Below are 57,671 nucleotides of genomic sequence, written 5' to 3'. Positions count from 1 at the left end.
TCACCTTGGCCACGCCATGCACCGACAGCAGCCGCTTGTTGACCGTGTTGTCGACGAACCAGGACAGATCCTCCGCATCCATGTCAGGCGCTTCCACGGCGTACGTCAGCACAGGGAGGCTGGCGAACGTCACGCGCGAGATAACCGGTTCCTGCACGTCGGACGGCAACTGCGCGCGGATGCGGCTGACCGCATCGCGCACGTCGTTCACGGCTTCCTGCACATCCTTCTCGAGCTGGAACTCGACCATCGTGGTCGAGCTGCCGTCGTTGATGGTGGACGTGATGTGCTTGATCGCGCCGATGCTCGCAATGCTGTCTTCGATCTTGCGCGTGACCTCGGTTTCCATCTGCGTGGGCGTGGCGCCCGGCAGGCTGGCCGTCACGGAAACCGCAGGAAAGTCGATGTCCGGAAAGTTCTGGATCGACAGCATCTTGAACGACACCAGCCCGGCCACCGTGATCAGGATGAACAGCAGAATCGACGGGATCGGCTTGCGGATCGCCCAGGCGGAAAAGTTCATGGCTTGGCTCCGGCTGCCGGCGCTGCGGGTGCGGACGCTGCACCGGCGGCCGCCACACGGACCACATCGCCATCGCTCAGGAAGGCAGCGCCCGCGGCGACCACGCCGTCATTCGCGCCGATGCCCTGCACGATTTCAACTTGCCGGTCCTGGCGGCGGCCGACCGTGACCTTGGTCTGGCGCACGCGGCCTTGCTGGCCGATCACCATCACGTAGTCGTAACCATCGCGAGAGAAGACGGCGGTCTCCGGCAAGGTCGCGGCCGGCGCATCGCCCAGCAGCACATCGCCCGAGAGATACATGCCGGCTTTCACGCCGGACGTTGCAGCTTCCGGCGGCAGATCGACATAGACGAGGCCATTGCGCGTGTTGGCGTCCACCGTGGGAGCGACCTGGCGCACGCGGCCGTTCACCACCCCGCCATCCATGCGGCGCACGCGCGCGGCCTGGCCGGGCTGGATGCGAGGCAGGACGTCGCCGTGCATTTCGGCGCGCCATTCCAGGCGATTCTTGCGGAGGAGCTTGAAGAGTTCCGTGCCGGATGACACCACGGCGCCCACGGTGGCCGTGCGTGCGCTGATCACGCCGTCGTCCGGCGCGACCACACGCGTGTAGCGCAAACGCAATTGCTGGCTCTCGAACTGCGCCCGGGCGGCGGCCAGTTTGGCAGCCGACGTCTTGGCCTGCGTGTCGTACTGGATCAAATCCTGTTGGCTGATCGCACCGCTCTTGTCGAGTTCATGCGCACGATGGGCCTCGCCGGCCGCCTGTGCGGCAGATGCCTCCGCCTCGGCCAGGCTGGCGCGCTGCGCGGCCACGTCGGCGCGCACCGTTTCATCCGACAGGCGCGCAAGCAGCTGGCCTTGCTTGACCACATCGCCCACGTTGACGAGCACTTCCGCCAGCTTCAACCCGCTCACCTCGGCGCCGATGCTGGCTTCCTGCCACGGCTGCACCGCACCGCTGGCCGTGGCGACGCGCGGCCACACCTCCTGCGCGAGATGCGCAACGTTGACAGCCAGCGCCGGCTTGGCAGGCGTCTGCTCGTTCTTCTTGTTCTCGGGCGCAGATTTGCCGCACGCCGCCAGCGCGCCGGCCAGCAACACCGCCAACGCGGTCACCCAAACTCGTTGTCCTGTCATGAGGCGGTTCCGGTATGCGCCCCGCCCTGTGCGGCCGGCGCAGTGGTCTTGTTTTCGGGATGAGGATTGGAGCCATCGTCGCGCCAGCCGCCGCCAACGGCCTTGTACAGCGCCACCCAGGCCTGTGCGCGTTCGAGCTTGACGGCCGCCAGCGATTGCGAGGCCTGCAGCGCCGTACGCCGCACGTCTTCCAGCTGCAGCAGGCTGCCGGCGCCCAGGCGGTAGCGCGCATTCGACGCTTCCAGCACCTTTGCGTATTGCGCATCGGCCATCGCAGCAGCATCGACACGGCGGTCCGAAGCATCGAGGCGCACCAGCGCGTCTTCCACTTCCTGCACGGCCTGGCGCACCTTGCCGCGATAGCTGGCCAGCGCCTGGTCGTAACGGGCGCGCGCTGTTTCCACGCGCGCCGCGCCCGAGCCGCCGTCAAAGATCGGCAACGACACCGACGGCCCAAACGACCACGACTTGCTCGTCAACGATTGCCCGCCAAGACGGTACGAATTGATGCCGATGGAACCCGCCAGCGTGATCGAGGGCAAGCGGCTCGCCACCGCCACACCGATATCGGCGCTGGCTCCCGCCACCGCGCGCTCGGCCGACGACACATCTGGCCGTTGCGACAGCACCTGCGCCGGCACATCGGGCACGCCGGCATCGGGCGGCGCCGGAATCTGCGCGTTATCTTTGGACAGCAGCCCGTTCAGCGCCTCATGGTCGAGGCCGGTGAGGGTGACGAGCTTGTCGATACCCTGCGCGCATTGCGCACGCTGGCCCTCCAGCGCATTCACCGCATCGCCCACGGTGGCCTGCGCTTGCGCAAAGTCAGCGGGCGCGACAAAACCGCGCGGAATTTACGTTCGGTCAGTTGCAGCGTTTCTTGTCGGGACGACAGCGTTGCCGCGCCGATATTCACGAGCGCCTCGCACTCGCGTTGCTGCAAGTAGGTATTGGCGACCTCGGCGGCGAGCGATACGCGCGCGTCGTGCCAATCGGCTTCGCTGGCCGTCAACCGCGCGTCGGCACCTTCCAGGCTGCGGCGTTTGCCGCCGAAGAGGTCGATCTCCCACGACGCGTCGGCCTGCGCCGCCAGCGTGGTGATCGTGCCCAGCCCCAGCGTCGGGTTGAGTGCGCCACCAGAAAGGCCGCCCGCGCCGCCGGCAAACTGGCTGCCACCGAACCCGCCCTGCCGCATGGCAGAACCGGAACCCTTCAATTGGGGGAGCAGCGCCGCGCGGCTGGTCGAGACGCTCGCCCGCGCCTCGCGCACGCGACCTACCGCCTGCGCAATCGTCGGACTCGTCGCATCGGCTTGCTCAACCAGTTGGGTGAGCACAGGATCGTGAAACTGCTCCCACCAGCGCGCCAGCGCCATGCGGCTGCCGTGGTGGGGCAGCGTGGCATGCCAGCCTTGCGGGGCTTCGGTGCCGCTCAGGGGCGGCGTGTGGTAATCGGGCCCGACCGCGCAGCCAGCCAGCAGCAGGGCCAGCACCAGCGGCGCGACTCGGGCCCGACTGCCGGGCGCGTAGTTGCCGGCGAGTCGACCTGTCCGACCTGTCTTCATGGGAAGTGTCCTTCTGGAACGCAGCTGGGATTATGCCCAGTCAAGCGTCTGCAAGACACCCGCCCTGCCACGGTGCTCAGCCAACCGTCGACAACTGGTCAGGCGATGCTCAGAAGCCTGCGCGCATCGGCGTCCACCGCGGCGTCAGATATAGCCCAGCAACACGAGAATGACGACGATCACCACGATCAGCCCGAGACCGCCCGTCGGGCCGTAGCCCCAACTCCGGCTGTACGGCCACGACGGCAGTGCGCCGATCAGCAGCAAGATGAGAACGATGATGAGGATGGTGCTCAACATGATGCCTCCTGTTTCTGTGTTGGTATGCCGCCGTTCCGTCGTGGCGCTGCGGCTTACACGGCATCTAGCACGCCCCGTTCCCGTGCTGGCCCCATCTGCGGTTTTCTTGGATTACCGGCAGTTAATTGCGAAATGGCGAACGCATTGAAGGCCTCCATGCGCCCTTTCTTACGTCAGGCGGAAGACTTGGACGAAGACAACGTCTTTGCACGACCACCGCGCGTCGCCAGCCAACATAGGATCGACCCGGCAACCACCATCGACGCGCCCTTCCAGAACGCAAACGACAGCGGTGCATGCAACAGCGCCGCAGCCAGCGCCGCCGAAAACACAGGGATGAAATACGATGCGCCCGCCAGCACGGTGACGTTGCCGTGCAGGATGCCGACGTTCCACGCCGCGTAGCCAAACCCCATTGCGGATGCGGCCAACGCAAGGTAGACGACCGCCGACATGCTGAAATGCATCGCCCCGCCGCCCGTGGCGAAGAACTTGATCCACAGCGCCAGCGCGGTCAGGATGAAAAACAGCGTTGCGCCATTCTTGCCGTTGGCAATGCGGCTGGTCACGGTGCAATACGCCGCCCAGATCACCGCGCCTGCAAAGGCCGATCCGTAACTGAGCGGGTTGTCCTTGACGTTGCCGGCCATGCCGACGATATCAAGCCCCTGGTCCCCACCCAGCACGAAGCAGATTCCGAGGATGGACACGAGGACGCCCGGCACGATCAGCGCATTCGCCCGCTGCTTGTTGAAGGCGATGGCCGCCAGCATCGTGAAGGTCGGCCACAGGTAATTGACCATCCCGACCTCGATCGCCTGCCGCCCGCTGCTGGCATAGCCGATCGACAGCGAGAGACACAGCTCGTACGACACAAACAGCAGGCTGCCCCACAGCAGGTAGCGCCGCGAAAACGTCCTCAGTTGATTGAAGCCGACCGTGAACATCAACAGCACCGACGCGACGGTGTAGATCATGGCGGCGCCGCCCACAGCCCCCAGATGCTGGCTCACGCCGCGGATCAATCCGACGATCGAACTCCACAGCAGCACGGCGATGAGTCCGATGAGTGTTGCCCGACTTTTGCTTTGCATAACACCTGCTTGCACTGACATGTCCGCCTGAAGAAAACCGCTCGCTTGCGCTCGGCCCAGCGCTGCCGGTAAAGCCGTGCAGTTTACCGGCCGCAGTCGCAGCGCGCGCGATAGCCGCATCTTCGTCTACCGATGATCCTTCGCTATAAGATGCTGACGATAAAAATTCGAGGTTTGCTATGACGTCTTTTGCAATCGAAGCGCCCGTTTCCGTGGGCTGGATTGGCACGGGGCGGCTGGCGCGGGCATTGGCCACACGGGCACACGATGCAGGTGTGCGCACCGTGGCGGTTGCAAACCGGTCGGCCGCGCCCGCCGCGTGGCTCGCACAAGCCACGGGCGCAAAGGCTGTCGATGCGCAAGGCGTGGCGGATGCCGCCGATTGGGTCTTCGTGACCGTGCCGGATGACGCCATCCCGGGCGTGGTCGGCAACGTGCGCTGGCGACCGGGCCAGCTTGTCCTCCACTGCAGCGGCGCGGGCGAGCGCAACTTGCTGGATGCCGCCCGCCAGGCCGGCGCGGAGACCGCCAGCTTCCACCCGCTCTTCCTGTTTGCCGGTTTGCCGGATGACGCGGAACGCCTGAGCGGCGCCTCCATCGCCATTGACGCCGACGCCCCACACGATGCGGCGCTCGCCAGCTTTGCGCTGCGGCTCGGCTGCACGCCGCTGAAGGTGCGCGCCGGGCAACGCGCCCTGTATCACGCTGGCGCCAACTACGCGGCCAGCTTCCTGCTGTGCGCGCTGCATGAAGCCGCCACGCTGTGGGAAGCCGCTGGCATCGACCGCGATGCCGCTGTCGCGGCCATGTGGCCGCTGGTGGACGGCACCCTGGCAGCAGCCCGTGCACGCGGCCTGGCTGGAGCGCTCGCCGGTCCGGTCTCGCGCGGAGACGGCGGCGTGATCGACAAACATCTGCAAGCGCTCGATGCCCTTGGCGCCGATCACGCGGCGCTGTACACCGCACTTACACGGCGCGCGCTCGCGTTGGCTGCCGAACGCGGCGCACCCTCCGCAGATGTGCTGAGCGACCTGGCAGCGCGACTCGACCCTACGTAATTCCGGGGTCGGCATCATTGGGATTGGACGACGGCCATGCACCAATCCGGCGCGCGCCCTACAATCGGCAGCTTGCCCGCCAGCCTGTTCTGCCATGTCCCACACACCGCACTCGCCGCCACCTCCTGCTGCACATGACACCACTGGACCACGCTCCTCCGGCGCGCTGATCCTGCTGGTGGTGGGGTTGGTGCTGGTGGGCGTGAACCTGCGCCCGGCGTTGTCGAGCCTGTCGCCCGTGCTTAAACAGGTGACGGCAGGCACCGGGCTGTCTGGCGCCACGGCGGGCTTGCTGACGACCCTGCCGGTGCTGTGCCTCGGGCTGTTTGCGCCGGCCGCCGCGGTGCTGGCTCGGCGGTTTGGCGCAGAACGCGCCGTGGGCGGTTTGCTGATTGCGTTGGCGGCAGGCATTGCCTTGCGCAGCGCGGGTGGCGTTGCCCCGCTCTTCATCGGCACGCTGGCGGCGGGCGCCTGCATTGGCGTGACGGGCATTCTGCTGCCGGGCATCGTCAAGCGTGATTTCGGCCGGCAGGCAGACCTGATGACCGGCGTCTACACCATGGCGCTCTGCTTTGGCGCGGCGGTGGCGGCCGGGGCAAGCGCGCCGCTTTCGGCATGGCTGGGCGGATGGCAACCGGCGCTGGCGTTCTGGGCTCTGCCGGCTCTGCTGGCCTTTGTCGGCTGGTGGCCGCATATGCGGCATGCGCACGGCAAGGGAGCGGCCACGCGGCTGCAGCGTGTGTCGCTGTGGAACAAGCCGATTGCCTGGCAGGTGACGCTCCATATGGGGCTGCAATCGTCCCTGGCGTATTGCGTGTTCGGCTGGCTGCCCGTGATCCTGCAAGACCGCGGGCTGTCTGCCGTGCAGTCGGGTGTGGTGGTGGCGGTGTCGATTCTCGTGCAGCTCATCACCGCGCTGGGCGGGCCGTTTGTGGCACGGCTCGGGCGCGATCAACGCCCCGCCGTCGTTCTGATGATGCTGATGTGCTGGGCCGGCCTGATGGGCTGCCTGTACGCGCCGCTGTCGACGCTGTGGTGGTGGGCGGTCTTGCTGGGGCTCGGCCAGGGCGGCAATTTCAGCGTGGCGCTGTCGTTGATTGTGCTGCGATCGGCCGATGCGCGCGTGGCGGCAAGCCTGTCGGCCATGACGCAGGGCATTGGCTACACCATGGCCGCTGCAGGGCCGTATCTCATGGGCGTGCTGCACGATCTGACCGGCAGCTGGGCCGTGATGGGCTGGCTGTTCAGCGCGATTGCGCTGGCCTCGCTCGTGGCGGGCTCACTCGCCGGACGCAACCGTACGCTGCACGCCGGCGAGTGAGATCGCTATCGCAAGGCTTCGATCAAGCCTTGTGCTTCAACGTCCAGTTGGCCAGCGCCTGCATCTGCTCGGTGATCAGGCCGGCAATGCGCTCGTCCGTCAGATCGCCATCGGCGTTAAAGCCACCGGCAAACGCGTTGGCGAACACTTCCGGCTTGTTCAGCGGATGCAGATCCAGATACACGCAGACCTGACGCAGGTGGTATTGCGCGCGCGACGTGCCCATGCCGCCGCCCGCACCCAGGATCGCGACCGGCTTGCCTGCCAGCAACGCGTTGTTGGGCTCGCGCGAGGCCCAGTCCAAAATGTTCTTCAGCGCCGGCGCCAGCGAATAGTTGTATTCGGGGCAAGCCAGCACCAGCGCATCGGCGCGCCCGATCTGCTCCAGCACGCGCACCACCGAGGCCGGCTTGTCCGTGATGTCGGCGTTGTAGAACGGAATATCCGTCAGGTCGGCCACGTCCATTTCAACGCCGGCGGGCAGGCGGGTGGATGCCGCGCGCAGCAGGCCCTGGTTGGTGGATTTGCGGCGCAGGCTACCGGCAATGCCGAGAAAATTCAGCGACATGAAAAACGACTCCGTCAGTGTTGGGACTGGCGAGAATAACGGAGATTCGTCCGATCAAGAAGCGCCCTTTGAGCGTTATGCCTTGCCGGCGCGAAAGCACCCCGCTTCGTGATCGTCGACCATGCCGGTGGCCTGCATGAAGGCGTAGCAGATGGTCGGACCGACAAACTTGAAACCGCGCTTGATCAGCGCCTTGCTCATCGCCTTGGACGCGTCGGTCGCGGCGGGTGCATCGCGATAGCTGTCCCAGCGGTTGACGATGGTCTTGCCATCGACAAACGACCACAGGAATGCGTCGAGCGAACCCATTTCTTCCTGAAGCTCCAGCACCTTCCGCGCATTGATGACGGCGCCCTCGACCTTGGCGCGATTGCGCACGATGCCCGGATCAGCGAGCAGCTTTTCGATGCGCGCCGGCGTGAAGCGCGCCACGCGTGCCGCATCAAACCCCTCGAACACTTCCTGATAGCGCGCTCGCTTGCGAAGAATGGTCTGCCATGACAGCCCGGCCTGCGCGCCTTCGAGAATGAGCATCTCGTAAAGGTGGCGATCATCGTGCGAGGGCACGCCCCACTCGGTGTCGTGATACTCGATCATCTGCGGGTCTTCGCCCGCCCAGCAGCAACGCGCCATCTCTTGCCTCCTAGATCCAGCCCGATTTGCGCAGCTTGCGATACAGCCACACGCAAGCGGTGGCCGTGCACGCGAGCACGATGGGATACCCCGCCGGATGCTCCAGCTCCGGCATGCCCTTGAAGTTCATGCCGTAGTTGCTGAACACCACGGTCGGAATTGCCAGAATAGCGCCCCACCCCGCCAGCCGCTTCACGATGTCGTTTTGCGTGACCGACACGAGCGCCACGTTCACGGAGATGGCCGTGGTCAGCATTTCGCGAATCACGTCGAGCGCGCCCACCGCGCGGTGCGCATGGTCGGCAATATCGCGAAAATACGCGCGCAGTTCCTTGGGCACCACGTCTTCATGCAGGCGCACGAGCTGCCCGGCGATGTCTTCCACGGGCAGCGCGGCGTTGCGCAGGCGCAGAAGCTGGCGCTTGAGCGTATAGAGCCGCTCGATGGCCGCGCGATCGAACGTGTCGCCAAAGATCTGGCTTTCGATCTGCTCGAACTCTTCCTGCAGGCGTTCCAGCACGGGCTGATAGTTGTCGACCACGAAGTCCATCACCGCGTACAGCGCAAACGGCGCGCCCTTGGCCAGCAATTGCGGCGTGCGCTCGCAACGCTCGCGCACCGGCGAATACGACGCCGACGGCCCATGCCGCACCGAGACGAGAAAGTCCCGGCCGACAAACAGGTGCGTCTCGCCAAAGACGACGTTGCCGTTTTCTATCTGCGCGGTGTTCAGCACGATGAAAAGCACGTCGCCGTACAGCTCGAGCTTGGGCCGCTGGTGCGCGTTGCGGGCGTCTTCAATGGCGAGATCGTGCAGGCCGAATTCCTCCTGCACGCGGTCAAGCATCGCGTTGTCGGGCTCATGCAAACCAAGCCAGACAAAGGAGCCCGGCGTGTGCAGCACGTCGCTGATGGCCTCGACGGACAAGTCACGCTCACGCTTGCCGTTGCGGTACAGCGCGCTGTTGATCACCATGGACATGGTTGTCTCCGGAACGCATTCAGCGCGCATTAACGGTCTGCGGGCTGATCTGCGGATTTGCTATCGGATGCGGTGGAAGCCGCGGTGGCCAGCGCCGGCACTTCGGCCAGACGTGTTTCGATTTGCGCCAGCGCTTCGGACAACGCGTGGACGAGGTCGTCCGGCAGCCCATCGAGCGTGGCATTGATGAAGGCGATGCGGCGCGGCATGCAGTCGAGCACGACTGCCAGGCCGGCATCTGACAGCGACACGTTGGTCAGGCGATTGTCGCGCGCATCGGTCGCGCGTTCGATCCAGCCGAGCTGCTCGAGCACCTTAAGTTGGCGGGTCAGCGCGCCAGGGTCCATCTGCAGGCGCTCGGCCAGTTGCTTCTGGGCCATGCCGCCGCCGGTGTTGTCGTGCAGCGCCAGCAGGATGCGCCAGCGCGGCATCGGCTGGCCCACATGCGCCTCGAAGGCGGCCATGAACGCACGATAGGTGCGGCCGAACTGGTGCATGACGGCGAAGCGTTCGCGTTCAGAGGTCATCGATCAGGGCTGAGATTGCTGGGAAACCGCGCATCCTAACCGCTCCGGCGTGTCTCGCCTATTCCGTATGTTGCACGGGCTCGACATGGTGCAGCACCACGGGCGGTACCCGCCGCACATACCAGAGGCCAATCAGCGCCACCACCGTCGCCACGATCAGGCCGATATGGATGGCACTCACCAGCACATGGCGCGCAGCTTCGAGCAGCGCCGCACCGTCGTGGCCGGCAGCATGCAACTGCGAAAGCAAGGCGGCTTGCGCGTCATGATCGATGAGAATTTCGGGATCGGCAAGCTGATGCAGCCACTGCGTCGCGCTGTCAGCGCGCAGTGCATTGGCCACGCCCGAGGCATAGCGCTCGCTCACCAGCGTGCCGACCAGCGCCGTGCCGACCATACCGCCCACCATGCGCAGCGATTGCAGCAGCGCGGTGGCAATGCCCAGATGCGCACGGCCGGCCGTCTGCTGAGCAAACACGGTCAGATTGGGCAGCACGAAACCGAGCCCCAGACCGGCCAGCAGCATCAGCAACGTCAGCACCGTATGCGGCATGCCCCGGGACGACAACGACATGCCGGCCACCGCCGCCGTCAGCAGCGCAAAGCCGGCATACAGCATGGCGTTGGGATTGGGAATGCGCGTGACGATGCGCCCGTTGATGATGCTGCCCAGCGTGATGCAGACCACCAGCGGCGTGATCACCAGGCCGGCTTCCTGCGGCGACATGCCAAACCCGCCCTGGAACAGCAACGGCGCATAGAACAGCACCGCAAACATCGAAAAACCCGACAGCAACGCCAGCATGAACAGCGCGGCCAGCGCCGGATTGCGCAGCATGTCGAACGGCAGCAGCGGCTGTTCCGCACGCTGCTCCCACCACCACAGCGCCACAAACGCTGCTGCCGACAGCACCAGCCAGCCGAACAACGCCGGCGTCAGCCCATGTCGCGGCAGCCATTCGACGAACAACTGCAACGCCCCCAGCGCCACGGTGATCAGCACCGCACCCTGCCAATCCAGCCGGATACGCCCGGTGTGCATGTTCTGACGCAGGTGCGGCAGGAAGCGCCAGGCAAACCACAGCCCCAGCACACCGAATGGGATGTTTACGTAAAACACCGACCGCCATCCGAATGCCTGCGTCATCCATCCGCCCAGCGTCGGGCCGATGGCGTTGGCAATACCGAAAGAGGCGCTGAGCATGACCTGCCAGCGCAAGCGCACGCGCGCATCGGGAAAGAGATCGGGAATGCATGCGTACGCCGTGCCGACCAGCATGCCGCCGCCAATGCCCTGCAGCGCCCGCGACCACACGAGAAACGTCATGCTGCCTGCCATGCCGCACATGACCGATGCCAGCGTGAACACCACGATGGAGGCAATCACGAACGGCTTGCGGCCGTAAAAGTCGCCCAGGCGCCCGAAGATCGGCACCGTTACCACGGAGGTCAACAGATACGACGTCGCCACCCATGCGTACAGCTCAAAACCCTTGAGTTCGGCCACCACGTCGGTAACGCAGTGCCGACCACGGTCTGATCGAAGGCGACCAGAACGACGACAAAGCAGATGCCGATCATCGCCAGGAGCGATTCCTTGAACGGCAGAACCTGGGTATGGGAGTGGGGAAGCGCGGTGTGAACGGCCATGGCGGAGGAGCGGCAATACAAATGATACATCAACGATTGATGTGTCAACGATATTATAGCGGGATCCGGGATGGCTTGCTGGATGGGCTGATTGGAGAAAATAAAGTCTTGTCGGAGGGGAATAAAGTCTGTCGAAGTGCGCTGAAAGCACCCAAATCGAGTTGACCCGGGCGGAAAAGCTGGGAAAGAGCCGACTTTGTCATCGAAGGTTGGCAGTAGGTTGCCGCAAGCCTACGGACCTCCAATTCCTCGCACAGCCGAGTTTTTGCGCGCACTCTCAGAGAAAAAAACTTGAGGGACTTCTTAAAACGCGTGCTTAACCCCCGCCATAACGCCGAGTTGATTGCCACCAGGCGCCGGGTTGCTCGTCCCTCCACTCCCACCGGCGCTCACCGACAGATTCGACTGTCCGCTGTTATCGATGTACCCGCCGGTGAGATACACCGACGTCCGCTTCGAGAATGCGTAGGTGCCCCGGATGGCGCCCAGCCATGCCTTGTTGGCGCTGTTGTTGAAGTGCAAGTAGTAGACCTGCCCTGCAAGGTTGAATGCCGGTGTGATGTCGTAGGAGGCACCTGCGTAGTACAACTGGCTGTGTGATGGCGCGCCACCTTCGTTGTTGCGGAACGAAGCGCCGATGCCCACCTTTGTCTTGTCGAATAAGGCGTAAGCTCCGAGGAGCAGCCGATCGTCCTTGAGTTTGCTACTGCTGAGGCCGGCCGCTGCGCCGGGGCCGCCTCGCAGCGAGTCGTACGCGGTTGAGATGCCCCAGCTGCCGGTTTCGTACATCAGCAAGGCAGACCATTCGCGGCACGCGCGGCTGTCCGATGCCAGTTCGCCGGCGCAGTTCGTGCCGGCTGGATTCGTGCCTGCGTTGACTGTGTCGCGGCCAAAGCTATACGTGGCGCCCACGGTGAACCCGCCCAACTTGCCCTTGTAAGCGATGGCATTGTCGGCTCGCGCATTCGGGCGATAGCTGTCCAACGCGTTACCGCCATAGACGTTGGGCCCAAGGATGTCCGAGTCGAGAATCGCCCAGAACAGCATGGTGTTCTGCCGACCGAACGTCACCTCCCCCCACGGCCCGCTGAGCCCCACGTTTGCTTGCCGGCCGAACAGCCGTCCGCCCTGATTCGAGACGCCAGAGTCAGGCGCAAAACCCGATTCAAGCGTAAAGACGGCATGCAGACCGCCGCCCAGGTCTTCTTTGCCGCGCACGCCCCACCGCGACGGCACGGTGCCTGTGAGGTTCGGCATGCGCACCAGCCCGCTCTTCGTGGTCCCAACGTTATTGACGTATTCAACGCCGGTATCGATCAGGCCGTAGAGCGTGACGGACTGTGCAGCGGCCATCATCGGGGTGGCGGCACCGATACTCATGCCGATCAGCCAGGACGTGGTTTTCATGGTGAGGTCTCCTCTGTGTTGTACCCGCGCGTGACACCGCGCCGGGTTTTGTCTGTTTTTTTTGGGATGTACGCCGCCGAGAGGCGGTCGCACGTGGCGACCCCTCTTGGGGCAATGCAGGATGGAAGGTAGAGGGATGGCGCGCGGTGGCGCCGTGATGCCTAGGGCGAGATGTCTTCGAGCGCTCGATTGGTGGTCTCGATCATGCGCATGGCCGCCAGCAGGCCGATGACGTTCACCAGCGCAAACATGACAAACACCGAGGCGATGCCGTAGCCGGCAAGAACCACACCGACGATGGCGGGCGCAGCAGCCGATGCGGCACGCAACCATGACGTCGCCAGCCCTGTGCCGATGGCGCGCATGCGGGTTGGATAGATTTCAGGCGTGTACAGATACAGCAGTACGGTGGTCGTCCCCATCACAGCGTAGGCAGAAGACGCCAGGATCATCACGGACAGCGCACTGCCGGCACCGATCGCTGCCAATGCCGCCAGCAAGGCGCCACTGATCAGGAAGCACGCCATGGCCCAGCGCCGACGACCGACGCGATCCACCAGCAGCGCGCACACCAGCACGGCGCAGGTGCTAAGGACGTTCGACACCGACGCCATATGCAGAGACTCTTGCAGGGGCAAGTGATACACAGTCTTGTACAGGCTCGGAAGCCAGTTATTGATGCCGTTGGCGACAAAGTAGGAACTGGCCCACAGCAACCACACGACAAGCGTCCGCCCCCGGTACAGCGGCGAGAACAATTCCTTCCACGAGCCCTTGCGACGTGCGCGGATGCCATCGAGCAGCGTGGCGACTCGCGTGTCGATTTCGGTGCTGTCGCGTTGCGGGTCGAGATTGCGTCGGGGCGTGCTGGCTTCAATGTCCCGGATCACGTGTTCGGCTTCGTCAAAGCGGCCCTTGGATATGAGCCAGCGCGGAGACTCGGGCAAGCGCATGATCAGCAGCGCCACGAGAATGCCAGGAATGCCACCGACCAGAAACATGTATTCCCAGCCAAAGCGCGGCACCAGGAACGCGCCAACCTGAGCCGCCGCCAGCAGCCCCAGCGGAAAGATCAGTTCGTACAGGATGAAGAACCGTCCGCGCCCGTGCGCTTGCGACAGTTCGTTGATGTAGGTCGCCGCCACTGGCACTTCACCACCGACGCCGATGCCCTGCAGGAACCGGCACAGGAACAGCATCTGAAAGTTACCGGCAAACGCGCACACCACGCTCATGACGGACATCAGGCCGACAGTAATGGTGGCGCTCCGCACCCGGCCCAGACGCTCGGCCAGCCAGCCGAACAGCAGCGCGCCGACCACCTGGCCAAGATAACCGGCGGCAATCAACACGCCGATTTCGCTCGGTGAGAGATGCCACAGTCCCACGAGCACCGGCATGACGAAGGCCAGCGAGAGCGCGTCAAACGCGTCGAACAGCGTGGCGCTGCCCATGATGATGCGGGCCTTCGTGTGCCAGCGACTAAAGGGGACGTTCTCGATACGAAAGAGGAGCTGTGCGGCGCGCGAGCCGGAATCGGCTGAGGCGGTGTGCGCGGTCTCCTGCACGCCGTGGTGTGCCAAGGCGGGCGTGGTGATGGTCATGTTGTCTCCAGATGTCATTGTTCTGATGCGAGGCCACGGGTTGCGTCCTGCATCGATGATCTTGTTGTTCTGGTGGCAGCCGTTGGTCGGCTGTGGCGCCGGGCGTGGCGCTTTGATAGCGCTTGTATCACGCCCGGACAGGTGCTGCTTTTGGTGTGCACACGCCGACAACGCGGCAGCGCATACCGTGTGCCACGCCTTCAAGGCGTTGGCCTTGGCCTGCTTGCCTTACGCGGCAAGAGGCTGCGCCACTCCGGCACCCGGCCCAGTCAGCCCGGCCGAGCGCATGGCGTTGGCAATGTCGATCTCCGCCCCGGGTTCGAGCGGCAGCAGCGGAGAACGCACGGTGGCGTGCTCGAGAATGCCCCGGGCGACGAGCGCGTGCTTCAGCGCGACGGTGCCTTCCATGTGCGAGCCACGGTGGTAGACGTTCTTCGTGATCGGCAACAGCTTGTCGTGAAGGGCACGCGCGCGCGAGTAGTCCTTCGCCTTGCCGGCCGCGATCAGTTCGATCAGCAGTTCGGGCGCGATGTTGCCGTATCCAACCAGTGCGCCATCCACGTCGAACATGGTGTGCAGCAGGTATTCATCGTGACAGGTCAGGATCTGAAGGTCGGGATTCTCGCGGCGGATCACGGGAATTTCGGTATCCCAGCGGCGCATGTTGCGTACGCCGTTCTTCATGGCGAACACGCCCGGCTGCGCGGCAATCTCAAGCTGCGTCTCCAGGTTGTACGTCGCCTTGGTCACGTCCGGATACTGGAAGAGGATCAGCGGCAGGCCACTTTCCTCGTAGATGGCGCGATAGCGGTCCTGCGGTGCGCCTTTTTGGTAACCGAAGCGCAACCAGCCGTGCGACGGATAGACGAGACCAGCCGAGGCACCGGCCTTGACGGCACGCTTGGCCTCAGCCGCGGCCACCTGCGTGCCCTCAAGCGTGATGCCGGCGATAACGGGGAGCTTGCCGTCGACCGACTTCACGAAACTCTCGATCACGGCGGTTTGCTCTTCCTGGGACAGGAAGGTGCCTTCCCCGGCGTGCCCGAGCACAACCAGGCCTTTCACACCGTCAAAGCTGCCGAGCCACTTGCCCAGGCGTTGAATGGCCGCGTGGTCGACAGCGCCATCACGGGTGAACGGGGTCACGGGGGCGGGTACGAGGCCGCGCAGATCAATGTCTTTCATGGAGTCTCCTCACGAGTGGATCGATAGGTCTTCCCTGGGCGGCGTCATGCCGGTGCCCGGGGAGCGCTCGTCGCCGGCGAAGCGTTGGAACGCCTGGGTGGTCAACGTGCTTGCGATGCAGTCTAGGGAGGCACAAGGCATGCCGGAAGAATGAATTCCGGCATTTCAGATATACTGAATTGACATATCAAGACCGTGGGGACACCGTGGATTACGCGGGCTGGAAACTGTTCATCGAGGCTGCCGAGCTTGGTAGCCTGAGCAAAGTGGCATTGGCGCACGGCACCACGCAACCCCATATCAGCAGGCAGATTGCCGAGTTGGAGCACGCAGCCGGTGGCCGGCTATTTCAGCGGACGGGTCGCGGCGTTGTGCTGACGGAGTTGGGTCAGCGCATCGCACCGAAGGTGCGGGCATGGCTGGCGGGCACGGAGCAGTTGGCCAACGACATTCAAAGTTCCGCCGGCAAACCAATCGGGACCGTACGCCTGGGCATCATTCCCTCTACGGCGCATCCTTTGGTCAGCACGCTGTACTACCGTTTGCGCGAGCGCTATCCCCTCGTGCAACTCAGCGTGCGAGAAGGTCAAGGCGCGCAGTTGGAAACCTGGCTGGAAGAAGGCAGCGTCGATCTTGCCCTGTTGTTCCGGCACAGCCCGACACCCAAGCACGGGGACATCTATCTCACCGAAGCCGCGACATACCTGGTTGGCAGACCCGGCGATCCGCTTCTGGCCGAGCCCACGGTGCCGTTTGCAGCCGTGAACGATCTACCGCTGGTTTCGTTCTGCCGGCCCAGCAGTTGGCGGGATTGGCTCGACCACCTCGCGACCCAGCGCGGTATCTCTCTGAACGTCGTGGTGGAAGCGGATTCCCTCAGCCTGCAGACGCGCATCGTCGAGGATGGCGGCATGTATGCACTGCTGGGTCCATATGCCATTGCAAACGCCGTGCGCGAAGGACGGCTGCAAGCGGCCAAGGTTGTGGATCCGACGGTTTATCGGTATATCGCGCTGGCGATGTCACGGCATGGTGACCTGACGCTTGCCAGCCGCACGGTGATGCAACTTATCAAAGAGATCGCCCAAACGGGAACCGCGGTTTCCGAGCACGAGTGATAAGACGCTCTCGCTCCAGCGGCCAACTCTTTCGGCGTCCGCTACTGACCGCCGCAAACATCGAAGGGCGAGGGTAGATTGCCGTCCACATATAGAGACCGTACCGTTGAACCCGTGAGCATTGCAGCGCGTTTGCTCCGACCCGTTTTGATGTGAGGCCACGGGTTCCGTCCTGCATTGAAAGCTGCTGGACGGCGCGAGCAGGGCGACCGGGGCGTCGACGACAAGGCCATCGCGTTCCACGGCAAGAAGACAGACCTACAACTGCCTTCGGGAGCGCCCGGCGACTTTGATGACTTCAGCGTGCCCTGGGAGTCTAGTCAGCGACGGCGTCTGCGCGGCGCTGCATGATGTAGGAAAAAGGATCAATACAGGAACTTCACCCCAAATCTGCACGGTTGCCCCTAAGCTCGCCCGTACCCTTTCCCGTCCAACGTTTCAGCGCTCGTCGGAAATTAGCCGTGTCGGTGAACCCGACTAGCATTGCGACGTCGTCTGTACTCAGTTTCGTTGTCTTCAGATACTCGAGAGCAAGTGAGCATCTGACGTCGTCAATAATGGCGACAAACGAAGTCCCTTCAACCTCAAGTTTTCGCCTCAGTGTGCGCGTCGTCATCTTGAGCGCATCTGCGATGCTTTCCATATCGGGAAACACGCCAGGCTTGCTCATGAGCAAACGATAGACCTCACCCGAGACACCCGATGACGTCTTTGCTTGCCCGATGAGTCTGTCGCATGTCTCCTGGATCAGCGCCGCGGAATGTCGGTGAGCGAGATGAGGCTGAATTTCCAGGACTGAACTATCGTAGATAAGCTGACATTCGTCGGCATCGAACTCACACGGGCATCCTAGGTACTCGGGATAGACAGCGGCATATTCAGGGGCTGGATATGCGAATCGAGCGAGCATCGGAGGACAGCTTCGACCAGCCACATCCTGAAGGTGCGTCACGTGCTGCGTGTACTGCTGCTCAAGCAGAAACTGCTGCACCTCGTGTGGGAGGTTCGAGGAGAATGCGTCTGGAAAAGTCCACACCGAACTATCGGCGCGTTCCGTCCACTCGATCGTAAGGGTCGGCGTTGCGAGCCGATGATATTTGACGCCCAGTCGAAAATAGTCTCGTAGCGAAAGACACGACATCAACGCGTAGCCGTACATCCCATATGCCGCGAGATGAAGACGCGCCCCCGTTTTGAACGGCGTGCTTGGGTCGGACGACAGCGCGATAGCATTCCTGCAAACGGCCGCATATTGTCGGACAGATGTCAGCACGGATGCGTCGTAAATCTGATCGGCGGACACGCCGCTGCCTTTTAGACTGTCCTCGGGTGCAATCCCTTGCTCCGCCAACACTTCTACCAGCGCCGCGATCTTATAAGGCGCATAAATCCGTTCGTTCATCAGCGGAAAGGTAGACAACACAACGCCTCCCTTGATGTCCTTTAAGGACATCAGCTTGTCCGATAAAGACCTTCCATGGTCACCGGCATCTTACTACCATCAGTGACACAACTGACAGGTCCATATCAAGGCGTGGGGCCTGAACATATATCGGAGACCAGCATGTCCACCCTCTCTCGTGGGCCCCTTTCGACTAGGCCTCGTTTTCGGACCTCAGAGTCACGAATACGAGCGCGCCAACGCTGAGTGTCAGCTTCCAAGCCGCAGTTAGTCGCTGCGCACACTGTTTGCCAGCCAACCACATTGGCACCCTGCCGACAGTTCTTAACGTCATTGGCCAGATTCGTACGTATGCCATTGCTGGCGACGTGCACGTAGCCCCATAGACAGGATATGGAAATGAGCAACTCCAGCAACAAGGTCATCATCACATGCGCTATCACCGGTTCTGCGCACGTGCCTTCTATGTCGGAATATCTGCCCTTGACGCCCCAGGAGATCAAGGTTCAAGCACTCGAGGCAGCGCAAGCTGGCGCAGCGATCCTTCACCTTCATGCCCGCAATCCAGAAGACGGTCGTCCAACGCCGTCGCCTGATGTTTTTAGCCAGTTCGTGCCTGCAATCGCTGCCGAAACCGACGCCGTCATCAACATCTCGACGGGCGGTAGCACGCGCATGACGCTAGACGAACGGCTGGCGTACGCCCGTGTTGCCAAACCGGAGATGTGTTCGTTAAACATGGGTTCCATGAATTTCTCACTCCATCCAATCGCAGCGAAGATGTCTTCCTGGCGATTCGATTGGGAAAAGGAATACGTCACAGGTATGGAGGACATGATTTTTCGGAACACTTTCCGGGACATCAAGAATATTCTGACCGAATTCCATGAGTATGGAACCCGGTTTGAATTCGAGTGTTATGACGTCGGCCACTTATACAACTTAGCGTACTTCATTGACATCGGCCTAATTAAGCCACCGTTCTTTATCCAGTCTGTCCTCGGCATTCTTGGCGGGATTGGCCCTGACCCCGAAAACCTCGCCATCATGCGTTCCACCGCTGACCGGCTCTTCGGACGCGAGAACTATCAGTTTTCCATCCTTGGCGCCGGACGTCATCAGATGTCGCTGGTCACCATGGGCGCAATCATGGGGGGAAACGTCCGCGTTGGACTGGAAGACAGTGTGTATCTGTCGCGTGGCGTCAAAGCGAAATCAAACTCTGAGCAGGTCGGCAAGATTCGGCGAATCCTCGAAGATCTGTCTTTCGAAATTGCGACACCCGCGGAAGCTCGACAAATGCTAGGTTTGAAAGGCCGAAACAAAGTCTCTTTTTAAATCAGTGATCGGCTTACGACCGACCACAAGTCTAAGCAACTTATTTCAGAACGCCTCCATATCGGTGTAGCTGTCTACGCCGAACATAAGAAAGGAGGCGAGCGATGTATTCTTTGGAGACGCCATGAATACCGTAACCGTGGACCGCAGCCCGGAAGACGTGCATCGCCTTGCAACGCGCAAGGTAATGTGGAGGCTCATCCCACTGATGTGCCTCATCTATTTCCTGTCCTTCATCGACCGAACAAACGTGGCGCTGGCAAAGACTGCTCTGGCAGCAGATCTCGGCATCAGCGCCGCAGCGTATGGACTTGGTGCTGGCATCTTCTTTATCAGCTATGCCCTGCTGGAAGTTCCCAGCAATCTCGCCGCGCATCGCATGGGGCCCCGCCTGTGGATAGCAAGAATCGCGGTCACGTGGGGAACACTATCGACTGCAATGATGTTCGTGCGGGGCGAGTGGTCGTTTTACGTCCTTCGCGTACTGTTAGGCGCCGCTGAGGCCGGGCTTTTCCCTGCCCTTATGTACATGGTGACGCTGTGGTTTGCGCCTAAAGACCGCGCCGTTGCGGTTGGCTGGATCTACACAGCCCCGTCTATCGCGCTCATTATCGGGAATCCTCTGGGCGCCGGCCTGATGGAGTTCGCTGGCATCGGCGGCCTTCGCGGCTGGCAATGGATGTTTCTACTGGAAGGTCTCCCCACTATTGCGCTAGGCGTCATCCTGTTCTTTAAGCTTCCGAACCGCCCATCTGAAGTGGCCTGGCTATCGGAAAAAGAGGCTGAGGCGCTCGAAACTCACGCGGTAATAGACACTCACGGCCACGCTGAATTAACTACCTCAGACTGGCTCGCATCGCTGAAGCGGCCTACGACGGTCCTTATCGCTCTCATCTACTTCCTGAACCAAGTAGCGTTCGTCGGCCTGTACTTCTTTACCCCTTCAATCGTCGCACAGATGCACGTGAGCTCGCCGATTGTCACAGGCATATTGTCGAGTAGCGTCGGGATTGGGTTTCTCGTCGGTGTCTTGACGCTCCCGCGCATTCATCGACGTGTGAACAATGAATGTGGCTTCCTTGGCATCTTGACTGCAGGAGTTGTCGTAAGCGCGTGCACGTTCATCGCAACCGGCAATCAAGCGGCTCAGCTTACGCTCCTTGGCATCACAGGCTTCTTTGCCGGCGGCGTTCTGCCCTCGTACTGGGCTATCGCGATGAAGCGACTGCAAGGTGTGCAAGCAGCTGCCGGCCTCGCTTTCATTAACACCATCGGCTTGTTGGGCGGGTTCGTTGGACCATACCTCTTCGGTTTGGCAGAGACGATGACTGGAAAAAGCGCTTCGGGGTTCAGCGTTATTGTGTTTGCTTCCGTACTGGGCCTGCTGCTGGTGCCACTGCTGGCCAGGGCAATCGGCCAAGCGCAGCGTCCGATCACGGCCAGACTGGAAACAGCACAGAGGTAATGCGTCGTTCCGATGTGTTCAGGCATACGGTGGAGACAAATGAACCCAATCAGTGGTTTTACAGTCGACGTCACTTCTATTCGGACAGTAGGTCAACAGCTGCAACGTCCGGAGTGCATATTGGCGCAGCACGACGGCTCGCTTCTGGCAGCAGATGCCCGCGGCGGCGTCATGCACATCAAAACTTCCGGTGAACAGCAGCTAATCCTGCCGGCGAGTGCAGGGGCGCCTCTGACGGGTGATGGGTTGACAAGAGGCTCTCTGCCGAACGGCCTGGCTTTGGATCCAGAAGGCAACGTGGTCATTGCCAACATTGGGACAGACCGCGTGGAGCTACTCACGCGCACAGGAGAACTTCGTGTTCTGCTCGACGAGATTGATGGCTCGCCGCTGGGGAAGGTCAACTTCGTCTTGCGAGATAGCAAAGACCGTCTTTGGATTACCGTCTCAACACGCGTGAGTCCTTGGCCGGATGCCATCCGCTGCAACCTTGCGGACGGATATGTTGTACTCATTGACGATCGGGGCGCTCGCATTGTCGCTGACGGTCTCGCTTTCACGAATGAAATTCGATTCGACGCCAAAGAAGAGTTCCTGTATGTGGCCGAGACGACAGCGAAAAGGGTGAGCCGCTTTCGCGTTCTCGACAATGGCGAACTAGGTCCAAGGCAGACATATGGACCAAGTTCCTTGGGACCGGGCCTCATTGACGGCCTCGCGTTCGACGCGTACGGAAATCTTTGGTGCGCAATGATCTTCGCTGACCGCCTCGTCGCGATCCTTCCTACGGGCGAAGTACATACGATATTAGAGGATGGCAACAAGGAGGCGACCGCCGCCTTTGAAGCCGCCTTCTCAACTGGCGAGATCGTCCCCATGGGCATCATCGAGAAGACGGGTGGAAAGATTGCGCCATGGATCACCAGCGTGACTTTTGGCGGCCCAGATCTCAGAACCGTTTTTTTGGGTAGCCTCAAACACGATTCAATCCCTTGTTTTCGCTCTCCCGTTGCGGGCCTGCCAATGGCGCATTGGTGAGTCTAGAAGGGGCTCCTTCAGTGAATGGAAATCTCCTCTTTGATACAAATGAACATCTTTGAACTCTTGAAACCCCAGCCAGGATTGCGGGTTCTGATCTCCGGTGGAGCGGCTGGCATCGGCGCGGCGATAGCCGAGGCCTTTGCCCAAGCTGAGGCGACAGTGTATGTCTGCGATGTTGATCCGTCCGCGATCGCGAAAACGCGAGAGCGAAACCCCAAGTTTCACACGGGCGTTGTCGATGTCAGTAATCGCGACCAAGTTGACGCCATCATGGACGATGTCAGCTCGGAACTCGGTGGACTCGACATCCTCGTGAACAATGCGGGTATCGCTGGTCCGACCGGAGACATCGCCTTCATACGACCGGACGAGTGGGAACGAACCATCGCGACCAACCTCAACAGTCAGTACTACTTTCTTCGTAAGGCTGTACCGTTGTTGAAAGCAACATCTACTTCCCCATCAATCATCGCTATGTCGTCGGTTGCCGGACGGCTGGGATACGCGTTTCGGACACCGTACGCGTCTGCGAAATGGGCCATCGTGGGACTCGTGAAGTCTTTGGCGATTGAACTGGGCCCAAGCAACATCCGCGTCAATGCCATCTTGCCAGGGGTCGTTCAGGGGGAGCGGATTGACCGCGTGATTGCGGCAAGGGCCGAAGCGACCGGCGTGTCTTTCGACGAGATGAAAGCACAATATCTTGCCAAAATCTCTCTCCGCCGCATGGTGACCGCAGACGACATTGCAGCTATGACGCTCTTTCTGGCGTCGCCGGCGGCTCATAACATTTCAGGACAAGCCATCAGCGTTGATGGCAATGTCGAGTATCTCTAAGTGTCAGCATACGGCTTCACATATGCGCTGGCGTTGCCTCTCACTGCGCCGGCGTCAGTTGAATTGAGTGCTCTAAAGCGGATCATGGCGCTTTTGTCCCAAAATGACATCATTGAGTCCGAAAGTGACCTTACTTTAAGGCGCATGCAACCCTATTATTAAAATCGATATGCTCCGCGCCACCGCTCAGATTCGCCATGGCGGTATTAATCGTCGCAAAGCGTACTCATGTAAGGCGATATTGCCCGTTGACAACGATCCTTGTTCGCGCCGCAGATGAGAGCGGCAGAATTTTTGGGGTATTCAAAGACGCCGGTCAAGGTCACACAATCTATTTCGAAGGACGCAGATAAAATGAAACTAGGTGGTAAGGTCGCGGTAATTACGGGCGCCGGGCAGGGAATTGGCGCGGCAACGGCGCTCAAGTTTGCTCAGGAGGGCGCAACGGTTGCCATATGCGACCTCAACGCAGAAGCGGTAGCCTCGGTCGTAGAGGCATGCCGCAATGTCGGTGCTACCGCTGTGGGGTTTTCTGTCAACGTTGCCCACCGCGAAGCCGTCGAGGAGATGGTCACGGCGGTGCGCGAGCAGTTCGGTCGAATCGACGTGCTCGTCAACAACGCCGGCATCACGCGAGACGCTCGTCTTCAGAACATGACGCTCGAGCAGTTTGACCAAGTCATTGATGTGAACCTGCGCGGCGTATTCCATACCGCGCAGGCTGTAATTGACTGTATGGTTGAGCAAAAATCCGGTGTGTTGTTGAATGCAAGTTCGGTTGTCGGGATCTACGGCAATTACGGGCAGACAAACTACGCTGCGGCCAAGTTCGGCGTTATTGGATTCACCAAAACTTGGAGCCGGGAACTCGGCCCCAAAGGCATTCGGGTCAACGCTGTCGCCCCTGGCTTCATCGACACCCCTATCCTCTCTACAGTACCGGATGACGTGCTGGAGAAGATGCGCAGCCAAGTTCCGTTGCGTCGATTAGGCAAGCCCGAGGAAATTGCGAACATCTATGCTTTTCTCGCCAGCGATGAAGCTAGCTATATCAACGGTGCCGTCATCGAGGCATCCGGAGGCATGACGCTCTAGCCAGTTTCTGTGCGAGCGCGGCCGCGCTCATGCAAGGGATCGGCCGCATAGTAATTCCGCAGGCAGACTGCAAGCCTCGGCCGCGCCCGCTGGCCGCACAATAGCTCCTAAGCTTTATCGTCGCGCTCTTGCCTGTTGAGTGATAGCTCCTTCGCCGCCTGCTGGAGCAACACGCGAGCGTCATCCAGCGATGGCCCAGCATGCTTGTCGATGCGACGAATATACGGTGACGTCAATACCGCCAAGGCATACCCGTCCGGCCCCAGGACTGGGAACGAAATATCGACCACGCCAAAGGATTGGCGGCTTTCGCACTGTTTGTAGCCCACGGCACGAATGCCCTGCAGTGTTTCATCGAACTGGTCAGCAGGAATAGGCTCCTCGCCTTCCACGGGGATGTGCTCACCGAGCATCTGCGCACGGCGTTCATCGCTCTGGCAGGCCAGGAGCACATGGCCGGACGCGGTGTCGAGCAGGCTCACGCGCGCACCCAGGCGGATCGACAAGCCCCACGGACCCGGACCTGGCACCTGCGCGATCACCAGCACGTTGCCGCGGTCGACCATGCCCAGGTGGCAGGACTGTTCCGCCCGCCGAGCATAGGCGTCCATCACGGGAAGCGCTTGCGTGACCAGGCGATTGACGGGCGGATGTCGATGCGCCAGGGCAAACATCTTCAAACTCAGCGCGTGGCGGTCCCCACCGGCGGACCGCGTCACGTACTGCCGGGCAACGAGCCGCTCCAGCATGCGATAGATCTCGTTGGCACTGCGGCCGAGCGCCTTGACGATCTCGGCGCGCGTCAGGCCATCCGGATACTCGGACAGCAACTCGAGGATATCGAGGCCCTTGTCGAGCGCCGGCGCGCGATAGCGGTCGGCGCCCGCCTCAGCGGAAGAGATGGTGATTGGGTCCATAGGGGGACAAATCTTAAGGTGACGCTGGCCCAAGCACAAATGGCCAAGGACTGCACGCGGATTCAGTAGGGCAAATCCCTAGAGGGCGTTTCTTGACGCTCGTCGACTCAAATATAAATACTATATTCACTGATGGGCGTCGAGAGAGGCAAGGCGCGCGTCGGACATCGATGCAATTCACAAACTTGCACGCCGGAGACAATCCTATGGCAGCTTCTCGCAGTTCGACCGCTATCGGCGGCCGCCGCCCCGTCATTGAGCCATCCCGCTCGGTTCCACGTTTCTTCAATGTCGCCAAGCGCACAACCGACGCTGCACAGCGTTGGCCGGCGCCTGTTTCGGCCTCCAGGTGATGGACGAAGCCGAGATGCGCGCCACATCTTTCTGCTGACCTCTCTGTACAGCCGGCCGTAAGGCCATACGCCGTCGATGGCAAAGAGGCCATCGAGGCTGGCGAGCGCCCCCTGCAGCAGCAACTTCAACAGGTCCATATCGGGCACCTGATGGCCCCCTTGCGTGCCCAAAAAACCGCACAGACAGCGGTTGGATGACCGACCACCCATGGCTGCGCGACATGAAGGAGACATCTGAATGACGATCAAGTACGACCCGCACCGCCGTGCGCTTCTCAAGTTGGGCGGCGCCATCGCGGCGACTCCCCTGCTCCATGCCTGCGGCGGAGACGGCGAAGCCGAATCGGCGAGGCCAGAGAGCACAGCATTGCGCCCGACCGCTCTATCACAGGGCGTTACGCAAGGCACGACAGCCGCACAACCGCTGGGACGAAGCCTTTGGTATGGCAGTGCGGCAACGGACTGGCAGTCCGAAGCCTTGCCTATTGGAAATGCGCGCCTGGGCGCCATGCTGTTCGGAGGCCCGTTGTCCGAGCGCATCCAATTCAACGAGCAAAGCCTGTGGGGCGGGATCAACAACTACGACAATGCCTCGGCTGGCCAGAACGACGAAGCCTTCGACACCAGCGTGACTGGCTTCGGCAGTTATCGTTCGTTCGGAAACGTTGTGCTCGACTTCGTCCCCCGCGCTACGGTGACCGGCTGGTCCGCGCAGGGCAGCAGTAGCGCTGCCGAAGGCGTGGCGCAAAGCGTCGACGGAAACACCGGCACCAAATGGTGCATCGATGGCCCTGGCAACCTTGTGACCTGGCAGGCCGAGTTGTCGACACCGACTGCGGTGGCGACCTATTCGCTCACGAGCGCTAACGACGTACCCGAGCGCGACCCGCAGCAATGGACGCTGAGCGGATCCAATGACGGTTCAAGCTGGGTGACGTTGGACTCGCGCACGCTCGATGCGCCGTTCTCGGGCCGATTTCTGACGCGGTCATTCAACTTCACCAATAACACGGCCTACCGGTTCTATCGCTTCAGCTTCGTACCGAGGGCCGGCGTTAGCCACTTCCAGGTAGCGGAAATCGGGTTGGCCGGCGTGAGCCTGGCTGAGCCGCGTGCGCTGTATCTGTCGTCGCCGACCGGACAAGCCGCGGGCAGCAGCACGGGTGGAGAGGATCTGCTCAAGACGTCGGACCAATCGCCCGATACCAAGTGGTGCATCGAGCAACCGGGTTCTTGGTCATGTGGCAGGCGCGTTTGCCGCGCCCGGCCGCGATCAACTCGTACACATTGACCAGCGCCAACGATGTACCGGAACGCGATCCGCAGCAATGGACACTGTCGGGCTCGAACGACGGCATCAGCTGGACCACGCTGGACTCGCGCGCGCCGAATGCGCCTTTTGCGAGCCGCAAGCTCGCGCAAACGTTCAGCTTTCAAAACACCACCGCCTACAGCTTTTACCGATTCACCTTTACGCCCAAGGCTGGGGTCAGCCACTTCCAGGTGGCGGAAATCGCGCTGACGGGTGACGGTTTTACGACGGCTTCGTGTACCGCAGTCTCGGAATATCGCCGCGCCCTCGACTTAGGGAGCGCAATTCATACCACCACCTTCGGCATCGGCAATCTTCAGATCACGCGAGAAGCCTTCGCCAGCAAGATCGATGACGTGATGGTGTTCCGCTACGTCGCCAGCGGCATGCAAGGTCTCTCCGGACGGATCAATCTGACGTCTGATCAAGGCGCCAGTACGAGCGCGGATGCGAACACGGGGCGGCTGACGTTTTCCGGGACGATGGCCAACGCACTCAAGTACGCATGCGGCATTCAGGTTATCGCAACCGGGGGACAACTCTCTGCGGTGGGCGGCGCACTGGCGTTCAGTGGTTGCACGGGCCTTCTGCTCATTCTCGATGCGCGCACCAACTACAAAATGGATTACGCGTCGGGGTGGCGCGGCGGCGATCCTCTGCCGGCCGTTTCAACCGCGCTGGCCGCAGCCGCGGCGAAGAGCTACGGCGCACTGCATGACGCGCACGTCACCGATTTCAGCGCGATGGTCTCCACCGCCTCTGTCAACTGGGGGAACACCGATCCTGCAACGGCGGCTCTGCCGACCGACCAGCGAAGGGCCGCCTATGCCGTCGGGGCTGCAGACCCATCGCTGGAGCAGACCATGTTCGATTACAGCCGTTACCTGCTCGTCAGCTCGTCGCGGCCGAGTGGACTGCCGGCGAACCTCCAGGGGCTGTGGAATCAGGACAACCAACCTGCATGGGCGAGCGACTACCACACCAACATCAACATACAGATGAACTACTGGGGAGCCGAGAGCACCAACCTGCCCGCCTGCCATCTGCCGCTCGTCAACTTCATCGCCCAGGTTGCCGGGCCCAGCCGCGCCGCATCAAAGGCGGCGCTGGGTGCGAACCGCGGTTGGACAGCAAGAACCAGTCAAAGCATCTACGGCGGGAACGGTTGGGAGTGGAACACGGTCGCCAGCGCCTGGTATGCCCAACACTTGTACGAGCACTTCGCATTCACGCAGGACATCGACTACCTGCGGAACATCGCGTATCCGCTCATCAAGGAAATTTGCCAGTTCTGGGAAGACCGCCTGAAGAGACTGCCCAACGGGACGCTGGTATCGCCGAACGGATGGTCGCCCGAACACGGACCGCGCGAAGACGGGGTGATGTACGACCAGCAGATCATTTGGGATCTGTTCCAGAACTATCAGGATGCCGCTGCCAAGCTAAACGTCGATTCGGCCTACCGAGCGACCGTCGCACAAATGCAAGCGGACCTGGCGCCGAACAAGATCGGCAGTTGGGGCCAGTTGCAGGAATGGCAAACCGACCGTGACGATCCGGCCGACATTCACCGTCATACATCCCACCTCTTCGCGGTATATCCGGGACGCCAAATCAGCCCGTCCAAAACACCTGCGTTCGCTGCAGCCGCGCTTGTCTCGCTGAAGGCCCGTTGCGGTGAGCCACCCGGGAGCAACATCACGTTCACGGCGGGAACGGTGTCGGGCGACAGCCGACGCTCATGGACGTGGCCTTGGCGCTGCGCTCTGTTTGCGCGACTCGGAGACGCCGAGCGCGCCCAGACCATGCTCAGAGGCCTGTTGACTTACAACACGCTATCGAACTTGTTTTGCAATCATCCGCCCTTCCAGATCGACGGCAACCTTGGCATCAGCGGTGCAGTGACCGAAATGCTGCTGCAAAGCCACGAGGGGAAGATCGTGCTGCTGCCAGCGTGCCCGGCCGCATGGAAATCCGCCGGCCGATTCACTGGCCTGCGGGCGCGCGGCGGATATCGGGTGGACTGCGAATGGAGCAACGGGCAAGTCGTCTCGTACAACATCGTGGCCGACAAGGCGCCAAATAAGCAGCCGGTGATCGTCCGCGTCAACGGTCAGGACACCTCCGTCACGCCCAGTTGAGTGATGCCCCTGAGAAACGGCGTCGACTGGCGCCTGAGCGACCCGGTTCTCAGGGACGCCCCATGCGGCCGCGGCTAGTTGAAATGGATGGCCGGCTCAATTAAAAATGCATCCAAGGACCACTGGCGCGATGCCCGCCCCGTTCTCTACCCGGCAGCATGACGACCCTCTGCACAGATGATGTCCGCGCGCTACTGCACGTTGCTACAGAACTGCAGCAGGCGTCTGCACATAGCTTTGTGCACCGCCCGGAGCTCGTCGCAGCGCTGGGCGCGCTTCTACATGTGGACGTTGTCGGGCACCTGGTCTGGCGTGACGAGGGACGCGTGCTGGTGGAGCCCGGCGGCTGGGGGCGGGACGCCAGCATGCATGCGGAATACCGGAACCACTTCCAGGCCGTCGACCCAATCTCACCTTTGCTGCGGGGCTGCCCAGGGCCATTGATTGTGGAAAGTCTGGTAGACGCCCGTGCGCTGGGGCGCACAGAGTACTTTGCTGATTTTCTGACGCGCCATCGGACGTATCCCGGCATCAGCATGTCTGTGGAAGATGGCACCGGCATGCTGCTCGACTACAGGTTCGGCACCAGCGATCCAAAAAAACGCTTTGGCGTGCGCGAGCAAACGCTGCTTCAGTTGCTCCAGCCGTATCTGTTGAACGCGCATCGACTGCGCCAAGCGAGCCGCCCGCAAGGCAATGCCGCCTCAGAAAGCAACCCGCGTTTTGTGCTGAAGCCCGCGCGGCCCCCGGAGCCGAATCGCCGGGCACGCGCGCTGCTCGCAAGTCTGGGAAGAGAAAGGCGAGATGCGCTGTGCGGCCTGCTATCCCTGATCGGTGCAGGGGTCTCGACCCATATGACGTGGAGCGGCTTCGTGCTCTGTGTCGAACGTTGGACGGATGGCGCGAGCCTGATCCCGGGATGCACCACCGTGCACCTCCTGGCGGACACCGTTGGTTCGGCTGCGTGGTTTGTCCAGTACTTCGACATGACCTGGCGAGAAGCTGAAGTCAGCCATCTGATCTTGCAGGGCATGTCTGACAAGCAGATCGCCATGGCGCTGAAGATCAGCTATTGGACAGTGAGAATCTACGTGGCGAAGATCTTCGACAAACTCGGGATCGAATCGAGATCGGCCATCGGACAAGTAGTGGTTCGGATTCAGTCAACGGATCCTATACCTGAGCGCCGCAATGCTCCGGACTGCGGATTGGGCGGCGCCGACGTGTAGCGCAAGCCCTGCAAATGGTCTTATCACCACCTGACGGACTGTGCTGACGTCGGCCCCACGGAGCTGCACTCAGCTCACGCCTTCAGCGGGCTCAGTGGCAGCCCATGCAGGCAGCCGAGCCCCAGATGTCGCCGCCCGAAGACGATTGCATATCCGAAGCGCCGCCCCCTTGCTGACTGGCCATGTCGGCGGCCTGAGCGTACGACGCTTGCGCAAAGATGGTGCTGGTCAAAGCAAGCACCAAGCAGCAGATCACGTTCTTCATGATTTTTCCTGTTTAAGGCATCGAACAAAATAAGATAACGTCTGCCAGACCCGATGAAACCGCCATACGGGAACAACCCTTAGGCACAATCGGTCTGGCTCAAATAGGTTAATTCGGCGCAATTTTATTAATAACGACAACGGCGAAAAGATGCAGCCGAACCCGAAAAATATGGCCCACGCCACAATCAGACCGTCGACCAATTAATTTTCACGCACAAAACAAGCGGTATTTCAGCGCTACGAACCGGAATTTCGCGCCTGTCTTAATATATTCGGAAATCTTGCCCGCACCTTCGGAAACCTGGATTAAATTCCTACCTGGCCAGCCAATTATTCGGTCACTTGATTTATTTAACCAGGATTTAACATGAGCATTTTTAGCAAAATTTCGAACGCACTCGCCGGCCACCACGTTTCCCACCCGCCGAAGATTGCAGGCGGCCCCGACAAGCTTCCGAATCAAAACTTCGAGAATGCAACGCACAAGATGGATGCATTCTTCTCAAACCTCGCCCATAAGATCAAGTCGACGGCTGACGATATTGCCGGCAGCGCAAAAGTACAGAAGCACTAAGACCTTCTCTGTACTTTTTTAATGGCCGAGGGGCGCCCGCAAACTTGAAAAGCGACCGTGCGTCGCCTCGCCATCTTTATTCTGAGAAAGACAAAGGACGATTGAAGCTCGGTAGCAGCTTTGAGCAATGTCGACTGCCCACTCGTCCGCCGCATAGCATCGCCATAACTGAAGCGTCGCAGTTAATTAGGACCGCAAAACAAGGGCGTAAAGCAGTCGGAGTACGCTGAACACACGCTCAAAGGCGGGATCATCCGCCCATGCCGGCACGATGTGGTCTGCCGCCGCGCGCTTATGGCGTGGTGCGCCAGGAGATGGACTCCTTTGGATTGGCGCACCGCACGTTCTCAGCGCCATCAGACGATGGCGCTGGCCGCTCAGTAGTTGTAAAGCATACCCCTGCCCGACATGATCACGCGGCCGTAGACAGTGGTGTCGGCCACGATCCGGGATACGCCGCCGTATCGGTGCGCGTCGTCATCAATGCGGAGCCAGTTCGCCCCCTTGTCGTCGGAGCGGTACACGGCGTCTTTGCCGTTGACCGTTCCCACGAGATAAACGGCTGCCGAATACGTGGCGCCCGTTGCAGGCACACCCAGGGCGACCTTGATGGCGCCGTGCACGTTGGTGGGTTCTGCGCCCACCGTTGCCATACCGGCGAGCTTCGTCCATGTGAGCCCGGAATCGACGGAATGCCAGAGGTTGTTGGCGTCGGCCAGCCAGAGGTCTCCTTCGGCAAAGGGGTTGACCGCCAAGTCCGTCACATTGAAGCCATTGGGCGCCCACGTTTGCGAACTGGCGCTGAAGGTGTGCCCACCGTCGGATGAGTAGTAGAACTTGCCGGAGTTGGACGGATACCACCAGTTGCCGCCATGCTCGTAAGCGTAGACTTTGCGCGGGTTCTTGCGGTCAGCCGCCATGTGATATGCGACAGCGGGAGCCGGCAGATTAGTTGCGGTCCATGTGGCGCCGCTGTCGGTGGTGTAGTACGGCACTGCACCAGCAATTGCCCAGATCACGTTGGCGCCATCCGCCGTGACCACCACGCTGGATTGATCACCCGAGTGGGTGGCTGCCACCGGAGGCACGCTCGCAAAGCTCGTCCAGCTGGCGCCGGCGTCGGTCGAATAGGCCCCCTTAGAGGTACCGAATGTTCCGACTGCGGCGATGTAGGCCGGATTGTTCCAGGCCATGTCGATACCGGTTCCGTTGCCGCCACGGCCAAGAGCCGGCGACGCACCGAGATTGGGTGATCGCGTCGCCGCCGCTGTCAGCGACGTGTGGACGTAGAGGCCGGTATCCCCTTGCCCACTGGCGAGTACGTAGGATGCACCAGGCGGCGGCGCCACCATCGCGAGGTTGATCATCTCCTCGATCCCGTTGACGTCGAAGCTCCAGTGCGGTGTTGACGAGGAGAACGCATCGCGCGTCGACCACACGCCGCCGCCCGTCACATAAGACACATGATCGGGATTGAAGGGATCGATCTGGAGATCGTCCGTCCAGCCCCAATACTCGGGCGACGAAGCACCTGTCGTGCCGGTTGCGTCATGGAAGTTGTGAGTTCCATTCAGATCGCCTGACCGGCCCAACTCCGACCACGTCTGTCCGCCATCGGCCGAGCGCATGGCAACCTGCACCCAGGCTGCGTCGCCCCATGTGCCCGAAACGCCAAACGCGATCTTTGTAGTCGCACCGCTGCCCTGCACCGAAACGCCACCGATACCACCGAAGTACTGACCCTCGCCGGAGGCGATGAGCTTTGTCCACGTCGTGCCGCCGTCAAACTTGTAAAGGAGCGATGGCGCACCGCTGCCCGGGCCCGGCCCAGTCGTGAACGGAACGTACAGCATGCCGTCAGCTGCGCGGGCCAGATGCGGAATGTGGAGCTGGTTGCTCGCAATGGCGCTGGTGACTGCAGTGGGCAGCGAAACGCCCGACCACGTTGATCCGCCATCGGTCGATTTGTAGAGGTACGAGCCCAGTCCCGCCAGGCCCTTGTAGTCCGGCGCCACACCCACGTAGATCGTTGAGGTCGCGTTGCCCGTCGGCGTAAAGCCTGTGGTCGGAACGGTGGCGTCCAGCACGACAAACTCGACGCCAATGGGGCTGCCCTGGTTGGCGTTGGCGATATCGGTTGAGCTCATCACGTAAGACGACAGCGAGCCGACCTGGCTCCAGTGCATGCCGGCATCCGTGCTCTTCCAGAGCCCCGCAGTGCGGGACCCATAGAACATGGTCGAAGGCCGGTTCGGGTCAACCACCAGCCGTTCGCCAATCGCCCGGCCCTGGTTGTTCGAGCCCACGGGAAACGGCAGCGTGACGTAGCTCCACGTGTTGCCCTGATTGGACGAGTAGTAGAAACGCCCGTTTCCGGATGAGGTGTACATGCCCGTTGTCATGTAGACGGCATTGGCATTCGACGGATTGACCGCCAGGCTTTCAACACCCACGTAGCCGCCATCAAGGCGGCTGAAGCCGTCTGTCATTGCGGTCCAGCTGCCGGCAGCGTTGTCCCAGCGGTAGGCTCCGGCCACGTCTGTTCGCGCATAGCGCAGGTTGGCCACGGTCGGGTGGTAGACCACTCCGGGCACGTAGCCGCCGCCGCCCATCTTGACGTTGGCCCAACCGGTGGACGGAGCCACAGCGGGCGTCGGGCCAGAGGTGCTGCCCCCGCCCGAAGACGTGCCGCCAGAACCATCCGTTGGCGTAGGGGTTGGCATTGCACCCGTACCTGGCGAGGTTGATGTCGTGCCCGTAGAGAGCGCGGTTGTTGTGGCATCACTGCCGCCACCCCCGCACGCAGCGAGCAGCAAGGCGGCGGACACGGTTACGAAGAATTGCTTGCTTGTCAGCAACATGGTGGTTTTCACGATAAAGAGAGGCAAGCGCAGCCCGCGAGTGAGTGTCGCGCCTTGCGATAACACGCAAGGCGACGGAGCGCTCCGCCCCTAGCGAGTCACTGCGCTGTCTGGACAGCGCTCAGCGCGCCGCAGTTGATTCGGAGTCTGGGGATGGCCCGTTAAGTCAAAGCGTCGTTCATGAGGCCCGCCCTGAAGACCCTCGTTCGGATCGTGAAGTGGCTGCGCCAATCGTTTGCTCCGCAGCCCGCCAGCGGTGCTGGTGGTCCGTGTTTGTTGCTCATACACCCTCCCAACTTCTTGTTGTCGTCAAATCTGCGGCACTGACACAGGAGCCTGCCCCCCACGGAAGTGGGGTGCCGCGTTTGCACGTGTCGTATCCCACGCCACCTTTGTGCGTGTCAAGAAGCCGACGAGCATGCTGAGATTATTTGAGCATTTCGACACGTACGCCCCCCCGCGTACGCCACGACTCTGTGAGCGGAAAAAGAGCGCTAACAACCCGTTGGCAATGTCGCTGGCAGCCCCCTCGATCGCACACTTTAAATGCCTCCATACGTGCTCAGCGGGAGCTTCGTACTGCCATTGACACCCGTGAAGCGGGAGGCTGAGCTTCAGAGCCGCCTTGCTCCCACTGGTTGCCGAGCAACACCACCTCCAGCACGACGGCGCCAGCACGCCTTCGTTTCGCTCCGCCACGGCGTGTGGGTTCTGAAACGGATAACGGTCTATCGAAAAGAACGTGTCGAAGCCGAAACGCACTATTTCCGATCTAGAAAGCGCGCGATCTTGACCACACGAAATCATATTCATACCATACCGTTCAGTTTAGTTTTAGTCGATCCGAATACTCAGGAACCTGTCATGCGCCCGATCCCATCTGCTATGCCCCCGTTTCTGGCCGCGCTTGCGGCAGCGTCTCTACTTGCTGCGTGCGGCAAGCCCCCCGGTGGCCCGCCCCCCGCAGAAGGCACGCCAACCATGGGCGTGATGACTGTGCAATCCCAGCGCGTGGCACTCAGTACAGAGTTGCCCGGCCGTACCGTTCCGTTTCTGATTGCAGATGTGCGTCCGCAGGTCAACGGCATCATCAAGGCACGCAAGTTCCGTGAAGGCAGCGACGTCAAGGCGGGCGAGCCGCTCTACCAGATCGACCCCGCCACTTACCAGGCCACTTACGACAGCAATGTGGCCGCGCTGGCGAAGGCGCAGGCCAACCTCAAGACCACGCGCCTGAAGGCCGAGCGCTACAAAGAGCTCGTGGCCATCCAGGCAGTGAGCCAGCAGGACTACGACGATGCCGCGGCCGCCCTGGCCCAGGGCGAAGCCGATGTGGCAGCCGCCCGCGCCAACGTAGAGACTAGTCGCATCAACCTGGCTTACGCCCGCGTGGATGCGCCCATTTCCGGGCGCATCGGTAAATCGAGCGTGACACCAGGCGCCTTGGTAACGGCCAACCAGACCACCGCGATGGCCACGATTCAGCAACTCGATCCCATCTACGTTGATGTGACGCAATCCAGCGCCGCACTGCTGCGCCTGAAGCAGGCCATGGCGCGAGGCGACCTCCAAAAGACGGGCGCCACTGCAGCTACAGTGCGGTTGCAGCTGGAAGACGGCAGCACCTATCCGCTGGAAGGCAAGCTCGAGTTTTCCGATGTCACGGTCGACCAGAACACCGGCTCGGTGACCCTGCGCGCCGTGTTCCCCAACCCGAATGCCGTGCTGCTCCCCGGCATGTACGTGCGTGCGGTGCTGGCCGAAGGCGTGAAGGATGAGGCAGTCCTCGTACCACAGCAGGCCGTAGGACGCGACAGCACAGGTAAGCCCTTCGCCTATGTGGTGGGAGCCGACCACAAGCTGCAGCGGCGTGCCTTGGAAACCGACCGCACCGTCGGCGACCAATGGCTCGTACGCACCGGCCTGCGCGCGGGCGATCAACTGGTGGTGGACGGTTTGCCGCGTGCCGTGCCTGGCGCGGAGGTCAAGACAACGCCGTGGACAACGAAGGCGCCTACGCCGGCGACCACCAAGCCGGCGACCGTGGCCGCCAACTGATTCAGGACACCACCATGGCACGCTTCTTTATCGACCGCCCCATCTTTGCGTGGGTGTTGGCCATCATCGTGATGCTGGCGGGTGCGTTGGCCATTGCCACGTTGCCCATCGCGCAGTATCCGAGCATCGCACCGCCGGCGTGTCGATCACGGCCACATACCCGGGCGCATCAGCCAAAACGCTGGAAGACACCGTCACCCAGATCATCGAGCAAAAGATGAAGGGGCTGGATCACCTCAGCTACATGGCGTCCACCAGCGAGTCTTCCGGCACCGCCACCATTACGCTGACGTTCGAAAACGGCACGGATCCGGATACCGCTCAGGTGCAAGTGCAGAACAAGCTCGCGCTGGCCACACCGCTGTTGCCGCAGGAGGTGCAACAGCAAGGTGTGCAGGTCGCCAAATCCGCCACAAACTTCCTGAACGTGCTTGCCTTCACTTCAGAAGACGGCAGCATGAACGGTTCCGACCTGTCCGACTATGTGGCCGCCAACGTGCAGGACGCCATCAGCCGGGTGGAGGGTGTGGGCGACACGACGCTGTTCGGCTCGCAGTACGCCATGCGCATCTGGCTGGACCCCAACAAGCTGTCCAACTTCAGCCTGACGCCGCTGGATGTAAAGAACGCCATCCAGGCGCAAAACGCGCAGATCTCTGCCGGCCAACTGGGTGCCATGCCGGCATCGGCAGGCCAGCAGATCAACGCAACCATCACCTCGCAAACGCGCCTCAAGACCGTAGATGAGTTCGGCAACATCCTGCTGCGCACGCAGACCGATGGCTCTCAGGTGCGCCTGCGCGACGTCGCGCGCATTGAGCTGGGAAGCGAGAGCTACAACACGGTCGGGCGCTACAACGGCAAGCCGGCCGCCGGCCTGGCGATCAAGCTGGCGACGGGCGCCAACGCACTCGATACCGTCAAGGCGGTCGACGCCCGCGTGGCCGAACTTGAGCGCTTCTTCCCGCCAGGCATGAAGGTGCAGAAGCCATACGACACCACGCCATTCGTCCGCATCTCGATCGAAGAGGTGGTGCGCACGCTGATTGAGGCCATCGTGCTGGTGTTCCTGGTGATGTACCTGTTCCTGCAGAACTTCCGCGCCACGGTGATCCCGACCATCGCAGTGCCGGTGGTGTTGCTTGGCACGTTTGGCGTGCTCGCTGCGTGCGGTTTCACCATCAACACGCTGACTATGTTTGCCATGGTGCTGGCCATCGGCCTGTTGGTCGACGATGCCATCGTGGTGGTGGAGAACGTCGAGCGTGTGATGAGTGAGGAAGGACTCTCACCCAAGGAGGCAACGCGCAAGTCGATGGGGCAGATCACGGGCGCGCTGGTCGGCGTTGCACTCGTGCTGGCCGCAGTGTTCGTACCGATGGCGTTCTTCAAGGGCTCGACCGGTGTGATCTACCGGCAGTTCTCGATCACCATCGTGTCGGCGATGACGCTGTCGGTGCTGGTCGCGCTGGTGCTCACCCCTGCCTTATGTGCCACCCTGCTCAAGCCCGTTGAGAAAGGCCACGTCCAGGCCACCACCGGCTTCTTCGGCTGGTTCAACCGGACCTTCGACCGCGGCAATCAGCGGTATCAGGGCATCGTGCGCCACATGCTGGGCAAGGGCTGGCGCTACATGATGATCTACGGCGTGTTGCTCGCGATGGTCGTGGTTGGCTTCATGAAGCTGCCCGTCGGCTTCCTGCCGGATGAGGACCAGGGCTCGCTGTTCGTCCTGGCGCAACTGCCGCCGGGCGCAACCAACGCGCGCACCGAAGACGTGCTGCGCCAAGTGGAACACCACTTCCTGGTTGACCAGAAAGAAGCGGTTTCAGGCGTGTTCTCCGTGGCGGGTTTCAGCTTTGCCGGCAGTGGCCAGAACATGGGCTTTGCCTTCGTCAAGCTGCGCCCGTGGAACGAGCGCAAGGGCGAGGCGCTCAGCGTCAACGGTGTCGTGGACAAGGCGTTCGGTTTCTTTGCCACGCTGCGCGATGCCCGGGTGTTCGCTTTTGCGCCGCCCGCCGTGGCAGAACTGGGCAACGCCACCGGCTTTGATCTGATGCTGCAAGACCGCGCAAACCTCGGCCACGACGCGCTGATGCAGGCGCGTAACCAGTTGCTAGGTACGCTATCCAAAGACCCACGCCTGGTAGCCGTACGCCCCAACGGGCAGGAAGACACGCCCGAGTTTCAACTGAAGATCGATGCCCACAAGGCCGAAACGCTCGGTGTTTCCATCTCCGACATCAACACGACCCTCGCCACAGCTTGGGGCAGTAGCTACGTGAACGACTTCATCGACCGGGGCCGTGTCAAGAAAGTCATGCTGCAAGCCGATGCGCCCTACCGCATGAACCCGGGCGATATCGATAAGTGGTACGTGCGCAATAGCGCCGGCACCATGGTCCCGTTCACGGCGTTCGCCAAGGTGGACTGGACGTCGGGTTCCCCGCGCCTGGAGCGCTACAACGGCGTGCCGTCCATGGAAATCCTGGGCATGGGCATGCCAAGCAAAGCCTCCAGCGGCGAAGCGCTGGCCATCGTCGAAGATGCCGTCGCAAAACTGCCGGCCGGCATCGGCTATTCGTGGACGGGTCTGTCGATGCAAGAGAAGGCCTCCACTGGGCAAACCACCCTGCTTTATACGCTGTCGATTCTCATCGTGTTCCTGTGTCTGGCCGCGCTGTACGAAAGCTGGGCGATCCCCTTCTCGGTGATCATGGTGGTGCCACTGGGCGTGTTCGGTGCGCTGCTGGGTGCCGTGCTCACCTGGAAGATGAACGACGTGTATTTCCAGGTTGGCCTGCTGACCACCATCGGACTGGCGTGCAAGAACGCCATCCTCATCGTTGAATTCGCCAAGGAGCTCAACGAGCACGGCAGGAGCCTGGTCGATGCCGCTATCGCCGCTGTGCGCATGCGCCTGAGGCCGATTCTGATGACATCCCTAGCGTTCATCCTCGGTGTGGTGCCAATGGTGACGGGCACGGGTGCCGGTGCTGGTGCACAGCACGCGCTCGGTGTCGCCGTCATCGGCGGCATGTTGTCCGGCACAGTGCTTGCCATCTTTTTCGTGCCGCTGTTCTTTGTGCTGGTGCGGGGACTGTTCAAGGGCGGCTCGGCTACGGCGCCAGCGCATGCCCAACCGGCCGACGCCGCTGCCTCGTAAGGACGTTCGAGATGATCCGCTTTCCGTTTTCCTCCACGCTGCTCCCGTTGGCTGCCATGCTGACTAGCTGCACGCTGATGCCGGCCTACCAACAGCCGGCGTCCCCTGTGCCCGCCGCCTTTGCCGATGTCGCCAGTGCAACGCCTTCTGCAGACAACCCCGACGACAAGACTGCCTCGCCGGTAGCCCAGATCGGCTGGCGCCAAGTCTTTACCGATCCACAGCTGCAACGGGTCATTGAGCTGTCCTTGGCGAATAACCGGGATCTGCGCGTCGCTGTGCTCAATATCGAGAAAGCCCGCGCGCAGTATCGTGTGCAGGACGCTGCGCTCTTTCCTTCCGTCAAGGCCAGTGGCAGCGAGAGTGCCAGCCGTACACCTGCCGATCTCTCTGGCATCGGACAGCCGCTGGTGGCACACAGCTACAGCGCCACGTTGGGTTTCAGCGCCTACGAGCTGGACTTCTTTGGGCGCGTACGCAGCCTCAGCGCGCAGGCGCTGGAGCAGTACCTTTCCACCGCAGAGGCGCGTCGCAGCAGCCAGATCAGCCTGATTGCGGAGGTCGCCACCGCGTATCTGACCCTTGCCGCAGACCAGGACCAGCTCAAGTTAGCGCAGGACACCCTTGCCAGCCAAAGCAACACTTACCAGCTCAACCAGCGCAGTTATGAACTGGGCACCGTGTCCAAGCTGACGCTGCGCCAGTCGCAGACAAGCGTGGACAGCGCTCGCGTGGACGTAGAGCGCTATACGGCTCAGGTCGAGCAGGACCGCAACGCACTGGTGCTGCTGGTGGGTGCCGATGTGCCCGTGGAGTTGCTGCCGACATCGCTGCCCGATGCATCGGCGGCTGCCGGCAGCGTACTGGCCACCATTCCGCCCGGCTTGTCGTCTGACCTGCTGCAGCGACGGCCTGACATCCTGCAGGCCGAGCATGACTTGAAGGCAGCCAATGCAAACATCGGTGCTGCACGGGCGGCGTTCTTCCCCAGCATCAGTCTCACAGCATCGGCAGGCACTTCCAGCGCCAGCCTGGGAAGCCTGTTCAAGGCAGGCTCGGGAGCGTGGAGCTTCGGGCCGCAGATCTCGTTGCCCATCTTTGACGGCGGAGCCAATCGCGCCAATCTGGACATCGCCAAGACAAACCGCGACATTGCTGTGGCGCAGTACGAGAAGGCCATCCAGACTGCCTTCCGCGAAGTGTCCGATGCGCTGGCGCAGCGCAGCACGCTGGGCCGGCAGCTCGATGCGCAGCAATCGCTGGTAGACGCCACAGCGGAGAGCTACGTCCTTGCCACCGCACGCTTCAAGCGCGGCGTCGACAGTTACCTCAACGTGTTGGATGCCCAGCGCTCGCTCTATACGGCGCAGCAAAACTTGATCAGCACACGGCTGTCGCGCTTCACCAACCTGGCTACGTTCTATAAGACACTTGGCGGCGGCTGGGTAGAGAACACCGGTACACCCGCATCGGCTGCAACCACAACGCCACGGGCCTCAGGCGTCTGAGGCATCGCATCGATGGTGAGACGAACTGTGGCTGGCGCAGCGCAGACCCGCCAGCGCGTGATCGATGCCGCCATTGCGGTGTTCTGCCAGCACGGTGTCCATGCCACCACCCTGGAAGATGTTGCGGTGCGAGCGGGCGTCACACGCGGAGCGGTGTACGGGCATTTCCGCGGCAAGCCGGCGCTTGTGGCAGCCGTCCTTGTTGGCCTGCGCTGGCCGTTGGACCCCGGCGACCGTCTGTGGGGCTATGCCGTGCATCCGCGGCCCTTGCAGCACCTTCATGCACAACTGCTTGCACAGTTGACGCAATCCGCGCGGGACAGCAGGCAGTGGCCAGTGTTGCGCCTTGTCCTGCGGCAACCGGATTGCGCCCCCTGGCCTCAGCCAGCGATCGACCACATCGCTCGCATCAAGGCGCGCGCCATCGCAAACCTAGACTACGTGATGCGCGCCGCATGCAGGCGCAATCAACTCCGTGCCGACATGACACCGGAGGCAGCCGCACGCTGCCTGCATGCCGTTGGCATCGGACTGTTGTGGGACCACGCCGGCGCGGTTGCCGATGGCGAGCACATTGATATCCAGCCATGTCTGCAGGCGTTCTTTGACGGCATAGAGAACACCCATCAGACCGCGCCTGGGGAAGCCGGCTGACGCTGGTCTTTGCATCATTGCGGCGTGGTCGATGGCATACACTCTCGTTTTCGCTGCGGTGATGCGGCACAGGATCAGGAAAACATGCATGCGCAAAAAGACAGAAGAGAAACGGCAAGCCATTGTTGACGCCGCTTTTCGCGTGTTCATGGAGGTCGGTTTCGATCAGGCCTCGATGTCAGATATCGCGGCCCGCTCGGGCGCATCCAAGGCGACGCTGTACAACTATTTCAGCTCAAAAGAAGAGATGTTCGCGGAGATCATGAGTGGCACCGCCGCCGACGAGATTCGCGACGCCTTTGCGCAGTTGAAAGCGACTGGTCCGATCGCCGACACGCTTATCGTGTTTGGCGAGCACTACCTGAATGCGATCTTACAGCCGTCCATTCTTGCGATCCGCCGTCTGGCCATCGGCGAAGGCAATCGATCCGACCTGGGGTGCGCCTTCTATGAACGCGGCCCCAAGATCGGCTGGGGTATGTTGACCGAGTTCATCGCCGAGGCCATGGAAGCCGGCAAGCTAAAGCGTGCCAACCCGGACGTCGCCGCAGCGCATCTACATGCTCTGTATGAGGCGGAATGCGTGGAACTGTGCCTGTTCGGCATGCCTGTGGACATCAGCCGCGCCCGCATATCGGAGATCATCGCGCGTGCAGTCGAGGTGTTCATGGCGGCATATGGAACCGCCAAATCCGGAACCAGGGCCAAACGAGGGCGGTCGGCACAAACCAAAGAAAGACGCACTCTGGCCGATTGAATCGCCCTGCCCTAAGAGACGGTTTCAAAACGCCCGAAAGGGGCTGTTTTCAACAATGAAGGCGGGCTGCGCGTCGTAGCGCGCTTGCAATGCCGGGGTCACGTCGTCCCAGCGCTCGAGTGCATCGATGAGCGACCGGGCAATGTGGGCGACATCCACCGCGTGGTGCAGGTCAAGCGACACGAGTACCAGTCGGCCGTCGGTCGCCGTATGCGCAAGCGTGGCGAATTTCATGCTTCCTCCGCCTGCCGCGCCTGCAATGCCTGGGCGATGGACGGCTCATAAGCTCCGTCGATCAGCACAAACAGCATTCGGCAGGGCCGGTTGAAGCGGTTGGCCCTTTTTTTGCATTGACGCCCTTTATAGATCAATGGGTTGGCAGCACCCTCTCCCACGGACTTTATTTTGTGGATCAGGCCAAAACACGCGACACCGCGCCCTTGCCCCTCCGGGCAAGCGTGCACTCGTCAATGCGCCGCTTGAACTCGCCCGGTGAGTTGCGGCCATGTCATCTCTGTTCGCATCGTGGCACGCGCAGCTTGCGCTACCCGGTGTGACTGAGCGCATTCCGCATGCGGTCTACCAAGCCCGCTTCGAAGTCATGCGATACGTCGTCATTTGCCGGAATGACGGCCATGACCTTCGGCGGGCAAGTTCCATCCGGTGGACGATGCCAGCTCGATGGCTTGCTGGATGTTTTTGCCTCGGAAGCCGGCGCGCTCGATAAAGCGCCTGAAGAGTCCTGGCGCTTTCGCGATGAGGGTATTTCGCTTGGGCACGACCACCATGTCCGCGCGCTGCTCGATGCCGGCCACAATGTCGCGCACGACGGATTCGCGCGAAACCATTTTCCAAAGGCCTTTGTCATTTCCGCCCCACAAGGCACGGCCCGCCGGATCGGCCACGACGTCGTCCATCATCGGTGTGGGGAAAAAGGTCGGATGCACGCTGCCGACGCCGACTCCCAGGTGCTGCAACTCCAGCCGCACGCTATCGCACAGGGCCCAAACGCCTGCCTTGCTGGCGGTGTAGGAGGCTTGGAGCGGCGAATGGACGAAGGCAGCCATCGACGAAATACCCATGAGGTAGCCCTGCCGCTTCTGCACGTAGGGCAGCCCGGCGCGGAAGGTGCGCCAGACGCCGTTGAGGTTGACGTCGATGACGCGTTCGAATGCCTCCGGGTTGAGCGTAGCCATGGGCGCCACGGTGTCGATGCCTGCGTTGGCGATGACCACGTCGATATTGCCGAAATGCGCCGCGGCTTCCGCCATGGCTGCCTCCAGGCTCTCCATGCTGCGCACGTTGGTGGCCCAGCCGCGGGCTCGGGAGACATCGCCCAAGGTCTTTGCTTGCGCCTCGACCTGGGCCAGGTCCAGGTCGAACAATGCGAGGCGGGCGCCCTTGGCGCGCAACGCCGCCGCAAGCGCGGATCCCAAGCCGCCAGTGGAGCCGGTGATGGCCACGACTCGATCGGTCAAATCATATTTCGGCATGGTTTATCCGTGCTTTGATTCCGCCTCGAGTTCCTGGATCAGGGCGTGCATTTCTCTGTGTCGACTCAGCATGGCATCGGTCAATACACCGAAGACCCCGCGCAAGAGCGAGAACGGAACCCACCGCCACGGCGCATAGATGCGCGGCCGGCGGCATTGCAGACCTTTCGCGATTGCACGTGCTACCTGCTCGGGAGGAATGGCCCGACGCAGCGACCCTGGAAATCCGACCTCATTCATCTTTGTCACGGTTGCGTTTCCGCCGAAGGCCACCTTGGCGATGGCTGTCGCCGTCCAACCGGGGTAAACGACGCTGGCCGTTGCGCCGGTATATGCGAACTCCGCTCTCAGGCAGCGCGTGAGCATTTCCACCCCTGCCTTCGACGCGGCATAAGGTGCATTCGCCATGCCATTGACAAAGGCGTATGCGGATGACGTGACAAGGACTTGGCCCTTGTTGCGAATGATCTCGGGCAGCGCCGCGCGAACCGTGCGCCAGACGCCAAGCAAATCCACTTCTACGATTTTTTCGAACTCGGCCTCGTCGCAATTGGCAATGGTCGAGGCACCGCTACGCCACGAAATGCCAGCGTTGGCAAAAACCACATCGAGGCGCTCGAAGCGTTGGATCGTCTGCTGGACGACAGCCTTCGCCGCCGCGGCGTTGGTGACGTCAAGCGCCACAGGTAGCACGCGGGATGGGGTGAACTCTTCTGCAAGTTTGTCCACCGCGGTTTGCTGCATATCGGTCAGCACCAAGCTCGCACCACGGGCATAGAGCTCACGTGCGGTCGCGGCGCCGATGCCGCCCGCCGCACCGGTGATCAGCACCACCTTGTCGTTCAAGTCGTAAGTCATCATGTGGTCTCCTTTTTCGACATGGCTCGTCCTTTTACGGGGACATGGCGCTTGAGAAAATCGAGCTGGTCAGCCACCACCCGTTCGAAGGCTTCGCCGACGTAGATGTCGAAATGGCCAGCCCGATACAGACGGACTTCGCCGCGCGGCGCCTTTTTGGCATAGCGCCGGGTTGGGCCGGCGGGCGCGACGGAGTCGGTCTCGCAGATGCAGAACAGAATCGGGCAGGACACCTTTGCCGCGCGCGGCCGGGACGGTACCGCAGGATGTTCAGCGCGAAGCGCGCTGCGACGTGGTTGCGGAAGGACACTCCGCTCGGCACCAGGGCCAGATAGCCGCCATGGGCGTCGGGCGCGGTCATGAGCGCAGCGGAATGTGGTGGGCCGGACGTGGCCACCATCAAAGGCGTCATGCCGACCAGGCCGCGCAGCATGTCGACCATGGCCATCGCCGTCACTTTGAAGCTGCTGCGCAAATCCATCGCAAGGGCCGAGGCGATGCCGTCAGTGAAAGGACATTGAGCAATGGCCGCCGCCACATTCTGGTCGCGCGCGGCGGAGGCAATGACATGGCCGCCGCCGAAGGACGTACCCCACAGGACGATCTTGCTGCGCATCAGGCTGGGCTGCAGCCGTGCAAAGGCGATTGCACTGGACCAGTCTTCCAGCTGTTGGCCGATGTCCAGCAACTGCCGGGGGGCCCCCTCGCTCGCCCCGAAATTGCGGTAGTCGAAGACCAGGCATGCATAGCCGGCGTCGGAAAAGCGTTCGGCAAAGGCATCCAGGCGCATCTCTTTGACGCCGCCCAGGCCGTGGGCCATGACGATGACGGGGAACGGCCCATTCCCCTCAGGTTCATAAAGCCAGCCCCGGCACCGCTCTCCTCGCTGGCCAGAAGAGAACTCTACGTTCGCTCGTTGCGTCATTGCTGCTCCAATAAGTCGATGTATGAACATTGCCCCGCAGGCATCGTCTGGCGATCTCTCAGGAACGGCTGTAGCAATGCAAGTATCTGGTCACGGGCCGCGTGAACCGAGCGCGCCATGACGTTCCGATCATTGAATTGCCTGGCGTTCTGCAAGAACTGGAATGACAGCCAATACGTCGCGACGATGGCCGCGCAGCGGCAAGCGGTTTCCCGTTGCATCAAGCGCTGTCCGTTCTGATGCTCGGATCGATCTGAGCAGAGCGCGGCATTCAGGGCCCGCATGCTCTGGTCGACCAGTTCCTTGAACCCCTGCTCGAGCGTCCGGCTTGATGCAATCAGCCTGTTCATGTCGCGGTAAAGAAAACGGTATTCCCACACGCAATCGAGCACGTTCAGAAGGCGCTCGGATAGGCGTTCGGACAGGCGTTCGCCGGACAGGGCGCCGCCCAAACGACCACGGAGTTGTGCCTGCATGTCGCGCTCGAAGCGATCGAAGAGGTGCTGCACGACGGCTTCCTTACCGCGGAAGTAGTAGTAAAAATGGCCGGGGCTCATGTCGAGCCCCGCACAGAGGCCGGTTGTTGTGACGTTCGCCACACCGATCTCGTTGAAGGCCTTCAACGCGTAAGCCACGATGCGGTCGCGCGTCTGGCTTGCCTGGTCGCCGGAAATCGGACCGCCATGTCTCGGCTTGGGTGTAATACGCCTCATGTGCGGTCATCCAAGCGGCGGCACGTCGGCCCGGACAGCGCTTGCCCCGCTCGCTATCCGCTCGCGGGCAAAATCGGCAAGCGTGCGGAGGGCGTCGACTGCGGAGCGCAGATAAAACGACTGAAGGTGGAACACATGCCAGCGCGCAGCATGCACCTCGATGCGGCACGGCACGCCGCAGGCCGCAGCGTGGTCGGCCAGCCGGGTGGCATCCGAGCCCAGCACTTCATCTTCGCCAACTTGGATCAGCATGGGCGGCAGCCCACGTAAGTCGACCTTGAGCGGCATGTGCTCGGCCGCTGCGGCGGGTGCCTGATACCAGCGCAGTCCTTGTTCGAGCCAACCGCGGCGGATCATCGGATCGTGGGTCCGCTGAGACACGAGCGTGTCGCCGCTCAGCGTGGCGTCGGTCACGGGTGAGATCAACAGCAGGCCAGCAGGAGCGGTATCGCCGCGCTCCCGGAGTGAAAGCGCCAATGCCAGGGCCAGCGCCCCGCCGGCCGAATCGCCTGCGACGACGATCTTCTCCGCGGCATAGCCCTGGCTGCGCAGCGCGTCGTAGCACGCCAGCGCATCGTGCAGCGCGGCAGGGTACCGATGCTCGGGCGCGAGCCGGTAGTCGGGAACGAACACCGGCATGCCCGATTCGACCGCCAGGCGCGTCGTGATGCTGCGGTGCGTGCCCGGGCCTCCGAGGCAGAAGGCGCCTCCATGCAGGTAGAGCATGGCGCCGTCGGTCTCGCCGCGCTTGGGCGCAACGACTTCCACCGGCACGTTGCCGGCCAAGTCCCGGTAGCGGATCACTCCGCTCACGCCCGGCATGAGCGGAGACAGCACGCGCACGACGCTGCGCTGAACGGCAACACCGAAAGGCGGCCCGATGAGCGAGCGAAAACCGATGCGCAGGAAGTTGCGCAGGAACCATGCGTTGGCCGCCTCCCACCACCCCTGCGGTTCGGCCACGACAACGCCGGCGGTTGGCCCCACCTGCCCTGGCAGCGCTCTGGTCAGGCGGTATGCCTGCAGGCTCGAAAACAGGGTCAGCCGGCGATAGGTCAACGTGAAGCCAGGCCAATTGGTGCTGTTGTGCCCGCTCGCATCCACGTACCAGCTCTTGCATCCGCTCCAGACGGATTTGGCCAGGCGCTGCTGAATGTGTGCGTTGAAACGCCGATAGCGGCGTGCATCCGTTTCGATGCTGGTCGTATGGGTGGCGGCCATCGCCTTGCAACAGCGGATGACGTGGGCGATCTGGCTCTCCAGCATGTAAACGATGGAGTTGTGCCCAAGATTCGTATTCGGGCCGTACAGCATGAAGAAGTTGGGGAAACCCGGCACGGTCAAGCCAAGGTAGGCCTCTGCACCACGCCGCCACGCATCGTTCAGGTCCAGACCCGCGCGGCCGGTGATGTGCATGGGCGAGAGAAATTCGGTGGCGGCAAAGCCTGTGCCGTAGATGATGGCGTCGACCTGATGGTGCGTGCCATCAACGGTTTCGATGCCGTTTGGGGTCACCCTGCCGATGCCTTCGGTCACAAGGTGAACGTTCGGCTTGCTCATGGCGGCGAGGTATTCGCTTGAAAGCAGAATGCGCTTGCAACCGATGGGGTAGTCGGGCTTGAGCTTGGCGCGCAGCGCGGCGTCGGGAACCTGCTTTGAGAGCAGCCGTTGGAACGGCACGCCCACCGCCAGCCGCATCAGCCCCTTGAAGCGCGTAAACGCCAGCGCGCGAGACTCATAGCGCGTGTAGATCATTGCGCGATGCAACTTCATCGCCCATGGCAGCGCGCGGAACACTGCCTTCTCCCACGGCCGATAAGCACGATCCGGGCGCGGCATGATGTAGGCCGGTGAGCGCTGGAACACCGTGAGGTGCTGCACCGCATCGGCGATGGCCGGCACGAACTGGATGGCCGAAGCGCCCGTTCCCACCACCGCCACGCGCTTGCCCGGCAGCGCGTAGTCGTGATCCCAGTGCGCGGAGTGGAAGGTGTGCCCCTTGAAGGTTTCCATGCCCGGCAGTCGCGGGAATGCGGGGCGGCTCAACTGGCCGGTGCCGCTGATGAGCAGCGTCGCGCTGAGCGTTGTCCCGTCCTGTAGCGTGACCCGCCAGACCGAACGCTGTTCGTCATACTGCGCACGCGCGACGTCTGCGCCAAACCTGATGTGCGGCTCGACGGCGTATTTGCGCGCGCAATGCCGCAGGTACGCATGGATTTCCGCTTGGGGAGCGAACGTGCGAGACCAGTTCGGGTTGGGCTCGAAAGAGAAGGAATACAAGTGTGAGGGCACGTCACACGCGGCCCCCGGATAACTGTTGTCGCGCCAGACGCCGCCAACGTCATGTGCCCGTTCCAGGATGACGAAGTCGTGCAGCCCGGCTCGCTTGAACGCCACGGCCATGCCAATGCCGGCAAAGCCCGATCCGATGATGATGGCTGCGTGCGGAGTGGCCGCGTCGGAAGCGCGGCTCGGGTTAGCTGAATACATGGCGGGCTTCCTCCAAGGCATCGACCTTCAATTGCGTGGACATGGAGCGAACTTCCTGGAGCACCGGCTGCACCCGGCTGCGGCCCCGCATCATGTCGACCGCCTTCTCGGCAATCATGATCGTCGGCGCATTGGTGTTTCCGCCGATGAGCGTGGGCATGACGGAGGCGTCGACGATGCGCAGGCCCTGCAGACCGCGCACGCGCAGTTGAGGGTCCACGACGGCGTGAGCGTCGTTACCCATCCGGCATGTGCCGACCGGGTGATAGACGGTGTCGGTGCGCTGCCGCAGGACCTCGCGAATCTCGTCGTCGGTGTTCACATTGGCGGTGAATACATCCTTCGTGATCCACTCCGCCAGCGCTGGCGCCTGCATCAGCCTGCGCGTGAGCTTGAAGCCCGCCACCATGTCTTCGAGATCCTGCGGGTCCTGAAAGAACGCGGGGTCGATCAGCGGTGCATCCTGGGCGTTGTTGCTCTGCAGGGTGACGGAGCCGCGGCTGCGGGGACGCAGCAGGCAGACATGGCAAGACAGCCCATGGCCCAGGTGAAACGACCGCGCATGGTCGTCCACCAGCGCGACGACAAAATGAAGCTGGATATCGGGCATCGCGAGCCCGGCGCGTGTCTTCAGAAAGCCGCCGCCTTCGGCGAAGTTCGACGTGAGCGCGCCTCGCCGTTCGCGACGGAATCGTCGGATCGCCTTCAGCATGCGCAGGCCGCCACCGATCGACACGCCCATCGTGTCGAGGCTGCGCGCCCGGTACCCGAAGATGAAGTCCGGATGGTCTTGCAGGTTCTGGCCCACTCCCGGCAGGTGCGCACGCGTCTGGATGCCGAGGCGATCCAGTTCATGGGAGGGGCCGATGCCGGAGAGCATCAACAACTGGGGCGTCTGAAACGCCCCGGCGGCCAGCACCACTTCGCGGCGTGCTCGCACCGTGTGAAGCTGGCCGCCTTGCAGCATTTCAACGGCCACGGCGCGGTTGCCCTCGAACAGGATGCGCTGGACGTGGGCATGCGTTTTCACGCTCAGGTTGTCGCGCCGCCCGATGTGCGGCAGCAGGTAGGCGCGTGCTGCGCTCCACCGCTCGCCGTGCTTTTGCGTCACCTGGTAAATGCCGACGCCTTCCTGGTCTGCCCCGTTGAAGTCATCCGTCAGCGGCAGCCCCGCTTGGCGGGCGGCTTCCAGGTAGCGCGCTTGAAAGGGGTTGTCCGAGCGCAGGTCGCTGACCCAGAGCGGGCCGTCGCGGCCATGCCATGCGTTGTCGAGCCGCTCGTTGTGCTCGCTGAGCCGGAAATACGGCAGCACGTCGTCATAGGACCAACCGACATTGCCGCGCGCAGCCCAGTCGTCGTAGTCATTGCGGTGCCCGCGTATGTAGACCATCGCGTTGATCGCCGATGAGCCTCCCAGTGCCCTGCCACGCGGTTGGTATCCCCTGCGCCCGCCCAGTCCGGGCTGGGGCACGGTCTCGAATGCCCAGTTGTTGAGCTTGGTGGGCAGCATCGCCACGGCGCCGGTCGGGACATTGATGACGGGTTCACTCCCGCTCCCGCCGGCCTCCAGAACGCACACCGTCACCTGCCGGTCTTCGGTGAGTCGCCCTGCCACGACGCTGCCGGCGGACCCGCCGCCCACAATGACGTAGTCGAAGATGTTGCCCATGTTGTTGTCTCCACACTGTTTTTTTGAGCCAGGCGCTGTAAGCCGACAGCTGCTTGGCGATCCGACGTGCAAGGCCGGCGCCCCGCGCTCGGGAAGATCTGCGGCTTCCTCGGAGCGGATGGCGCAACACTGCTGGGGCGACCTATCGGATGCGGTTGATGTTGCTTCCGTCATGGGAAAACACCAATGGCGCGCGGGGACAACTGTTTTAGTATTTGGGCCAAATAGCACGTCCCAAGGGTTTCTCCGTATGCGTTTCTGGGAGTTCACTCGGAGCCCGGCCAGCGCGCGCTTGCTGGTCGACTTTGGCCAGGAGCGCGGTCTTTCGCCGGCAAAGCTGCTGGCCGGCACGCAGCTGTCGCTGGCCCAACTGTCCGACCCGAATATGGAAGTGACAGCCACGCAGGAGCTTCGCGTGGTCAGCAATCTGCTGCGCCTGTTGAAGCATCCGCCGGGGCTGGGGTTGGAGCTTGGGCTGCGCTACCACTTTTCGGCGTATGGGGTGTGGGGTTACGGCCTGATCAGCAGCGCCACGGCCGGCGATGCCATGGCGTTGGCGTTGCGTTTCCTGCCGCTCACCTACGCATTTACCGTGATCACGTATCACGAAGAAGGCCATCTCGCCGTGCTGAGTTTTGGCGAGCCGGAACTGGCCGATGAGGTGAAGCGGTTCGTTGTCGAGCGGGACATGGTCGCCGCTGCCGTCTTGCTGCAGGAAATCGGGGGAGATGATTTCGCACTGTCCCGTTTCACGCTCAGGGCCAGCCCCCCGCCGGCGCGCGGGCCTTCTCCGGTACGCCGGAAGCTGTTCGCTGCGGAGCCGGAATACTCGGCGCACGTCAACAGTCTTGCGTTCGACCGATCATTCCTGAGCCGGCCGCTGCCACACGCCAACCCCCTCACGGCTTCGATGTGCGAGCAGATGTGCAGCCGTCTCATCGAAGCGCGGCGCTTGCGCGTGGGCACGACGGCGATGATCCGCCACTACTTGAGCGCTGCGCCCGGCACCACGCTCTCCACGCTAAGCAGCATGGCGCGCCTGATGAACACCAGCGAACGCACGCTCAAGCGTCGGCTGCATGATGAAGGCACCACCTTCAGGGCGTTGGTGGCCGAATCGCGCTGTGCGATGGCCAAGGCGCTGCTCATCGAGGGTGAACTGGCACTGGGAGAGATCGCGGAGCGCCTCGGCTTCGCCGACTTGTCCACCTTCTCGCAGGCTTTCAAGCGCTGGAACGGCGTGGCGCCCAGCACATTCCGCAGCCAGGGCGCGGCTATCGACAAAGAGCCGGATTGAATTTGGCCCGACACCGGAATTGGCGAGCGAGCCGGCAGCATCGGTCGTTGGTCAAGCTGCATCCGAAACGAGCAGCTTGAGCGTTCAATCTCCGTCCACGCGCGCTGCCGACACCTTGCTAAGCCATTGAGGAGCCCGGCGAGCCGTTGCTGCCGACACGCGCAGCGACGGCGGTGCTGCCAGTTTGCATGGCCAGGTAGCGACCGGGCCGATGGTTCAACGCAATGCTAAGGTTCAACGCCACCGCCCCCACCAGCGACGCCGCCAGCGCCATCGGGCTGACCACGACCAGCGAGGCCAGCACGATGCCGACATCCACCACCATCTGCAGCTTGCCGGCGCGAATGCCGTACTTGTCCTGCAGATACAGCGCGACGATGTTGACGCCACCCAGGCTGGCCTGGTGCCGGAACAGGACGATGAAGCCCACGCCCATCAACGTGCCGCCAATGACGCCCGCATACAGCGGATTGAGCGACCCCAGCTGTACGAAATGCGCGTGCACCTCGCTCAGCCACGACACCAGTGCCACTGCACAGAACGTCTTGAGCGTGAAGCGCCATCCCATGTGCCGCACCGCCAAGTAATAGAACGGCAGATTGATGGTGAAGAACACCACGCCAAAGGGCAGCGATGTGGCGTAGTGGATCAGAAAGGCCACGCCGGCCGTCCCGCCTGACAGCAGACCGCCCTGCTTGAACAGCGTGATGCCGAGCGACACGAACAGCGTGCCGGTAACGATGGCAAGCACATCCTCAAGCAGGCTATGCCGGGTGACACCGGGGACATTGTCGGGGGCATTCATGGGGGGCTCCTTACGGACACCGTGGGACACGGCGCCGACTATGCCGCCGGTACGGCCATCGGTTCTTTGATCCAAGCCAACCGTGCGCGAATCAGATCCTCACCAGATACACGCGTTGTGCGCGCGCCGCAGCCGCCCGGTGTTGTCCTTCAGGCGCAGGCCCAGATGACGATGTGGCGCGAAGCTCTCAAAACCATGGGAGCCGCAGCCTCATGGGGACCCATCAGCCGCCCCCCCCAGAGAAGGCGCAACGCCACAACCACGCGCACAACCAGGAAACCGCCACTGAATCCCGTAGTCCGCGGCGGGCGGCGGCCCGTCTCGCGCGCTTTTCTACGAATTTTCCGAATAGGCGTGCTTGGCAGGCGCGGCAATCATGGGCGAGTGCCCGTAGTCTGCCCAGGAGAATCGTTATGCTCAGAGCCATCGACGGCGGTGGTGGCGTCCCGACGCCCCCCAAGCCCATCCAGCCACCGCCGCCGCCCAGCGCGCGCGATGTGTCTGATGCCGAGACGGCCCTGAAGAATGCGCTCCAGGGCAAGGCTCCCGACGATACGGCGGCGCTGAAGGCTGCCATCGAGAAAATCCAGCAGACGCAGCCCGCGGTCAGCCGAGAGGCGCTTGCGCGGGCTGCCATCCTGCTGCAGGCCGCGCACAACGGCCCGGCACGCACCACGGCGCAACCCAAGGTCGACGCGCTTGACCAGGCCGCCAGTCAGGTCGGCCTCACGCACGTGTTCGACAACACCACGCTGGACAGCGCCACGCAGTCGCTGTCCGACAAGCCGCTCGCCACCGACCAGGCGCCGCCCACGCAAGCCGTGACGCTGCAGGACGCGCGGGCGCCATTCAGGCGGGGCTCGACGGCGGCATGACCGAGGCCGAAGCCGTCAACGCAGCGCGTGCCCAGCTTGGCGGCAGCGAGCAGAACGAGACGCTGCTGGGCGAAGCCGCCCTGACCATCGCAGCCGAAAAAGCCGTGGCAGACGGCAAGGTCCCGGCCGATGCCGACCCCATTGCGAATGCCGCCAAGCAGGAGGTCTGGCTCGGCATTTTCTCCAAGCCCACCATCGACAACGTGGTGAAGACGCTGCACGTCGAGCTCAAGCCGGCCGCCAACCTGGACGACACCGTCAAGGCCACCCAGACCGCCTTCGAGACCTGGCAGAAGGACAAGGCTGCCAATGCCGACGCCGCCACGCTGGCGCGCGACAAGCAGGCGTACCACACCGCCCTTTCCGATGAACTGAACGCCGCGGCCGGCCAGCCCGACAGCCAGTGGCGTGCCGATCCGCTGCAGACCGAGCGGCGCCTGCTTGCCGAGCGTCTTGTCGCGCAACGCAACAGCGCCACAAGTGGCGCGCAAGGTACGCAAAGCGTGCCGTCGACGGCCGACGTGCTGAACGACCTGCACGCCGCGGAGATCGTCGACGCTGCCCAGGCCGCGCGCGCGTCGGGCGGCGCAGACGGCAACCTCAAGGCTGCACAGACGCTCACCCAGCAGCTGCGCGGCGTGGCCAGCACCGACCCGCTGTATGCAAGCGTCATGGGCGACGCACGCACGCAGGACCTCCAGTCGGGCGCGCTGCAGGACATCACCCACGCCAGCGGCAAGACCCCGCACGACACGCTGGTGGCCGAAGGCAACGCGCTATCGCGCTACAAGGACACGGTGCTGTACAAGGACCTGGTCCCCGCGGTGCTGAACGCCGGCATCACGCACGACAACATCACCAAGGTAGGCACGCCCGGCGACCTGCGCGACATCGCGGCGCTGCTGGAAGACGTGCAGCGCGCCTCGCCGGAACTGGCGCAGGCGCTCTACACGCAAAACCTGCAGGGCAAGATCGACAGCAAGATCAAGGCGGGCGACCCCGAGGTCTACGCCCCCAGCATGCAGACGCTGGACAAGCGCGACGACTACTACGGCCCCATCAGCCGCATCGTCAACGCGCTGGGCGGCCCGAAGAGCGACGGCGCAGCGCACGTCATGGGCAGTCTGCGGGCCTTCCTCTCCAACGCACAGGCCGATCAGGACCGCTACAAGGAAAACGGCTACACACCGCCCAACACACCGTTCGACACGCTGGGGCTGGCCAAGGCCAACAATGCGTCGATGGCGCCGTACCAAGCGATCATCATGAAGACCCGAACGGTGCGCTGTCGAAAACGCTGCAGAAGCACACCGGCCTGAAGCCGTCGCCGCCCCCGGTGCAGACCGGGCCGGACGATGCGGGCCACCTGTCCAAGGCCCAGGCAGCGCTGAACAAGGCACTGGGCGGCGGCACGGCCGACGCGCCCGGCCTGCAGAAGGCGCTCGATGCCGCGCGCAACGACAAGGACAACGCCGACATCAGCAACCGGACATGGGCCCAGGCAGCGGTGCTGGCACGTGCCCAGGCCGTGACCGTGGCGCGGCAGCAGGACAACACCGGCGACAAGTCAGGCGACAAGGCCGCGCAGCCCCCCAGCGACCCCATCGACCAGGCCACCAAGGATGTCGACGGCGCCCAGTTGTTTACCGAACAGGACCTGCAGGACGGCGTGAACGCCCTGCGCAAGGGCAACCTGGCGGCAACGCCCGATGCCAAGACGCCCGACACGCAGCGCGACGGCGCCCAGCCCGACACCACCGCCCATCTGGGCCAGCTCGTGGCCAGCGGCATGACACTGCCCGAGGCGATTGCCGCCACACGAGCCTGGCTCGGCGGCAACGAACAGAACGAGGCGATGCTGACGCAATCCGCATTGACGGTGGCTGCGCAGCAGCATCTGGAGGACTACTACCAGGACCCGACCAAGGACCCCGTCGAGGCCGGAGCCAAGGACCTCGCCAAGCTGAACGTGCTGGACCCGGACGTGCTGCGCGTGACGGCCGGCATCATGAAGCAGGACATCAAGCCCGACCAGAAGGCGCTCGACGGCGCGGTAAAGCAGGCCCGCACCGATTACGCGGCGTGGCAGGACGCTAAGGCCAAGTCTGACAAGGCGCCCGACAACGCCGACCTCAAAGCCGCCGCCGCACGCGCCCTGCAGTCGTATCACAACGACCTGGACCAGGCGCTGAACGTAGCCGCCGGCCGCAAGCCCGAGGATGGCGATTGGCAGCTCAACCCCGACAACGTCGACACCCTCTGGAAAGCGCAGAACGCCGTCACCATGGCCGGCATCGCGCCCGAGATGGAGGCAGCGCGCGGCACCGGCAAGGACTCGCCCGAATTCAAGCAACTGCTGACGAGCTTCCAGCAATGGCAGACGGGGCTTGGCGCACAACAGGTGCTACACATCACCGCGCATGCCCTGCAAACCAACGGCGGCCCAGGCAAGGGCGACGCGGCGGCAGCCAAACGGCTAACAGGCTTGCTCGCCGGCATGCAGTCCGGTGACCCGCTGTTCGACCAGGTCATGGGAGACGCGAGCATCTCGGGATTGCAGCAGCGCGCGCTGCAATCCATCCTCGACCATGCGCCCATGATGTGCACCGCCGCCAACGACGGCAAGGATTCGCCCCAGGGCCGGCTCACCGCCATGGGCACGTCGCTGGATGTCTACAAGGGCACGATCTTCTACGCGCAACTGCTGGACGACACGATCCAGGCCCCGCAAACCCAGTCGCTGTTTCAGCAGAGCGGCGCGCAGGTCTTCGGCAAGGACAAGTCAGACCAGGCCAACGCCGCAGCCGACCAGATGAACGGCGTCGCGCCGGACCTGGCCGCTGCGCTGTACCACAGCCAGTTCCAGGGCAAGCTGGACGTGACCGACCTGAAAGCCATGTCGCGCATCTACGCGGCCGCGGGCGGTGCACGCAACCAGGACATGACCGACCTGCGCAAGCAGATCGAAGGCCTGATGCTCAAGCCCATCGACAAGGGCGGGCTGGGCACCGAATCGGTCGATTCGCGGCTGAACACGACGTACTTCGTCGGCGGCGGTGGCATGGCCGTGGTCACCGGGCAGGATTTCGGGCTGGAGGATGTGAAGGACGACAACGTCCCGATGCAGCTCACGCAGGACATCCTCGGCGACAACATCGGCGACGAGGTCAGCAAGGAGATCCGGCGCGAGACCGGCTACAAGGATTCCCCCAAGCCGCCGGCGCCGGTCGGCACCGCTCCCAATGCGCCCAACGCGAGTCCACGGCTGCAGAACGACCTGAAGTGGACGCCCGACACCGCAGGCGTGAGCTCAGGCAGCACCGCCGGTGTCACGGCCAGCGGCAACACCGTCGGGCTGCCCTGGCAGGACGGCATGCACACCGTCACCAGCCAGGCCCAGGTGTACAACGCCGTAGGCCAGGCATACGGGTTGGACCCGACGTACACGGCGCGCTCTCTGGACGAACAGCAGGCCATGGCCGACGGCCAGTTCGCTGAGTACAGCGGCAACGAAGTCGTCTACGACCACAAGGGCCACAAGACCACGCTGGCCCAGGTGGCCAGCCAGCTCATGCACGGCGAAGGCGTGAACACGCCCAGCGGCGCCACGCCCGTGGCACTCACCTCGCTGTCGATGCAGTGGTGGGACAACCGCGAGGCCAAGGGCGACGCCAAGCGCCTGGCCATCATGGAGGGCATCGGCACCGACGGGCGCTACATCGACGTGGGCCCCGCCGATACTACCGTGCGCAACGGCTATGGCGACTGGGAATCGCACAGCGGGCTGGACCGCGGCCTGCTCATCGCCCAGCCGCACTGGGTGGTCGATGCCAACGGCAACCTGATGACCGACGACGGTTACTGGAAGAGCTACAAGCCCGACGACCACTGGTACAACTGGGAGCACCTGAAGACCGACCTGGAGATCGGCCTGACGGTGGCGGCCGGCATCATCACCACCGTCGTGCAGCCCGAGACCGCTGCGCTGTGGGCCATAGTGCTGTCGAACCTGGCCGATGCGTATTTTGCGGTGACGGCCGTGGCAGGCGCGGCGCACTCGATCAATGCGCTCTCCACCGCCAAGGGTCGTGAAGACCCGTGGAACTGGGTGGGCCTTGGGGCCAACGTGCTGGGCGGCGCGGCCGGCGTCGGTGGGCTCGTCAACCGCACGGCCGTGGCCGCAGCGCGCGTGGGCGCCTACAACGCTGATCTCATGGAGGCGATCAACGCGGTGCGCATCACGCGCGGCGCCAGCGCGGAAGACGCCGCGCGCATCAGCCTGCTCAATGACAACCGCTGGGCGCTGCGCCCGTTCCAGAACAACCTCACCAATGCCGTGCTCAGCCATGCGCTGTATGGATCCCCTGCGGCAACCGCCAACGCGGCGCAACGGCTGAATGCCGTGTTTGGCGTCACGCGCAACCCGGGTGTCGTCGCCGATCTCACGCTGGGCACGACGCGCCTGCAGCGGCTGAACGATGCCATCCCGCTGCTCAACCGGGCGGACGTGCTCGCCCGGCTGCCCGCGCGCCTGCGCCGGCTGGTGGGGCTGCAGTTCCTGGGCGGCGGCGCCCTCGCCTATCGGTTGATGGGCACCGGCGCGCTCAACACCAACCTCGCGGCCATGCTGCACCAGGGGCAATCGCTGGCGACATCGAACGGGCAGGCCACGGGCGAAGACTGGGTGCAGTTCTTCACCTCGGCCGGGCTCATGGGCGCCGGCATGGGCGTGGCGCGCCAGCATGGCGCGTCGCAACGGCGCGCCTACGAGGCGGCGGTGGCCGACCTGGCCGCATCGGGCGTGCGCACGCCGGGCGTGGCGCCCGCCCCGGGCAGCACGCCGGCGCAACGCGTGCTGCCCGAGCTGGGGCCGCGTGGCGCCGAATCGGCACTCG

The 57,671-nt window shown here is 62.8% G+C and carries 44 protein-coding genes and 3 pseudogenes (1 of these 47 running past the window's edge); 22 read left to right on the top strand and 25 right to left on the bottom strand.

Annotated elements, in window-relative coordinates:
- The 5 genes and pseudogenes from FUT88_RS11745 to yddG all read right to left on the bottom strand — a co-directional run.
- A protein-coding gene (locus FUT88_RS11745) for an efflux RND transporter permease subunit (RefSeq protein ID WP_147215258.1) crosses the window boundary here: on the bottom strand, positions 1-523 show its 5' end (the start). Its footprint begins 2,573 nt before the window's first position; only the first 523 of its 3,096 coding nucleotides appear in the window; the start codon lies at positions 521-523; the stop codon falls past the left edge of the window.
- Positions 520-1,665 (bottom strand): efflux RND transporter periplasmic adaptor subunit, encoded by a 1,146-nt coding sequence (locus tag FUT88_RS11740; RefSeq protein WP_147215256.1) that lies wholly within the window; start codon positions 1,663-1,665, stop codon positions 520-522. Before FUT88_RS11740 ends, FUT88_RS11745 begins: the two co-directional genes overlap by 4 nt.
- Positions 1,662-3,229, bottom strand: a pseudogene (locus FUT88_RS11735) (efflux transporter outer membrane subunit). The gene FUT88_RS11740 and the pseudogene FUT88_RS11735 overlap by 4 nt, the downstream one beginning before the upstream one ends.
- Positions 3,230-3,373: 144 nt before the next feature.
- Entirely contained in the window at positions 3,374-3,529 is a 156-nt protein-coding gene (locus FUT88_RS11730) for a DUF3309 family protein (protein WP_012430511.1), read from the bottom strand.
- Between the two features lie 173 nt (positions 3,530-3,702).
- The gene (yddG, locus tag FUT88_RS11725; protein WP_147215254.1) at positions 3,703-4,623 is read right to left on the bottom strand and encodes an aromatic amino acid DMT transporter YddG; all 921 of its coding nucleotides are present in this window, start codon (positions 4,621-4,623) and stop codon (positions 3,703-3,705) included.
- Between the two features lie 179 nt (positions 4,624-4,802).
- Between yddG and FUT88_RS11720 the strand changes: the two genes are divergently transcribed.
- Positions 4,803-5,681 carry a Rossmann-like and DUF2520 domain-containing protein gene (locus FUT88_RS11720; protein WP_147215252.1) on the top strand — a complete coding sequence of 293 codons (879 nt, stop codon included), beginning with the start codon at positions 4,803-4,805 and terminating at the stop codon, positions 5,679-5,681.
- Positions 5,682-5,775: 94 nt separating this feature from the next.
- On the top strand, positions 5,776-7,002 hold the full coding sequence (locus FUT88_RS11715) for a CynX/NimT family MFS transporter (protein WP_147215250.1): 1,227 nt from the start codon (positions 5,776-5,778) through the stop codon (positions 7,000-7,002).
- Between the two features lie 22 nt (positions 7,003-7,024).
- Here the strand turns inward: FUT88_RS11715 and FUT88_RS11710 are convergent, their stop codons facing one another.
- The 8 genes and pseudogenes from FUT88_RS11710 to FUT88_RS11675 form a co-directional block, all read right to left on the bottom strand.
- Positions 7,025-7,570, bottom strand: coding sequence for an NADPH-dependent FMN reductase (locus tag FUT88_RS11710; RefSeq protein ID WP_147215248.1), 546 nt, complete (start codon positions 7,568-7,570; stop codon positions 7,025-7,027).
- A gap of 75 nt (positions 7,571-7,645) precedes the next feature.
- Positions 7,646-8,203 carry a DNA-3-methyladenine glycosylase I gene (locus FUT88_RS11705; protein WP_147215246.1) on the bottom strand — a complete coding sequence of 186 codons (558 nt, stop codon included), beginning with the start codon at positions 8,201-8,203 and terminating at the stop codon, positions 7,646-7,648.
- A 10-nt stretch (positions 8,204-8,213) separates the two neighbouring features.
- A complete protein-coding gene (locus FUT88_RS11700; RefSeq protein WP_147215245.1) occupies positions 8,214-9,185 on the bottom strand; it encodes a magnesium and cobalt transport protein CorA in 972 nt (323 codons plus the stop codon).
- 29 nt (positions 9,186-9,214) lie between these two features.
- Complete coding sequence (locus FUT88_RS11695) at positions 9,215-9,712, bottom strand: MarR family winged helix-turn-helix transcriptional regulator (RefSeq protein ID WP_147215243.1); 498 nt, start codon at positions 9,710-9,712, stop codon at positions 9,215-9,217.
- A 58-nt stretch (positions 9,713-9,770) separates the two neighbouring features.
- A pseudogene (locus tag FUT88_RS11690) lies at positions 9,771-11,362 on the bottom strand (MFS transporter).
- A gap of 303 nt (positions 11,363-11,665) precedes the next feature.
- On the bottom strand, positions 11,666-12,769 hold the full coding sequence (locus FUT88_RS11685) for a porin (protein ID WP_147215241.1): 1,104 nt from the start codon (positions 12,767-12,769) through the stop codon (positions 11,666-11,668).
- A gap of 161 nt (positions 12,770-12,930) precedes the next feature.
- Complete coding sequence (locus FUT88_RS11680; RefSeq protein ID WP_147215239.1) at positions 12,931-14,373, bottom strand: MFS transporter; 1,443 nt, start codon at positions 14,371-14,373, stop codon at positions 12,931-12,933.
- A gap of 228 nt (positions 14,374-14,601) precedes the next feature.
- Positions 14,602-15,558 carry a dihydrodipicolinate synthase family protein gene (locus FUT88_RS11675; protein ID WP_147215237.1) on the bottom strand — a complete coding sequence of 319 codons (957 nt, stop codon included), beginning with the start codon at positions 15,556-15,558 and terminating at the stop codon, positions 14,602-14,604.
- Between FUT88_RS11675 and FUT88_RS26170 the strand changes: the two genes are divergently transcribed.
- Positions 15,557-15,712, top strand: a complete 156-nt coding sequence (locus FUT88_RS26170) for a hypothetical protein (protein WP_186829289.1) — start codon at positions 15,557-15,559, stop codon at positions 15,710-15,712. The two genes, FUT88_RS11675 and FUT88_RS26170, sit on opposite strands and share 2 nt — an antisense overlap.
- A 52-nt stretch (positions 15,713-15,764) precedes the next feature.
- Complete coding sequence (locus FUT88_RS11670; RefSeq protein WP_147215235.1) at positions 15,765-16,676, top strand: LysR family transcriptional regulator; 912 nt, start codon at positions 15,765-15,767, stop codon at positions 16,674-16,676.
- Between the two features lie 379 nt (positions 16,677-17,055).
- Here FUT88_RS11670 and FUT88_RS11665 read toward each other — a convergent pair whose 3' ends face one another.
- Positions 17,056-18,099, bottom strand: coding sequence for an AraC family transcriptional regulator (locus FUT88_RS11665; RefSeq protein WP_147215280.1), 1,044 nt, complete (start codon positions 18,097-18,099; stop codon positions 17,056-17,058).
- A 378-nt stretch (positions 18,100-18,477) separates the two neighbouring features.
- Here FUT88_RS11665 and FUT88_RS11660 point away from each other — a divergent pair, with 378 nt between their 5' ends.
- From FUT88_RS11660 to fabG, 5 genes are all read left to right on the top strand, one after another.
- Positions 18,478-19,416, top strand: coding sequence for a 3-keto-5-aminohexanoate cleavage protein (locus FUT88_RS11660; RefSeq protein WP_147215233.1), 939 nt, complete (start codon positions 18,478-18,480; stop codon positions 19,414-19,416).
- A 124-nt stretch (positions 19,417-19,540) separates the two neighbouring features.
- A complete protein-coding gene (locus FUT88_RS11655; RefSeq protein ID WP_147215231.1) occupies positions 19,541-20,881 on the top strand; it encodes an MFS transporter in 1,341 nt (446 codons plus the stop codon).
- A gap of 39 nt (positions 20,882-20,920) precedes the next feature.
- Complete coding sequence (locus FUT88_RS11650) at positions 20,921-21,919, top strand: SMP-30/gluconolactonase/LRE family protein (protein WP_147215229.1); 999 nt, start codon at positions 20,921-20,923, stop codon at positions 21,917-21,919.
- A 48-nt stretch (positions 21,920-21,967) separates the two neighbouring features.
- Positions 21,968-22,759, top strand: a complete 792-nt coding sequence (locus tag FUT88_RS11645) for an SDR family oxidoreductase (protein ID WP_147215278.1) — start codon at positions 21,968-21,970, stop codon at positions 22,757-22,759.
- Between the two features lie 354 nt (positions 22,760-23,113).
- Positions 23,114-23,854, top strand: a complete 741-nt coding sequence (gene fabG / locus FUT88_RS11640; RefSeq protein WP_147215276.1) for a 3-oxoacyl-ACP reductase FabG — start codon at positions 23,114-23,116, stop codon at positions 23,852-23,854.
- Between the two features lie 107 nt (positions 23,855-23,961).
- Here fabG and FUT88_RS11635 read toward each other — a convergent pair whose 3' ends face one another.
- Positions 23,962-24,771 (bottom strand): IclR family transcriptional regulator, encoded by an 810-nt coding sequence (locus tag FUT88_RS11635; RefSeq protein WP_147215228.1) that lies wholly within the window; start codon positions 24,769-24,771, stop codon positions 23,962-23,964.
- A gap of 591 nt (positions 24,772-25,362) precedes the next feature.
- Between FUT88_RS11635 and FUT88_RS26415 the strand changes: the two genes are divergently transcribed.
- The 3 genes from FUT88_RS26415 to FUT88_RS11625 all read left to right on the top strand — a co-directional run bounded on the left by FUT88_RS26415 (position 25,363) and on the right by FUT88_RS11625 (position 29,806).
- Positions 25,363-26,415, top strand: a complete 1,053-nt coding sequence (locus FUT88_RS26415; RefSeq protein ID WP_261797119.1) for a glycoside hydrolase N-terminal domain-containing protein — start codon at positions 25,363-25,365, stop codon at positions 26,413-26,415.
- Positions 26,412-28,577, top strand: coding sequence for a glycosyl hydrolase family 95 catalytic domain-containing protein (locus FUT88_RS11630; RefSeq protein ID WP_222614261.1), 2,166 nt, complete (start codon positions 26,412-26,414; stop codon positions 28,575-28,577). The genes FUT88_RS26415 and FUT88_RS11630 overlap by 4 nt, the downstream gene beginning before the upstream one ends.
- A gap of 158 nt (positions 28,578-28,735) precedes the next feature.
- Complete coding sequence (locus FUT88_RS11625; RefSeq protein WP_147215226.1) at positions 28,736-29,806, top strand: helix-turn-helix transcriptional regulator; 1,071 nt, start codon at positions 28,736-28,738, stop codon at positions 29,804-29,806.
- A gap of 91 nt (positions 29,807-29,897) precedes the next feature.
- Here FUT88_RS11625 and FUT88_RS26165 read toward each other — a convergent pair whose 3' ends face one another.
- On the bottom strand, positions 29,898-30,071 hold the full coding sequence (locus FUT88_RS26165; protein ID WP_186829288.1) for a hypothetical protein: 174 nt from the start codon (positions 30,069-30,071) through the stop codon (positions 29,898-29,900).
- A gap of 369 nt (positions 30,072-30,440) precedes the next feature.
- Between FUT88_RS26165 and FUT88_RS11620 the strand changes: the two genes are divergently transcribed.
- Entirely contained in the window at positions 30,441-30,647 is a 207-nt protein-coding gene (locus FUT88_RS11620; RefSeq protein WP_147215224.1) for a hypothetical protein, read from the top strand.
- Between the two features lie 377 nt (positions 30,648-31,024).
- Here FUT88_RS11620 and FUT88_RS11615 read toward each other — a convergent pair whose 3' ends face one another.
- Entirely contained in the window at positions 31,025-33,292 is a 2,268-nt protein-coding gene (locus tag FUT88_RS11615; RefSeq protein WP_261797118.1) for a WD40/YVTN/BNR-like repeat-containing protein, read from the bottom strand.
- 1,080 nt (positions 33,293-34,372) lie between these two features.
- Here FUT88_RS11615 and FUT88_RS11610 point away from each other — a divergent pair.
- From FUT88_RS11610 to FUT88_RS11590, 5 genes and pseudogenes are all read left to right on the top strand, one after another.
- Positions 34,373-35,566, top strand: a complete 1,194-nt coding sequence (locus FUT88_RS11610) for an efflux RND transporter periplasmic adaptor subunit (protein WP_147215222.1) — start codon at positions 34,373-34,375, stop codon at positions 35,564-35,566.
- Positions 35,567-35,580: 14 nt separating this feature from the next.
- Positions 35,581-38,732 (top strand): annotated as a pseudogene (locus FUT88_RS11605) (efflux RND transporter permease subunit).
- 11 nt (positions 38,733-38,743) lie between these two features.
- Positions 38,744-40,240 carry an AdeC/AdeK/OprM family multidrug efflux complex outer membrane factor gene (gene adeC / locus FUT88_RS11600; RefSeq protein WP_147215220.1) on the top strand — a complete coding sequence of 499 codons (1,497 nt, stop codon included), beginning with the start codon at positions 38,744-38,746 and terminating at the stop codon, positions 40,238-40,240.
- A 57-nt stretch (positions 40,241-40,297) separates the two neighbouring features.
- Positions 40,298-40,894 carry a TetR family transcriptional regulator gene (locus tag FUT88_RS11595; RefSeq protein WP_261797117.1) on the top strand — a complete coding sequence of 199 codons (597 nt, stop codon included), beginning with the start codon at positions 40,298-40,300 and terminating at the stop codon, positions 40,892-40,894.
- Positions 40,895-40,982: 88 nt separating this feature from the next.
- Entirely contained in the window at positions 40,983-41,651 is a 669-nt protein-coding gene (locus FUT88_RS11590; protein WP_147215216.1) for a TetR/AcrR family transcriptional regulator, read from the top strand.
- A 24-nt stretch (positions 41,652-41,675) separates the two neighbouring features.
- Here FUT88_RS11590 and FUT88_RS11585 read toward each other — a convergent pair whose 3' ends face one another.
- The 7 genes from FUT88_RS11585 to FUT88_RS11550 form a co-directional block, all read right to left on the bottom strand.
- Positions 41,676-41,885 carry a hypothetical protein gene (locus FUT88_RS11585; RefSeq protein WP_147215214.1) on the bottom strand — a complete coding sequence of 70 codons (210 nt, stop codon included), beginning with the start codon at positions 41,883-41,885 and terminating at the stop codon, positions 41,676-41,678.
- A gap of 380 nt (positions 41,886-42,265) precedes the next feature.
- Positions 42,266-43,144, bottom strand: coding sequence for an SDR family NAD(P)-dependent oxidoreductase (locus FUT88_RS11575; RefSeq protein WP_147215212.1), 879 nt, complete (start codon positions 43,142-43,144; stop codon positions 42,266-42,268).
- 3 nt (positions 43,145-43,147) lie between these two features.
- Positions 43,148-44,005 (bottom strand): SDR family NAD(P)-dependent oxidoreductase, encoded by an 858-nt coding sequence (locus tag FUT88_RS11570; protein ID WP_261797116.1) that lies wholly within the window; start codon positions 44,003-44,005, stop codon positions 43,148-43,150.
- A 31-nt stretch (positions 44,006-44,036) separates the two neighbouring features.
- Positions 44,037-44,822, bottom strand: coding sequence for an alpha/beta hydrolase (locus tag FUT88_RS11565; protein WP_261797115.1), 786 nt, complete (start codon positions 44,820-44,822; stop codon positions 44,037-44,039).
- Between the two features lie 101 nt (positions 44,823-44,923).
- Entirely contained in the window at positions 44,924-45,640 is a 717-nt protein-coding gene (locus tag FUT88_RS11560) for a TetR/AcrR family transcriptional regulator (protein ID WP_147215210.1), read from the bottom strand.
- Between the two features lie 6 nt (positions 45,641-45,646).
- Positions 45,647-48,130 (bottom strand): flavin-containing monooxygenase, encoded by a 2,484-nt coding sequence (locus FUT88_RS11555; RefSeq protein WP_147215208.1) that lies wholly within the window; start codon positions 48,128-48,130, stop codon positions 45,647-45,649.
- Positions 48,117-49,799, bottom strand: a complete 1,683-nt coding sequence (locus tag FUT88_RS11550) for a GMC family oxidoreductase (protein WP_147215206.1) — start codon at positions 49,797-49,799, stop codon at positions 48,117-48,119. The genes FUT88_RS11555 and FUT88_RS11550 overlap by 14 nt, the downstream gene beginning before the upstream one ends.
- Before the next feature lie 250 nt (positions 49,800-50,049).
- Here FUT88_RS11550 and FUT88_RS11545 point away from each other — a divergent pair, with 250 nt between their 5' ends.
- Complete coding sequence (locus FUT88_RS11545) at positions 50,050-51,096, top strand: AraC family transcriptional regulator (protein ID WP_147215204.1); 1,047 nt, start codon at positions 50,050-50,052, stop codon at positions 51,094-51,096.
- 118 nt (positions 51,097-51,214) lie between these two features.
- Here FUT88_RS11545 and FUT88_RS11540 read toward each other — a convergent pair whose 3' ends face one another.
- A complete protein-coding gene (locus tag FUT88_RS11540; protein WP_261797114.1) occupies positions 51,215-51,901 on the bottom strand; it encodes a YitT family protein in 687 nt (228 codons plus the stop codon).
- Positions 51,902-52,314: 413 nt separating this feature from the next.
- Here FUT88_RS11540 and FUT88_RS11535 point away from each other — a divergent pair, with 413 nt between their 5' ends.
- The 3 genes from FUT88_RS11535 to FUT88_RS11525 all read left to right on the top strand — a co-directional run.
- The gene (locus FUT88_RS11535) at positions 52,315-52,776 is read left to right on the top strand and encodes a hypothetical protein (protein WP_147215202.1); all 462 of its coding nucleotides are present in this window, start codon (positions 52,315-52,317) and stop codon (positions 52,774-52,776) included.
- Complete coding sequence (locus FUT88_RS11530; protein ID WP_147215200.1) at positions 52,773-54,095, top strand: hypothetical protein; 1,323 nt, start codon at positions 52,773-52,775, stop codon at positions 54,093-54,095. Before FUT88_RS11535 ends, FUT88_RS11530 begins: the two co-directional genes overlap by 4 nt.
- 17 nt (positions 54,096-54,112) lie before the next feature.
- Positions 54,113-57,671 (top strand): hypothetical protein (locus FUT88_RS11525; protein WP_222614259.1); only part of this gene is annotated, 3,559 nt, incomplete at its 3' end.

It is taken from the genome of Ralstonia sp. TCR112 (assembly GCF_007997035.1).
In the GTDB taxonomy this organism is placed as follows: domain Bacteria; phylum Pseudomonadota; class Gammaproteobacteria; order Burkholderiales; family Burkholderiaceae; genus Ralstonia; species Ralstonia edaphi.
The sequence above is the reverse complement of the archived record's forward strand: the minus strand, read 5'-3'. Positions and strand labels throughout refer to the sequence as shown.

What these genes read in the sequence shown, in the direction of transcription:
- FUT88_RS11740 (WP_147215256.1), bottom strand. Translation starts at nt 1,665, where the DNA reads ATGACAGGACAACGAGTTTGGGTGACCGCGTTGGCGGTGTTGCTGGCC.
- FUT88_RS11730 (WP_012430511.1), bottom strand. Translation starts at nt 3,529, where the DNA reads ATGTTGAGCACCATCCTCATCATCGTTCTCATCTTGCTGCTGATCGGC.
- yddG (WP_147215254.1), bottom strand. Translation starts at nt 4,623, where the DNA reads ATGCAAAGCAAAAGTCGGGCAACACTCATCGGACTCATCGCCGTGCTG.
- FUT88_RS11720 (WP_147215252.1), top strand. Translation starts at nt 4,803, where the DNA reads ATGACGTCTTTTGCAATCGAAGCGCCCGTTTCCGTGGGCTGGATTGGC.
- FUT88_RS11715 (WP_147215250.1), top strand. Translation starts at nt 5,776, where the DNA reads ATGTCCCACACACCGCACTCGCCGCCACCTCCTGCTGCACATGACACC.
- FUT88_RS11710 (WP_147215248.1), bottom strand. Translation starts at nt 7,570, where the DNA reads ATGTCGCTGAATTTTCTCGGCATTGCCGGTAGCCTGCGCCGCAAATCC.
- FUT88_RS11705 (WP_147215246.1), bottom strand. Translation starts at nt 8,203, where the DNA reads ATGGCGCGTTGCTGCTGGGCGGGCGAAGACCCGCAGATGATCGAGTAT.
- FUT88_RS11700 (WP_147215245.1), bottom strand. Translation starts at nt 9,185, where the DNA reads ATGTCCATGGTGATCAACAGCGCGCTGTACCGCAACGGCAAGCGTGAG.
- FUT88_RS11695 (WP_147215243.1), bottom strand. Translation starts at nt 9,712, where the DNA reads ATGACCTCTGAACGCGAACGCTTCGCCGTCATGCACCAGTTCGGCCGC.
- FUT88_RS11685 (WP_147215241.1), bottom strand. Translation starts at nt 12,769, where the DNA reads ATGAAAACCACGTCCTGGCTGATCGGCATGAGTATCGGTGCCGCCACC.
- FUT88_RS11680 (WP_147215239.1), bottom strand. Translation starts at nt 14,373, where the DNA reads ATGACCATCACCACGCCCGCCTTGGCACACCACGGCGTGCAGGAGACC.
- FUT88_RS26170 (WP_186829289.1), top strand. Translation starts at nt 15,557, where the DNA reads ATGGAGTCTCCTCACGAGTGGATCGATAGGTCTTCCCTGGGCGGCGTC.
- FUT88_RS11675 (WP_147215237.1), bottom strand. Translation starts at nt 15,558, where the DNA reads ATGAAAGACATTGATCTGCGCGGCCTCGTACCCGCCCCCGTGACCCCG.
- FUT88_RS11660 (WP_147215233.1), top strand. Translation starts at nt 18,478, where the DNA reads ATGAGCAACTCCAGCAACAAGGTCATCATCACATGCGCTATCACCGGT.
- FUT88_RS11655 (WP_147215231.1), top strand. Translation starts at nt 19,541, where the DNA reads ATGAATACCGTAACCGTGGACCGCAGCCCGGAAGACGTGCATCGCCTT.
- FUT88_RS11650 (WP_147215229.1), top strand. Translation starts at nt 20,921, where the DNA reads ATGAACCCAATCAGTGGTTTTACAGTCGACGTCACTTCTATTCGGACA.
- FUT88_RS11645 (WP_147215278.1), top strand. Translation starts at nt 21,968, where the DNA reads ATGAACATCTTTGAACTCTTGAAACCCCAGCCAGGATTGCGGGTTCTG.
- fabG (WP_147215276.1), top strand. Translation starts at nt 23,114, where the DNA reads ATGAAACTAGGTGGTAAGGTCGCGGTAATTACGGGCGCCGGGCAGGGA.
- FUT88_RS11635 (WP_147215228.1), bottom strand. Translation starts at nt 24,771, where the DNA reads ATGGACCCAATCACCATCTCTTCCGCTGAGGCGGGCGCCGACCGCTAT.
- FUT88_RS26415 (WP_261797119.1), top strand. Translation starts at nt 25,363, where the DNA reads ATGACGATCAAGTACGACCCGCACCGCCGTGCGCTTCTCAAGTTGGGC.
- FUT88_RS11625 (WP_147215226.1), top strand. Translation starts at nt 28,736, where the DNA reads ATGACGACCCTCTGCACAGATGATGTCCGCGCGCTACTGCACGTTGCT.
- FUT88_RS26165 (WP_186829288.1), bottom strand. Translation starts at nt 30,071, where the DNA reads ATGAAGAACGTGATCTGCTGCTTGGTGCTTGCTTTGACCAGCACCATC.
- FUT88_RS11620 (WP_147215224.1), top strand. Translation starts at nt 30,441, where the DNA reads ATGAGCATTTTTAGCAAAATTTCGAACGCACTCGCCGGCCACCACGTT.
- FUT88_RS11610 (WP_147215222.1), top strand. Translation starts at nt 34,373, where the DNA reads ATGCGCCCGATCCCATCTGCTATGCCCCCGTTTCTGGCCGCGCTTGCG.
- adeC (WP_147215220.1), top strand. Translation starts at nt 38,744, where the DNA reads ATGATCCGCTTTCCGTTTTCCTCCACGCTGCTCCCGTTGGCTGCCATG.
- FUT88_RS11590 (WP_147215216.1), top strand. Translation starts at nt 40,983, where the DNA reads ATGCGCAAAAAGACAGAAGAGAAACGGCAAGCCATTGTTGACGCCGCT.
- FUT88_RS11585 (WP_147215214.1), bottom strand. Translation starts at nt 41,885, where the DNA reads ATGAAATTCGCCACGCTTGCGCATACGGCGACCGACGGCCGACTGGTA.
- FUT88_RS11575 (WP_147215212.1), bottom strand. Translation starts at nt 43,144, where the DNA reads ATGCCGAAATATGATTTGACCGATCGAGTCGTGGCCATCACCGGCTCC.
- FUT88_RS11570 (WP_261797116.1), bottom strand. Translation starts at nt 44,005, where the DNA reads ATGATGACTTACGACTTGAACGACAAGGTGGTGCTGATCACCGGTGCG.
- FUT88_RS11565 (WP_261797115.1), bottom strand. Translation starts at nt 44,822, where the DNA reads ATGGCCCACGGCCTGGGCGGCGTCAAAGAGATGCGCCTGGATGCCTTT.
- FUT88_RS11560 (WP_147215210.1), bottom strand. Translation starts at nt 45,640, where the DNA reads ATGAGGCGTATTACACCCAAGCCGAGACATGGCGGTCCGATTTCCGGC.
- FUT88_RS11555 (WP_147215208.1), bottom strand. Translation starts at nt 48,130, where the DNA reads ATGTATTCAGCTAACCCGAGCCGCGCTTCCGACGCGGCCACTCCGCAC.
- FUT88_RS11550 (WP_147215206.1), bottom strand. Translation starts at nt 49,799, where the DNA reads ATGGGCAACATCTTCGACTACGTCATTGTGGGCGGCGGGTCCGCCGGC.
- FUT88_RS11545 (WP_147215204.1), top strand. Translation starts at nt 50,050, where the DNA reads ATGCGTTTCTGGGAGTTCACTCGGAGCCCGGCCAGCGCGCGCTTGCTG.
- FUT88_RS11540 (WP_261797114.1), bottom strand. Translation starts at nt 51,901, where the DNA reads ATGAATGCCCCCGACAATGTCCCCGGTGTCACCCGGCATAGCCTGCTT.
- FUT88_RS11535 (WP_147215202.1), top strand. Translation starts at nt 52,315, where the DNA reads ATGCTCAGAGCCATCGACGGCGGTGGTGGCGTCCCGACGCCCCCCAAG.
- FUT88_RS11530 (WP_147215200.1), top strand. Translation starts at nt 52,773, where the DNA reads ATGACCGAGGCCGAAGCCGTCAACGCAGCGCGTGCCCAGCTTGGCGGC.